We start from the raw sequence: 57,671 nt of genomic DNA, 5'->3' as shown, positions 1-57,671 counted from the left end.
ATATTTTTTTTACATCCCCACACGGTTTTACAGTTGAAAGTGGATTGAATGATTTCAGTGTTCATGAGGCTCAATTGAAAAAATTTATGGCTGAAAGAGCTGAAAAGTGTGTAGCGATTGTAGATCATACAAAAATAAATCGAAAATCAGTAGTTACGTCACTGGAAACAAAAGAAATTGATGTATTAATTACTAGTGAACAAGCACCTCAAGGCTTTTTTGAACAAATAAAAAATGAGTACTCCACCATACAGCTGGTCACAGGAAAACAAAGAAAAACATGACATTTTTTCATTTGGAAATCATAAAATGAAAATAAACGAAACATATTGACAACAAAAAATAATAATGTAAAATAAAACGCAAGAAAGAGAAACAGGTGGAGGTGAAAACAAATAGAGATAAATATAAAACATTCCGCTAAAAAATTTAGGGAGGAAAACGAAGTGAAAAAAATAATATCTGGTTTCATAAGTGTTCTTGCATTCATGTTATTATTTGCGTGTTCAAATGAAAGCGCTACAGAAAATGGTAACGATAACGATGGCTCATCGAATACGATTGATTTAGAACAATTTGACGAATTTGATTGGAAACGCTTTGATGGTGAAGAAATTGAGATTATGCTTAATCAACATCCATATGCGGAAGCAATAATTGAAAGAATTCCGGAATTCGAGGAGAAAACAGGAATTACGGTAAATCACTCTCTAACACCAGAAGAAAACTATTTTGATAAATTAACGACTTCATTAAATGCACAAAATGGTAATCCGGATGTTTTTATGACTGGTGCATATCAAGTTTGGGAATATGCAACTGCTGATTATATGCAGGAATTAGACGTGTTTGTTGAAGATGAGAACAGAACATCTCCAGATTATGATGTAGATGATTTTTATGAAGGTATTTTAGATGCAGGTCGTTGGGATGGTGTTCCTGGACACACGGTAGGCGAAGGAAACTTGTACACAGTACCATTAGCATACGAATTCAACCTATTACATTATAATAAACGCGCACTGGAATCTATTGGTTTAGAAGAGCCACCGGAAACGATGGAAGAATTAATAGAAGTTGGTGCTCAACTGGATGGGTGGAATGGTGAAGGTAGTTACGGTGTAGGTACTCGTGGTACCAGGTCATGGGCAACTATTCACCCAGGATATATGACATCATTTGATAATCATGGAGCTGTAGATTTCACGGTAGAAGATGGATCGCTAGTATCTCATCTTAATAGCACGGAAGCAATTGAAATAACAGAAAAGTTTGCAGAGTTAGTCAATGAAGCAGGTCCTTCAGATTGGTCAAGTTATACGTGGTATCAAGTATCAAACGACTTGGCACAAGGTAAGGCAGCGTTTACTTATGACGCAAGTAACTGGGCAATATTTCATAATGTGCCAGGGGAAGCGCCAGAAGCTGGAAACATAGGAGTTACAACACCTCCTCGAACAAAAGATGACGATCTGGGAACAAACATGTGGGTATGGTCAATCGCTATGAATAAATCATCCGAGAAAAAAGATGCTGCCTGGTTATTTATGCAGTACTTTACTGGTAAAGAACATATGCAATGGGGTGCAATAGAAGCGAATGTAGTAGACCCGGTTAGAGAATCTGTATTTGAAAGTGACGAATATCAAGAAAGAATTGGTGATATTGAAGGTTATGTAGAAACATTTAATGAGTTAATTGATGGATCAACAATTAAGTTTACACCACAACCGGAATTCTTTAATACGACTACTGAATGGGCAGCAGCATTGCAAGATATTGTGAATGGTGCAGATGCAGAGGAACGAATGAACGAATTAAATAAAGATATACAGGAGAGGGTTTCCAGAGTAAGAGCAGAATAAATTCTTAAAATGTTGGGGGTGGAGTTTTCTTCCCCCCTGTTATCCAAGGGGTGATTTAAAGTGGCAACAGAAGCATATGAAAAACTAGAAGAAGAACAATTGACAAATAAAGTGCCATTAAAGATTAAAATGAGGCCTTTTATCATTTTAGGTCCTGCATTTTTACTTACAGTCGGAATCTTAATCCCGTTTGCGATGGCAATTTATTTTTCGGTAACCAATTATTCTTTCAAATATCCGGATTACGTATTTGTTGGATTGGAAAATTGGATATCTATGTTTACCTCTGCAGATTTTTGGCAAAGTGTTGGCGTTACCTTAACATATGCAGGTGTAGCGACATTGATCGAAACATTACTGGGAATAGGGATTGCAATACTGTTAAATCGCGAGAATTTTTTATCAAGATCGCTTCGTATCGTTTTAATTTTCCCACTTGTTATTGCTCCAGTTATCGCAACAATTATATGGCAGTTAATGACAAATAATTCAGTAGGTATATACAGTGACTGGTTAAGACAACTCGGGATTACAAACTTTAACTGGGGGGCGGATCCTTCAACAGCACTATTTACAGTACTAATCATTGATGCTTGGGTTTTTACACCATTTGTAACGATCCTGGTATTAGCCGGGCTACGTTCATTACCCAAAGCACCATTTGAATCGGCTATGATTGACGGTGGTTCAGCTTGGTTTACTTTTAAAAATTTAACCCTGCCAATGATCATGCCTATGTTGATTATTGCGATATTGTTCCGATTGATGTTGTCATTGCAAATGTTCGATATCATCTTTGCTTTAACTCGTGGTGGACCGGGTGACACGTTAATGACATTACCTTTAACAGCTTATACCGAAGCGTTTACGTATAAAGAATTAGGTGTATCATTACCATTTATGCTGATCCTATGGGTATTTGTATACTTCTTAAGTCATTTCATTGTTAAATATTGGACATATACTCAAAATAAAGCTTCAGGAAAGTAGGGAGAATATGAAAAAGAAAATGATAGCGATTCTGCAAAATATAGCACTTCTTTTGTATGCTTTCTATGCGATATTTCCGTTGGTGTGGCTGTTAATACTTTCTTTTAAACATGATAGCGATATGTTTAATACAACATTTATATTCACACCGACATTAGAAAACTATCGAGCTTTATTTTCTGATGGCGAATATATAGGATATTTCTTAGATAATATCATCGTTAGTTTTGGAGCGATCGCTCTATCGATAGTTGTAGGTGTACCGGCTGCTTATGCCCTTGCTCGATTTGATTTTAAAGGGAGAGACGGAATTGCATTTACATTCTTATCTTTCCGTTTTGCTCCAGAGATATTAGTTGTTTTACCTTTATTCTTGCTTTACCAAGAATTAGGACTTTATGACACTTATGTAGGGTTAATCTGGGTGTTCCAAGTGTTGTCGTTGCCTTTATTAATTTGGATTCTAAGAGGTTACTTCGAGGATATTCCAGTAGAAGTAGAAAATGCAGCTAGACTTGATGGTTATTCATGGTGGCAAGTATTTATAAAAATAGTTATGCCATTAATTCGTCCGGGATTAGTTGCCTCAGCATTGTTATCGCTGATATTCGTTTGGAACAATTTTACATTCTCGTTATTATTAGCGGGGCAAGATGTTACAACAACAACAGTAGCCATGTTGCAATATGTAGCATCTGACACTGTGCATTATGGTCAAATGGCAGGTGCGGTATTAATAGCATCATTGCCAATTATTATATTAGCGTTATCTATCCAGAAGCACCTTGTTCGTGGTTTGAGTATGGGATCAGTAAAAGGTTAAATCGAAAGGAGGCAAAATGGTGGCAGATATTACTTTAAAGTCAATATCGAAAAAGTTTAAAAACAATACAGCCCTGGCTAATATAAATTTAACGGTGAGAGATAAAGAGTTTTTTGTTATTTTTGGTCCGGCTGGAGCAGGAAAAACAACATTGCTGAATGTTATAGCAGGATTGTATTTACCGGAATACGGAAATCTCTATTTGAATGGTGTATATTTTAATTACGTTGAACCAGAAGATCGAAACATTGCAATGGTTTTTGAAGACTATGCATTATATCCACACTTTACAGTTTTTGAAAATATAGCATCGCCGCTTAAAAGCCCGAAATACAAAGAATCAAAAGCAGTCATAGAAAAAGAAGTTACAAGGGTTGCTAGAATATTAAAGATTGATCATTTGTTAGAAAGAAATATTTCAGAATTATCTAATGGACAACGGCAACGAGTTGGCTTAGGAAGAGCATTAGTTAGGACGCCCAATGTGTTTCTTATGGATGAACCAATAACCCACCTGGATGCTAAATTGCGACATCAAATGAGAGCAGAACTTAAAGAAATGCAGAAAAACTTAGATACAACAACTATTTATGTAACGCACGATTATTTGGAAGCGTTAAGTTTAGGAGATGAAATAGCGATACTCAATGAAGGGAAAATAGAACAGATTGGAACACCCGATGATATATATTTTTATCCACATAACGAATTTGTTGCAAGTTCCTTTGGGGAACCGGAAATTAATTTTTTCGATGCACTTGTAACAGACGATAAGCAGCTATCCATCTTTGAAGAAGCTAAAATACAAGATATACCAGATATAGTAAAGAATAAATTGGATACAAGTGCAAGATCCATTAGGGTAGGAATAAGACCTAAAGATATTAAATATAGCTTCGTGAAAGAAAATGATTATAGTGTGGAGTGTTCTGTATACAGTTTCGAGCCTTTAGGGGCAAAGGCGGTTTTGACTGTCGAAAAAAATGGTAACCAGATAAGGTTAGTTGTACCATCTATTTTGCAAATGGATATGGATCAGCATGTGTATATCGAATTAGATATCAATAAAGCGATGTTCTTTGGGCCCGAGAAAATAAACCTTTTTTCTAAATTTCTGAAAGATGCTAAGGGAGAGGTAATATGGCAAAGTTAATATTAGATAATTTACACAAAACTTATTACAAAAATAAAGAGCCAATACATGCCGTTAGTGATTTAAATATTGAAACGAATGATGGAGAGTTTGTTGCATTATTAGGGCCGTCCGGTTGTGGTAAATCAACTACTTTAAGAATGATTGCCGGTTTAGAGGGTGTTACCAGTGGAAATATAAGGATTGGCGATCACAAGATAAATGATTTGCACCCAAAGGATCGGAATATCGGGCTGGCATTTGAAAATTATGCCATGTATCCACCTTTATCTGTTTATGAAAATATTAGTTTTAACATGAGAGCTAAAAACGTACCTAGACAAAAAATTAAGAAACAAGTCGAAAAAATATCAGACTTACTAGACATAAAAGATTTGTTGCATATGAATCCAAGTGCTTTATCGGGAGGTCAAAAACAAAGAGTAAATATCGCAAGAGCTTTAATAAGAAGACCAGAAGTACTTTTGCTGGATGAACCACTTTCACACCTCGATGGAAAAGTTCGACACAAAATGAGAACTGAAATTAAGCATCTTCACAATGAAATAAAGTGTACGACCATTATCGTAACACACGATCAATTGGAAGCGATGGCTTTGGCAGATCGGATTGCAATTATTAAAGACGGTGTATTACAACAATTTGGCACACCGCTTGAGGTTTTTAATCATCCCGTGAATGAATTTGTAGCTGGATTTATAGGAGAACCGCCTATGAATATATTTAGTGTTTTCACTAAATTTAAAGATGGGAATATTTATTTCACTTCCAAAAATGAAAAGTTACAATTTAAAGTGCCTGATAAATATGTGGAATTTGTTCAAGAAGGTAAAGAATATCATTTTGGAATTCGACCTACTGATATATCAGTAATAACTGACGATCATCCTGATTCCATCGATACAAATGTGACGGTTTTTGAGAATTTAGGTGAGGAGTCTAGAATTCATATAAAAATAGAAGAAGATAACATTTTAAGTATAGTGTCTGAAGAAATTTATCCTTTCGATACAGGTGATCATATAAAGATAAAATTTGATACGGATCGTATTCATATCTTTGACATTGAAACAGGTGGACGTATTGAGAATACAAAAGTAACGGCAATATTATCTTAAGAGGAGGAAAACGGATATGACAAACAACCAAACAATACCAGATAAAATGAAAGCGATTGTAGCTTATAAACCGGGGGATTACCGCCTGGAAGAAGTAGATACTCCAAAACTAGAAAATGACCAGGAAATTATTATAGAAGTGGAAGCGTGCGGGATTTGTGCTGGTGATGCAAAAGCTCATGCTGGTGCGGTTTCATTTTGGGGGGACGATTTTCAACCAGCTTATATAAAGTCTCCTGTAATACCAGGTCATGAATTCATTGGTCGAATAGTCGCACTTGGAGATGCTGTTAAAGATTTTAAAGTAGGTGATCGAATTATATCCGAGCAGATAGTTCCATGTTGGGACTGTCGCTTTTGTAAGCGTGGTCAATATTGGATGTGTGAAAAACATGACCTGTACGGATTTCAGTATAATGTCCATGGTGGTATGGCAGATTATATGAAATTCACAAAAGAAGCGATAAATTATAAAGTGCCAGAGGATTTACCTATTGAAAAAGCCATATTAATAGAACCATATGCTTGTTCATTACATGCTGTACAAAGAGCGCAGATTCAAATAGGAGATGTGGTAGTAATTGCGGGTGCAGGTACATTAGGTCTTGGTATGGCTGGAGCCGCTAAAAAGGCGGGGGCTGGAAAGTTAGTTGTATTGGATTTAATGGATGATAGGTTGGAACTTGCTAAAAAATTTGGAGCGGATCTAACCATTAACCCTTCCAGAGAAGATGCAGTACAAATTATTAAAGACATGACAGATGGATATGGTTGTGATATTTATATCGAAGCTACAGGACATCCGAAATCGGTTGAACAAGGTTTATCTGCGATTAGAAAGTTAGGTAGATTTGTAGAATTCAGTGTATTTAAGGACCCGGTTACAATAGACTGGAGTATTATTGGAGATCGTAAAGAACTGGATGTATTAGGTTCACATCTCGGACCGTATTGCTATCCTATTGTTATTGAGGGAATTGCAAATGGAGATTTTCCGACAGAAGGTGTCGTCACACATCAATTAAAACTAGAAGATTTTGAACAAGGCTTTGAAATGGTGAAAACCGGTAAAGATTCACTCAAAGTAGTGCTTGTACCTTAAAAATATTTGCAGATTCTACTAAAAGAATCTGCAAATATTTCTGAGTCTATATTTATTAGGAGGGGTGTCAAAATGAAGAAGTTAATAAATATACCAAACGATGTAGTTGATGAAATGATTGATGGTTATGTTAAGGCACATCCAAAACTAGTACGAAAATTAAACGAAAATAAACGTTCGATTGTTATTGCAAGTGAAACACGCGAAAATAAGGTAGGAGTGCTGATAGGAGGAGGTTCAGGGCATGAACCTGCTTTTATGGGTTATGTCGGAAAAGGTATGGCAGATGGTGTAGCTGTGGGAAATATTTTTGCTTCCCCACCCCCAGATCCAATTGTAGCAGCAACCAAAGCAATTGATAAAGGAAATGGTGTCGTATATATCTATGGGAACTATGCTGGTGACCTAATGAACTTTGGAATGGCTGCCGAACTCGCAGAATTAGAAGAGGATATTGATATAGAATTCGTTGTGGTAAATGATGACGTAGCCTCTGCTCCAAATAATGAGAAAGAAAAAAGACGGGGTATCGCAGGGGAGTTCTTTGTTACGAAAGTTGCCGGTGCTGCAGCGGAAAAGGGATACAGCTTAAAGGAGGTAGCAGAAGTAGCAAGACAAACAAACAATGTTACTCGAACAATGGGGGTAGGATTGAGTCCATGTTATTTACCACAAACAAATGAACCTAGTTTTACATTAGAAAATAATGAAATGGAAATTGGTCTGGGTCACCATGGCGAGCCTGGTGTCGAAAAAGGTGAATTACAAGAAGCCGATAGAGTGGCAGACCGGTTAGTTCAAGATATATTAAATGATATTACTATTTCAAAAGGTAATAAAGTTGCTGTCCTTGTAAATGGACTTGGCTCCACTACGAAAATGGAACTTTACATTGTATTTAGGAGAGTTGAACAAATTCTGGCGGAAAAAAGTATTGAAATTTATCGTTCCTATGTTGGAAATTACAGTACGTCATTAGAGATGGGTGGATGTTCTGTTACCCTCACAAAGTTAGATGATGAACTAACAGAACTGATTGATGCAGAAGCGAATTGTCCAATGTATGCACAATTATAAGGGATGGAGGGGAATGATGTGATAGCATACACAACAGATCAGTACAAACAATACTTATATGATGTTATAGAGATGATCGAAAAAGAAAAAGATTACCTGTCTGATTTAGATCGAAAACTGGGTGATGGTGATCATGGTGTTACGATGTCAATTGGTTGGCAAGCTGTAAAGGAAAAGTTAGATAACGAATTAAAAGATGAAATGGATGGAGGAGAAATCAGTAAAGTAGTGGCGAAAACGTTTCTCAATGCTGTTGGATCTTCTGTGGGACCACTTTATGCCACTGGCTTTTTGAGAGGAAGCAAAGTTTTAAAAGGCAAATCAGAACTTGAGGATCAAGACTTATTCGAATTCTGGATTGCTTTTGGTGAAGGAATTAAAGAACGCGGTCAAGCAGAGGTTGGTGATAAGACAATGATTGATACAATTGATCCCTTTGTGCAATCAATAAAGCTTCAAAAAGATAGTCAGTCTTTTTTACACGCAATGGATAACGCGTTAAGGGAAGCTGAAAAGGGAATGCTATCTACGAAAGAAATGATATCCAAAAAAGGTAGATCGAGCAGGTTAGGGAATCGCTCGAAAGGATTTCAGGATCCAGGAGCAACCTCAGTCTATTTAATAATAGAATACTTTCAAAAAAGCCTTTCTAGTGTAAAATAAATAGTCTATAAAATGAAGATAAAAAACAGAAGGGATATATATTTACTCCTTCTGTTTTTTATTACCAAAAATATATACAGTGACGTAATTTTCAGATGCCTTTTTATTCTAATTGGATGCTAGTCCTGTGTATCAAAGCACAGACTAAAAAATAGTTGATACTATCGTATTTTCTACTATGCGATAAATTCGACGCCATTTTTATGGAAAGCTTCCTTAAGTTTGTCATCAATATCTTGGTCAGAAATAAAGACATCGATATCTTGTATACTGGCAAAAGATGCAATGGAGTTATCCTCGATTTTTGAATGGTCTATGATAGCAACAACTTTGTCGACTTTACTAATTAAAGCCTTTTTTAATTCCACTTCGTATACGCTGAAATCTGTTAATCCTTCATCTAAAGTAAATCCTCTAGCCGATGTAAACATAGTATCGACGTGAATCTGGTTTAAGATGCTTGTTCCGAAAGGTCCTTCTAATGCCATGGATCCATTTCTTAGCATACCGCCTAAAAGAATTACTGTGATTGCGGGGTTATCCCGCAGTTCGATAGCAGCAGAAATACCGTTTGTTAGTACCGTCAGCCGAATGTTTTGGTCTTTTAATAAACGAGCAATTTCTAACGCGGTTGTGCTAGCGTCTAGAAGGATGCAGTCCTTATCATTGATGAAAGTCATTGCTTTATTTGCTATGGCAATTTTACTTTCTTTATTTTTCTTTTCTCGAGCAGAAAAGGTATTTTCTGCATTTATAGGAGAATCAAGAACAGCGCCGCCGTGTGTTCTTGTGAGCAAACCTTTATTTTCCATGTTTGACAGGTCGCTTCTTAAAGTTGCTTCTGATACGTTTAACATTTTAGAAAGATCTTTTACAGTGACTCTTTTTTTATCTTGCAAAATCTTTGAAATAGCATTTCTTCGTTCAGTTGCAAACATTTTACCCAATATCATCACCCCTTATATAATACTAAAGTTATGGAGTCTTCCATTATTGTATCACATAATGAAAATAAACGAAATTAATAACAAATTTCGTTTTGTATTCACTTGCAGGAAAATGTTCAATTTTCCCTGAATAAGTATAATAACATCATGTATAAAGAAATATATCGCTAATAAACGAAAATAAATAAAAAATAACATTGAAAAATGGTAAAAAATATAATAAAATAAAAGTATAAATAATCATAAACGAAAGGAGAAACGATAAAATGAAAATAGCGATTGGCAGTGATCATAATGGGTTTGATTTAAAGGAAGAAATAAAAAAGTATCTAGTTAATGAGAAGTTCGAATTCATAGACTATGGATGTTACTCGTGTAACGCGGTTGATTATCCTGATGTAGCTTTTCAAGTTGCTGAGGATATAAATAGAAATAAAGTGGATCGAGGTATTTTGATTTGTGGAACAGGTATTGGTGTGGCTATTGCAGCTTGTAAATACCCTGGTATTCGTGCAGCACTTTGTCATGATACTTATTCTGCTGAAAGAGCTCAGCTAAGTAATAATGCGCAAATTCTGACAATGGGTGCGCAAATCATTGGTCCGGAAGTTGGAAAAAAAGTTGTGGCAGCATATATGAATTCGTTCTGGACTGGAGGATCCGAGAGAAAAGTAAACAAAATCACAGAAAAAGAAAATGAGTTTATTACCAAATCTTCAAGATAAGTTTCAGTAGCTTTTACTGAGAAGGGAGAGTAATACCTTGCAAAATTTAACATTTGATTTTCTTAAGGTGACAGAACAGGCTGCTATAGCTTCTTATCCTTGGGTGGGGAGCGGTGATAAATTAAAAGCTGATGGAGCTGCAACAAATGCAATGCGTAACACACTTAATCAAATTAAATTTAATGGCAGAATTGTTATTGGTGAAGGGGAGTTAGATGATGCTCCTATGTTGTTTATTGGAGAAAAAGTAGGTACTGGTTTAGGAACAAAAGTGGATATCGCTGTTGATCCAATTGAAGGTACGACTTCAACCGTGAATGGTCAGGATAATGCGTTTACTGTAATTGCTGCAGCGCCGAAGGGAACATTATTACATGCACCGGATATGTATATGGAAAAGTTAGTAGTTGGCCCAAAAGCGAAAGGTGAAATAGATATTAACGTCTCATTAACAGAAAATGTTCATAAGGTGGCAAAAGCAAATGGTAAAAATATAAAAGATGTTAAAGTATTAATTCAAAAAAGAGAGCGTCATAACAAAGGGATTGAAGAAATAAGAAATATGGGTGCCAAGGTGCATTTGTTTGATGAAGGTGATATCACGTATGCTATTGCTACTTGTATCGAAGATCAAGAAATAGATTTATTCTATGGGATTGGTGGGGCTCCTGAAGGTGTGGTAGCTGCTGTAGCGGTAAAATGTTTAAATGGCGACATGCAGGCCAGGTTATTACCGCAATCGAGAAAAGAATACGATAGATGTGTTGAGATGGGACTAGACAATCCTGAAATTGCCTTGAGGCATTCCGAATTAATTAAATCAGACAAATGTATATTTACTGCAACAGGTATTACGGAAAATATTTTACTGGATGGTATTAAAACAGATACTGAATCAAACTATACTACGCACTCGTTAATTTTAAATGGTGAAAGTAAACAGTTAAGATATGTGAAATGTAAACATCCCAATCCACACGTAGCTTAACAATCGTTAACTCCGCTAATAATTAAGCACTTTCAAATTATTAGAATTATAGTATTCGAGCAGGAGAACAATGAAGTTTTTTCTGGATACGGCAAATATAGAAGAGATAAAAAGAGTAAATGAGTTGGGGCTTGTAGATGGTATCACTACTAATCCATCTATTATTGCAAAAGAAGGTAGAAACTTTGAAGAGGTAATAAAAGAAATAAGTAGTATGATAGATGGACCAGTCAGTGCCGAAGTTATTGGATTGGAAACGGCAGATATGTTGAAAGAAGCAAGAGAAATTGCTACATGGGCTCCTAATGTAGTTGTTAAAATTCCGATGACTGAAGCAGGCTTGCGTGCGGTGAATAGGTTATCCGATGAAGGAATTAAAACTAATGTTACTTTAATATTTTCTGCAGCTCAAGGTTTAATGGCTGCCAAAGCAGGTGCAACATATATTAGTCCTTTTGTTGGAAGAATTGATGATATTGGCACAGAAGGTATGGATTTAGTAAAAGATTTAAAACGAATTTTAACAGAGTATCAATATGAGACGGAAATCATTACGGCTAGTGTGCGAAACATTATTCACTTACAAGATGCTGCAGTTGCAGGTGCAGATATTGCCACGATCCCAGGATCACAATTCCCTAAATTGTGGAGTCATCCATTAACAGATATAGGTATCAAAAAGTTTTTAGATGACTGGGAAAAAATGCCGAAATAGGAAGGGGTGAAATAAAATGAAAACAATAAATGACTTGGAGCAGTTAACAATTAATACAATAAGAATGCTTTCTATTGATATGATAGAAAGAGCTAATTCTGGTCATCCTGGTTTGCCTATGGGGGCAGCACCAATGGCACATGTGTTGTGGTCTAAACACTTAAATCATAACCCCAAAAATCCAAATTGGTTCAATCGTGATAGGTTTGTCTTGTCAGCAGGACATGGATCTGCTTTGCTTTATAGCTTATTACACCTTTACGGGTACGGGCTTTCTTTGGATGAACTCAAAAATTTCAGGCAGTGGGGAAGTAAAACACCAGGCCATCCAGAATATGGTCATACAATAGGTGTGGAAGCTACAACAGGTCCGTTGGGGCAGGGGATATCTATGGCAACTGGTATGGCAATGGCTGAACGATTCCTTGCTGCGAAATATAACAAACAAAGCTATTCAATAATTGATCATTTTACGTATTGTCTATGTGGTGATGGAGATCTGATGGAAGGAGTTTCACAGGAATCTGGATCTTTAGCAGGACACTTAAAATTAGGAAAGTTAATAGTATTTTATGATTCAAATGATATTTCGTTGGATGGCGATTTAGACCGTTCTTTCTCAGAAGATGTTAGAACCAGGTATAAAGCGTATAATTGGCAAGTACTAAAAGTTGAAGACGGCAATGATTTAGAAGAAATAACGGAAGCAATATTATTAGCCAAACAAAATAGAAGAAAACCAACATTAATCGAAGTCAAAACAACAATAGGTTTTGGTTCACCAAATAAAGGAGGTACTTCACAAGCGCATGGTGCCTCATTAGGAAAAGAAGAAATAGAGTTAGTGAAAGAAAATTACAGATGGCAATACGATGAGTCTTTCACAATACCAAATGAAGTAAAAGAATTTTATCAATTACAGAAAGAAGAAGCACGAAAGAAAGAGGAGAAGTGGGAGCGATTATTGGAAGACTATCAAACGGCTTATCCTGAATTAGCAAATGAACTAAAATTTGCTATAAATGACCAATCGCTAGAAAATTGGAATAAGTCCTTGTCCACGTTCTCCTATTCTGATGTTATTTCGACTAGGGATGCTTCTGGTAAAATATTAAATGAAATTGCTCGGCAAATACCACATTTTATTGGAGGCTCAGCCGATTTATCCGGCTCCAATAAAACAAAAATAAACGATGAACGAGATTTTTCAGCAAATAGTTATGATGGACGTAATATTTGGTTCGGTGTTAGAGAATTTGCAATGGGTGCTGCATTAAATGGGATGGCTTTGCATGGTGGAGTATATGTATTTGGTGGTACATTCTTTGTATTCTCAGACTATTTACGTTCAGCTATAAGAACATCTGCTATAATGAAAGTGCCTGTTACTTATATATTGACTCACGATAGTATTGCGGTGGGGGAAGATGGCCCGACTCATGAGCCTGTAGAACATTTAGCTTCTCTTAGAGCTATGCCAAACCTTTCCGTTATTCGTCCTGCAGATGGAAATGAAGTGAGAGCGGCTTGGCAATTGGCTATAGAGAGTATAGATAGACCACATGCATTAGTATTAACTAGACAACAGCTGCCGACGTCAACGAAATCGTGGGAACAAGCAGAGGAAGGGGTACGTAAAGGTGCTTACACTATTTCTGAAGCTCAGAAATCACCTGATGGGTTATTGCTGGCAACAGGTTCAGAAGTTTCATTAGCAATCATGACACAAAAGGCCCTCGCAGAAGATAATATTTATGTATCCGTCATCAGCATTCCTTCTTGGGATCGATTCGAACAACAACCTGAAGATTATAAGAAAGAAGTTTTGCCTGATCATTTACCAGTACGATTAGCAATTGAAATGGGTTCTTCTTTAGGTTGGCATAAATATGCTGGTGATAAAGGAGATGTAGTAAGTATTGAAGAATTTGGCGCTTCAGGAATAGGTGAAGTAGTAGTAAAAGAGTACGGTTTTACAGTAGAAAATATAATCAATCGATTTAAGGCAATTATGAAATAATAAATATATATTAAAGTATACTTGACTTTCCACAAGCTTCTGAGTAAAATTTTTATTGGGCTCCATAATTTAATGGAAATTACACAGCGTTCCCCTGCTTAAGGGGAGCGCTTTTTATTTTTAAGAAGCAATTAAGATTAATTTTTTTAAATGATATTCTGTTCCAAACCGGGGGAATATGCGTGACTCCTGCGGGAAAGCGAGCTAAGTAAGACCCCATAGCAAGCGACATTTGTGGGAGTAGAAGGCTCAAGGTTCGCCCGTGGAAAGTGTGTATATTTCCCCGACGTCGGTTTATTGGAGTGAACCAAATTTTTCATCAAGCTTAGTATGACTACTACAATAAAATCAGAATACTAAGCAAAAGATAGAATAAATACAAAAGAAAGAGGGATACAGCGTGACAAAATATATCTTTGTAACTGGCGGTGTTGTTTCTTCCATCGGAAAAGGAATCACAGCAGCATCTCTAGGTCGCCTTTTAAAAAACAGAGGCCTAAAAGTAACCATTCAAAAGTTTGACCCTTACATCAATGTCGATCCGGGAACTATGAGTCCTTACCAACACGGTGAAGTGTTCGTAACAGACGATGGTGCTGAAACAGATCTCGATCTAGGTCACTATGAACGATTTATTGACATTAACCTAAATCAGTATAGTAACATCACAACAGGTAAAATCTATTCAACCGTTATCAAAAAAGAGCGCCGTGGTGATTATTTAGGTGGAACGGTCCAAGTTATTCCACATATCACGAACGAAATTAAGGAAAAAGTATTTCAAGCTGGAAAGCAAACAAATGCAGATATCGTTATTACCGAAATTGGTGGCACGGTCGGTGACATTGAATCATTACCGTTTATCGAAGCAATTCGCCAAATTAAAAGTGATATCGGCAAAGAAAATGTTATGTATATTCACTGTACGTTAGTTCCTTATATCAAGGCAGCTGGTGAATTAAAGACGAAGCCAACGCAACACAGTGTGAAAGAATTACGCTCGTTAGGTATCCAGCCTGATGTTATTGTATTACGTACAGAGCATGAGATCAGCCAGGAAATGAAAGAAAAAATCGCACTATTCTGTGATATCAATGAAAAGGCAGTTGTCGAATCAGGTGATGCTGATACCCTTTATCATATCCCGTTAGCAATGCAAGAGCAAAAATTGGATCAACTAACATGTGATCATTTTGGCTTAGATTGCGGACAGGCAGATATGACGGAATGGAATCAATTAGTAGAAAGAGTACAGAATCTTTCGAAAAAAATAACAATTGGACTTGTAGGTAAATACGTGGAATTACCAGATGCATATATTTCCGTTGTAGAAGCATTAAAACATGCAGGATTTGCACATGATGCAGATGTTGACGTGAAATGGATTGATGCAGAAGAAGTTTGTGCTGATAACGTGGCAAGTGAATTAGCAGACGTAGATGGATTACTAGTCCCAGGTGGCTTTGGTGATCGAGGTATTGAAGGTAAAATTGAATCAATCCGTTTTGCGCGTGAAAACCAATTACCTTTCTTAGGTATATGCTTAGGCATGCAGCTTGCAACGGTTGAATTTGCCCGTACTGTATTAGGATTAGAAGGGGCAAATTCAGCAGAAATTGATCCGAATACATCACATCCAATTATCGACCTTTTACCAGAGCAAAAAGATATTTCCGACCTTGGTGGAACGTTACGTTTAGGCTTATATCCATGCCGCTTAAAAGAAGGAACGAAAACAAGAGATGCCTATAATAATGAAGATGTTGTCTATGAACGTCATCGTCACCGTTTTGAATTTAATAATCATTACCGAGACCAAATGGAACAAAACGGATTTGTATTCTCAGGGACAAGCCCAGACGAAAAACTAGTGGAAACAATCGAACTCAGTGACCACCCATGGTTCGTCGCATCCCAATTCCACCCAGAATTCAAATCAAGACCAACACGACCACAACAATTATTCAAAGGCTTCATTAACGCAGCCGTAAACAAATAAAATGTGAGTCAGACAGGGTTACGCCCCATTTCACCAATCGTCATAGTACTTACTATGGCGTTTTCTTTTTACCTAATAAACTGGTTAATTTTGCTGCTTATCAGCCCAAAAAAAATACGAATTTTATAAAATACTACGAATAATGCAGGATTTTCGTTTATCATATCGAACTATAAGGAAAAGGGCTTATTACAAAATAGACGCCAATTCGCAATTTATGACAATAGGAACCATGCAACTATATATATAATTAGAAAAACATAAAGGAGCTGGCAGAGCATGAATAAGACAGTATTAGTAGTTGATGATCAAATTGGTATTCGACTGTTACTAGAGGAAGTGATTCAGCAAGAGGGGTATAATGTAGAGTTGGCTTTGAATGGCAAGGAAGCATTAGACAAAATCATGAATAATAAGCCTGATTTGATCATGTTAGATTATAAGTTACCAATCATCGATGGCCCTACGTTAGTTAAAAATTTGGAAAATGATAATATTGTAATTCCGACTATTATGATGAGTGGTTTGCCAGAAAAAGCAGAAGATGATGTGCAAAATTTTAAATCCATTTCGAAAACAATTGGCAAACCATTTCAATTAAATGACATTAGAGAATTGGTAAAGAATATTTTGGAATAGATGATTATAAAAATTCTTTCACGTTGAAGCAATTTTTGGGAATTTAGTAAGGTAAGCGATTTCAGATAATTGTTTTGTTGCACCTTTTTGTCGGAATTGGTATTCTATTAATGGGTGCAATCTTTCGAAAGAAGATCGATTGTTAAATCAATTGTATATACATACTTTAAAGGAGGAGCAATTATGCCATTAGTTTCAATGAAAGAAATGCTTGAAACAGCTAATAAAAATCGTTACGCTGTAGGTCAATTTAATCTTAATAACCTAGAGTACGTACAAGCTATTCTTCAAGCAGCAGAAGAAGAAAAATCACCAGTAATTCTGGGTGTATCTGAAGGTGCCGGAAAATACATGGGTGGTTTCAATGTAGTAGTAGCAATGGTAGAAGCAACAATGAAAGCACAAGGTACAACAGTACCTGTAGCAATTCACTTAGATCATGGTTCAAGCTTTGAATCTTGTGCAAAAGCAATTCATGCAGGTTTCACTTCTGTTATGATTGACGCATCACATGATCCATTTGAGGAAAACGTAGAAAAAACTTCTAAAGTAGTAGAACTTGCACACTTCCATGGCGTGTCTGTTGAAGCAGAAGTTGGTACCGTTGGTGGTAATGAAGATGGCGTACAAGGTGGTATTATGTACGCAGATACTAATGAATGTAAAGAGCTAGTGGAACGTACTGGAATTGACTGTCTTGCACCTGCTTTAGGTTCTGTACATGGTCCTTATCAAGGGGAACCAAACTTAGGATTTAAAGAAATGGAAGAAATCAATACAGTAGCTGGTATACCATTAGTACTTCACGGTGGAACTGGTATTCCGATTCAAGATATCCAAAAAGCAATTTCTTATGGTACATCTAAAATCAATGTAAATACAGAAAACCAAATCCAACAATCAAAAGTTGTTCGTGAAGTATTAGAAGCGAACCCAGAAATGATCGATCCACGTAAATACTTAGGACCAGGTCGTGACGCGATTAAAGATACAGTAATCGGAAAAATGCGCGAATTCAGTTCTTCAGGTAAAGCATAAATTAATTTATAAGCCATACTCTTAAACAAGAGTGTGGCTTTTTTCTTTATAATTAAAGAAAGTATAAAATCCTTGATATAACAGCGTTTTGTCATATAGAAGCGACATGAATAAAGAGTGTTTTGAAATGTATAGAGTGCTGGGCACAGCTCCGGAAAAATGCTTCGCTTTCCGCGGGCATGGCTTCAGCTCATGCATTCTCGCGCCGCGAGTCTTCGCATTTTTCCTACGCTTTAAGATAGGCTCTACACCTATGGTGACAGCTAATATGTTGGCTCTTTATAGCGATAGAAAATAGGCTTCTACATGATGCAGTAAACGCAAAAATGATTCTATATAATAAGTTGTAGAACATAACAATAGCGCAGGCCGACCGTTTCGACTCCTGGGGAATTAGCGTGATCTGAAGATCCACTTTGAAAAGCGTTTTTCTTTTCAAAGTTAGCTGAAGAGCATGCCCCCGGAAAGCGAAACGGTCAGCCGAAGCGGTTGCCGTAGCAGATAAAAACATTTCATCATTTCTAACTTGGTTAGAGTACATTATCCTGGTTTTTCTTAAAAGGTAAAACCCTCGGAATTCATAGTAAGCTAGCATAGTGAGAAGACTCTTGCTGTTCCTTTAACCCATCTTCTGTTTGAAATCGCTCGGAAATGAGATATAATGGTTTTAAGTTTATTTTTGATTACATAAATTTGGCAAGTTTAGTACAGACTATGGTTAAAATATTGATGTTGCTGTATGCTTACAGGAATCCTTGAAAGTGAGGGAAATATATATGGAAAAGTTGCTTGTAGAGGGCGGTCATTTATTAAATGGAAAAGTTCGTATCAGTGGTGCGAAAAATAGTGCGGTAGCTTTATTACCAGCAGCTATATTGGCAGATACACAAGTAATTATTGAAGGTTTACCAGATATCTCGGATGTAGAAACATTAAGCTGTTTGCTTGAGGAAATTGGTGGAGAGGTAGAACGTGATGGACATACGGTTAAAGTTGATCCGGCAGAAATGACAGCTATGCCGCTACCGAATGGAAGTGTCAAAAAATTAAGAGCTTCTTATTACTTTATGGGTGCCATGCTGGGACGTTTTAAAGAAGCGGTGATCGGTTTACCTGGTGGCTGTTACTTGGGTCCAAGGCCAATTGATCAACATATTAAAGGATTTGAAGCCCTTGGTGCAACCGTTACGAATGAACAAGGGGCGATTTATTTACGAGCAAAAGAACTGAAAGGTGCCCGAATTTACTTGGATGTTGTCAGTGTCGGTGCAACCATCAATATTATGCTTGCGGCTGTGAAGGCAAAAGGACGTACGGTTATTGAAAACGCGGCAAGAGAACCAGAAATTATCGATGTTGCCACCATATTAACCAGTATGGGTGCGAAAATTAAAGGTGCAGGAACGGACGTTATTCGTATTAATGGTGTGGAGCAGTTAAGTGGATGTATGCATACGATTATTCCTGATCGTATTGAAGCAGGTACTTATACAATAATGGCCGCCGCTCAAGGCGAAAAAGTATTAATTGACAACGTTATTCCACAACACCTTGAACCACTCTTAGCTAAATTAAGAGAAATGGGTGTACATATAGAAGAAGGGGAAGAGCAATTGCTCATTCATAGAGGAACAGGACTCAAAAGTGTTGATATCAAAACCCTTGTACATCCTGGTTTTCCGACGGATTTGCAGCAACCTTTTACAGCATTATTGACAAAAGCAGAAGGTACTGGGGTTGTCACAGATACTATATATCAAGCACGGTTTAAACATATTGATGAACTCCGAAGAATGAATGCTCAAATTAAAGTAGAAGGAAGTTCTGGCATTGTTCAAGGCCCTACGTTATTGGAAGGTGCGAAAGTAAAAGCAAGTGATCTACGAGCAGGTGCATCGCTTATCGTTGCCGGATTGATGGCAAAGGGAGTAACAGAAATTACAGGATTAGAGCACATTGATAGAGGTTATGCCAACCTAACAGAGAAATTAGTCGAACTAGGTGCTCGAGTTTGGCGGGAAGAAATGACAGAAAAAGAAATACAACAATTTCAAAATTCCTAAAGAGAGGCCTCGAAGTCTCTCTTTTCTTTTGAAATTCACTGATTGTTCACCTTCAAAAAAATTCACATTTAATTTACAAAAAAATCACTTTTTCATAAAAATTAGTTGAATATATAGTTGTAACCATGTACTATATAGAAAGAATATCATAGACTCATTTATTCCAAGTATTTGAGTTCTTCCAATATCATTCTGCAAGGCTGTGGATGAAGGTGCTTCCATCTCATACTCTTCTTGAGATTTCAAGCGATCTCAGTGCTCCCATTGAGTTTCCATATATTGATTGACCATTGATAGATATTACAAATTATAATAAAAAACGAAAGATCAATTCGTCACATTGATTAGATTCCCCACGTTAAAAAAATCTACAAACAGTTAATCTCGAAAATTAAAGGAAGATGGAATATATAATAAAAAAATAGGTGTGGTGATTTTGTGAGTGAAGTAACAATTACAGAACTAGAACAAATGACATTAAAAGATCTTTATGCTAGAGCTAAAGAATTCAAAGTATCTTATTACGCGAAATTATCAAAAAAAGAACTAATATTTTCCATATTGAAAGCACAAGCAGAAAAAAGCGGTTATTTATTTATGGATGGTGTTTTAGAAATCATCCCGACTGAAGGATTCGGTTTCTTACGTCCGATTAATTATTCGCCAAGTGCAGAGGATATTTATATTTCTGCATCACAAATTCGTCGTTTTGATTTACGTAACGGTGATAAAGTATCTGGTAAAGTACGTCCACCAAAAGAAAACGAGCGTTATTACGGACTATTACATGTTGATGCCGTAAATGGTGAAGATCCGGAAGCAGCTAAAGAACGTGTTCATTTTCCAGGTTTAACACCGTTATATCCAGATCGTCTGATGAATCTAGAAACAGATACAAAGCTAATATCGACAAGAATAATGGACTTAATAACTCCTGTTGGCTATGGTCAGCGTGGCTTAATTGTTGCGCCACCTAAAGCAGGTAAAACAATGCTTCTTAAGCAAATCTCTAATAGTATAACCAAAAATCATCCCAATACTAAATTGATCATTCTCTTAGTGGATGAACGTCCGGAAGAAGTAACTGATATAGAGCGTTCTGTTAATGAAAACGTTGATGTTGTTAGCTCGACGTTTGATGAAGTACCAGAAAACCATATTAAAGTAGCCGAATTAGTGTTGGAACGTGCGATGCGACTTGTCGAACAAAAAAAGGACGTAGTTGTCCTTATGGATAGTATCACAAGACTTGCACGGGCTTATAACCTTGTAATCCCGCCAAGTGGTAGAACATTATCCGGAGGTATCGACCCAGCTGCCTTTCATAGACCAAAACGCTTCTTCGGGGCCGCAAGAAATATTGAAGATGGTGGAAGTTTCACTATTCTTGCCACAGCTTTAGTAGAGACAGGTTCACGTATGGACGATGTTATCTATGAAGAATTTAAAGGTACAGGTAATATGGAATTACATTTGGATCGTAATTTAGCACAACGTCGTATTTTCCCTGCGATTGATGTTTTACGTTCTAGTACAAGAAAAGAAGAATTGCTTGTTTCCAAAAATCATCTGGAGAAAATGTGGGCGATTCGAAAAAGTATGCAAGATTCACCGGATTTCTTAGAGCGTTTCTTACGTAAATTACGTTCAACGAAAAATAATGAGGAATTTTTATCCGTGCTGGAAGCAGAGATGAAGCGTAAAGGTACGAAGAAAACCAGTTAATGATGGAAATTATAAAATTATCTTGCAAACCGTGCGTTAGGTTGTTATAATTCTTTTGTGTGACAAAAGTGCGTGCGGCGCATGAATCTAACTCTGTTTCCTAAGGATTCAGGGCAAAAGGAGTGGACAGACATGAAAAAAGAAATTCATCCAGAATACCAAAAAGTTGTATTTCTTGATACAAGCTCTGACTACAAATTTCTAGGCGGATCTACTACATCATCTGAAGAGACAATTGAATGGGAAGATGGCAATACTTACCCATTAATCCGTGTAGAAATCAGCTCAGCTTCTCACCCGTTCTATACTGGTAAGCAAAAAGCTGACAAAGTCGGCGGTCGTGTTGACCGATTCAAGAAAAAATACAACCTTAGTTAATTGGTATTTTTTCATTGTACGAAGATATAATAGGATACAAATCCTTGAAACAGGCAAATGCACCAAAAATTTGCCTGTTTTTTATTGTCAGCCAAGAAAGAATAAAATGTGCGCGGGTGTCTAGCTCTGAAAGTTCAGAAACCAGACAGGCGCATTAAGTTTTTCTTACATTATAAGAAGTAATAACATTTTATAAACTAAGTTTTTTCTAATATATTTCTAGGGCTGGTGCTATTATGGAAACAGGTTGCTTTCTACTCATCAGCTACAAGATTTACATATTTTCACGAAAAACATGATAAAATGTTTAAATATAGAGAAATAATAACTGCTGGAAGGGGCAACATATCATGCATATTATGAAGCATGCCGGTTGGATTGAACTAATATGCGGAAGCATGTTTTCAGGTAAATCAGAAGAATTGATTCGCAGAGTACGACGCGCAACATACGGCAATCTCTCTGTAGCTGTCTATAAACCACAACTAGATAATCGCTATAAAGATGATTGTGTCGTTTCCCATAACGGGTCAGAATTAGTAGCAAAACCTGTCGATCGAGCAGTCGACATATTAGAAGACATTATTGACGATATTGATCTGATCGGAATAGATGAAGTACAATTTTTTGACGATGATATCATCCACGTCGTTTCAGAACTAGCTGATAGAGGCCATCGTGTTGTCCTCGCAGGCTTAGATACAGATTTTCGCGGGGAACCATTTGGGCCGATGCCGCAGCTTTTGGCGATCAGTGAATTTGTTACAAAATTAAATGCGATATGTCCTGTCTGTGGTTCTCCGGCAAGCAGAACCCAACGATTAATTAATGGTAGTCCTGCTTCCTATGACGATCCCGTTATTTTAGTTGGTGCCAAAGAAGCATATGAACCAAGATGCAGACATCACCACGATGTTCCAAATCATCCGAAAAGTAAATTAAAAGCACATAGTAGATTTTGACGGTCTTCGTTATTTTTAATATACTGTATCATAGTGAACTTTTGCTAATCGGAGAAAGAGGTGAAGAACGTGTTAGATCGCTTAGAATCGTTAGAAGCACGTTATGATAAACTAAATGAATTATTAAGTGACCCGGAAGTTATTAATGATTCGAAAAAATTAAGAGAATTTTCGAAGGAACAATCAGATCTTCAAGATATTATTACAGTCTATCGTGAATTTAAAGACGTCATTACACAATTAGATGACGCCAAAGTAATGCTGGAAGATGATCTTGATGAGGAAATGCGTGAAATGACAAAGATGGAAATCTCAGAGCTTTCCGACCAAAAGGAAGAGCTGGAAGAACGTCTGAAGATTTTATTACTACCGAAAGATCCAAACGATGACAAAAACGTTATCATGGAAGTCCGCGGTGCAGCAGGTGGGGACGAAGCAGCCCTTTTCGCAGGGAGTTTATTCAGAATGTACACCCGTTATGCTGAATCCCAAGGCTGGAAAATTGATGTGATGGACTCTAATACAACTGGTGTCGGTGGCTTTAAAGAAGTAGTTTTCATGATTAATGGGAACGATGCCTATTCCAAATTAAAGTTTGAAAATGGTGCTCACCGTGTACAACGTGTACCGGAAACAGAATCAGGTGGACGTATTCATACTTCGACAGCAACGGTAGTAGTTATGCCGGAAGCAGAGGAAGTTGAAATCGACATTAGTGAAAAAGATATTCGTGTCGATACCTTTGCATCAAGTGGACCTGGTGGACAATCGGTAAATACAACAATGTCTGCTGTTCGTTTAACACATGTGCCAACAGGAACTGTTGTATCGATTCAAGACGAAAAATCACAAATCAAAAACAAAGAAAAAGCGATGAAAGTGTTACGTGCTCGTATTTATGATAAAATCCAACAAGAAGCACAAGCAGAATACGACCAAACACGTAAGTCTGCAGTTGGTTCTGGTGACCGTTCAGAACGTATCAGAACGTATAACTTTCCACAAAACCGTGTTACAGACCACCGTATTGGTCTGACCATTCAAAAGCTCGATCAAATTATGGAAGGTAAACTGGAAGAAGTAATTGAAGCACTTATCATCGAAGAACAAGCGAAGAAAATGGAAGAAATCGGTGAATAACATGCAAACAAATACTGTACATGGGGCCCTGAAATGGGCTTCTTCTTTTTTACAAAAACATAACTGTGAATCGAAAGTGGCAGAAATTCTCCTTTTACACATATTGGATTGGTCAAAAACAGACATGCTCATTTATTTGCAAGAGCCAATTGCTTCAGAGAAGTTGGCGTATTTCCAGCAAAAGATTGAACAGCATGCTGAAACCAAAATCCCTGTTCAGCATTTAACCGGTGTTGAAGACTTTTATGGTCGCACCTTCCATGTTAATCAGCACGTCCTGATTCCAAGACCGGAAACGGAAGAGCTCGTACAATGTGTGACGGAAGCTGTTGATAAATCCGATTTTACTTGTGTGGACATAGGGACAGGTAGTGGGATAATAGCGGTCTGTTTGGCAAAAGAGTGGGAGAGTAGACAGGTTGAAATGCTCGCAACAGACCTTTCCGATGATGCATTAAGAGTCGCCGAGAAAAATGCAGAGAAACATCAAGCGAAGATTAACTTTTATCAGGGCAATTTCTTAGCACCGTTGATCAATGAAGGGAAAAAAGTCGACATAATCGTCTCTAATCCACCGTATATTTCTTACGAGGAAGCGGACAGTCTATCGGAAACGGTTAAACATTATGATCCGGAAATGGCATTGTTTGCAGAGAATAATGGTCTAGCTGCTTATTACGAAATTATCCACCAGGCAGATCAAGTATTAAACAGACACGGCATGCTTTTTTTCGAAATTGGCCATACACAAGCAGAAGCTGTTAGCAAGTTGATCAAGCAGCAATTTCCCGAAAGTAAAGTGACCGCTTTGCAAGATATTAATGGCCAGGACCGGATTGTTCGCGTGATACTATAATCTGTTCATGAGATACTCAATATCTCATGAACAGATACCGTTTTTTATAAGGTAAGAAACGGAGATGTCTAGCTCCAAGCGCCAAAAACTAGGCGACTTCCCGAATCGCCCTTATGCCCTTGGGCGAAAGCCATCATCGGTTCATATTTCTCATGATTCCGTTAGAATAGGCCAGGTAATTTCACGAAAGACCATTTTTTTGATTTAATGGACTTGGCAGAATAGTATTACATTTTATCGATGCTTGAAACAGTATGAGTTCAGGGTTAACGAAAATAAATGTTAAATATATAATAAACCCAGATAACAATAAATCTATTAAGAATGAGTTTTAAAACAGATATAACTGACAAATCTCAAGAGAGAGGTTGGAGATTTGTCACAAAAATCGATATAACTGACAAATCTCAAGAGAGAGGTTGGAGATTTGTCACAAAAATCGATATAACTGACAAATCTCAAGAGAGAGGTTGGAGATTTGTCACAAAAATCGATATAACTGACAAATCTCAAGAGAGAGGTTGGAGATTTGTCGCAAAAACAGATATAACTGACGAATCTAGTGAGCAAGGCTGATGTTCTTGTAGAATTAAATGGCAATGTTTTTGCTGTCTCTGTGATTGCTAGTCCATAAACACCATGGGCATAGGAAACTACAGGCTGAACGAAAAAATCCCAATTTCTTTTAGAGTGAGTAGGAACGGAGATGTCTAGCTCCAAGCGCCAAAAACTAGGCGACTTCCCGAAAGCGCCCTTATGCCCTTGGGCGAAAGTCATCATCGCGTCACTTACTCACCGTGATTCCTTTATCTCCGTTGCTTCGGTCCAGTCTCTCTTGTTTTAAGCGGGCGCTCCTGAGCTTTTCTAAATCCATTTTTTATCTTATAGAAAAAAATAATAGATTAAAAGTTTAAAAGTTTTCGTAGTTGTCCACAATGTGACTAGCAAGCGCTAATTACAGGGGGATTTAAAAATGCGAAAACTTATTTTATTTAGTGTACTTATTTTTTTAATTATTGGTTTTTTCCCACAAAAGGTTACAAGTAATGAACAATCCTATCAAGTCATTCCTGATGAGGCGATCCGCTTAAGGATTTTAGCGAATAGTGATGATGAAAAGGATCAGGAAATGAAACATGCTGTCAGGGATGCGGTGAATGAAGAAGTGACAAAATGGGTGGAGGAAATGGATGATATCGACGAAGCAAGACAACTTATTTCTTCCCGAATCGATGATATCGATCGAATTGTCAAAGATACAGTAGAAGAATCTATCGACTATACGGTAGCATATCGCAAAGATGTAGAATTTCCAACTAAACTTTATGATAACTACCTTTATCCAGCTGGTGAATATGAAGCAATCCTGATTACATTAGGAGAAGCGGAAGGGTCCAATTGGTGGTGTGTTGTTTTTCCACCGTTATGTTTTTTAGATTTTTCATTTGGCACAACAGTAGAAGCGGCTGAAAATGAGGAAGAAGATCAAAATCAAGACCAAGAAACAGCAGATCAAGAGGAAGAAGAACAGGAGGAAGAGGACGTAGAATACACTTTTTTCTTCTTAAAATGGTTTAATTAATCATAAATCTATCATTTTGTCATAGATTAATAGCAAGACGAAATGATAGAGGTGAGAGGATGCAATTAAAACCGACGAAAGAGTTGGAGAAAAAGGAATTTGAAGCTTTTTTCGATGAACAGGTGCCGCAATTCAATGAAATAGAAATGAAGAAATATGGGTATTTCATCTATAAACAAGGAAAACCGACAGCTTTTTTTTCACTTATACCTGTTGATCGTCACACTTATTGGTTACGGAGTTTAATCATGAAAAGAAATGCACCTGTTTTACTGCCAGTCACGATTATTCAAACAGCTGAGAAGTTAACACAAAGCTATGGGGCCACATCACTAATTGTCCACAGTAAAACAGCTGTTCTTGAGCAGTTATTAACACAATTGGGCTATAACCTGACAGAACAGGTTTTAGAAGAATCTTTTCAAGCATCGTGGTGGATAACTAAACTGGAAAATGTGGATAAAACCGACAGTTATACACAAAAATTCACGTGAATGTGCAAAACTTGTGCGTAACTAAATGTGGATCGGCTGACAAATCCTTTTATGTTAATAAGTGTGTGGATAAACAGCTTATTTGTACACATTCATTGTAATTGTTGTGGAAAAGCGTGTGGATAATAAAAGGTGCTTGCACAATTTTCTTGATAACTTCATAATAACCTTAGAATATATCAGATCGAGGGATTAACATGAAAACAGAAAAATTTGATGCAAGCAAAGAGTCATTAATCAAAGCCGCTCAATTACTGAACGATCAAGAAGTAGTGGCTTTTCCCACGGAAACAGTTTACGGATTAGGTGCTAATGCAACGAATGAAGCTGCTGTCTCCAAGATTTTCAAAGCAAAGGGGCGTCCAGCCGATAATCCATTAATTGTCCATGTGCATAATTCAAGTCAAATAAAATATTATGTGACTGAGATATCCACAATGGCCCAAATGTTAATCGATCATTTTATGCCTGGCCCTTTTACGATTATTTTAAAAAGTAACGGGGCCGTGGCAAAAACTGTCACAGCTGGTTTGGATACCGTGGCAATCCGAATTCCTGATCATGAAATCGGTAGGGCGCTTATCGAGCATGCTAACCTGCCACTTGCTGCACCAAGCGCGAACCTTTCGGGGAAACCGAGTCCAACAACGGCCAAACATGTGTATCAAGATTTACATGGCAGAATTGCCGGTATTATTGATGGTGGTGCGACAGGAGTAGGGTTGGAATCAACTGTAGTGGATGCAACTGGTGATATTCCGGTTATTTTAAGGCCTGGTGGTGTGACAAAACAGCAAATAGAGAAAGTTGCTGGCAAAGTCGAACTAACAGGATCACTAAAAGAAAACAAGCCAAAATCACCGGGAATGAAATATAATCATTATGAACCCGATGCTCCACTTGTATTAATAGATGGTGATCAACATTATTTTCAAAAACAAATTACTAGTTATCAACAAGAAGGGAATAAAGTTGGTATCATTGCCAGTAAACCCTTAGTCGATCAGCTCCGATCAGACATCAGCTATAACTGTGGTAGTAATGATGATTTATCTGAGGTAGCCGCCAATTTATATTACGGACTAAGGTATTTCAATGACACCGACGTCGACATCATCCTAGCTGAAACCTATCCGCAAGAAGGAATCGGCGCAGCCATTATGAATCGATTAACCAAAGCCGCCACCCACCATCACAGTCAAAATACAAACATATAACCATATCCCTACGCATAAGAATGGGACAAGGGGACAGGGGACTTGTCCGACCTGTTTTGTTCGAGGGCGAAGGGGGTTTTTTTATGGTGGCATCAATAGGAGAGGTTGTATCCATTATATGTATGGCATTTGCGTTAGGAATGGATGCCTTTTCCGTTGGATTGGGAATTGGTATGCAAGCAATCCGCTTGAAACGAATATGTTTGATCGGACTTGTAGTTGGTATTTTTCACATGATCATGCCTTTCATTGGATTACTGTTAGGCTCCATATTATCCAATAAAATAGAAGGAATTGCTATTCTGGCTGCGGGATTATTATTATGTGCGATAGGTTGTCAAATGATACTTCAAACCTTTTGGCAAAAAGATACACAAATATTAGCACCAGTTGGCTTTGGCTTAATCATGTTTGCTTTTAGTGTAAGTCTGGATAGTTTTTCGATAGGATTATCACTTGGCCTTTCAGGGGTGGCAACAGTATTTGCTATTTTAATGTTTGGTCTTTTTAGTACGGTATTAACATGGCTAGCATTACTAATTGGCCGGAGAACCAATCATTTATTAGGTACGTACAGTGAACTGTTGGGGGGAGTTATTCTCTTTGGTTTTGGTCTGCATGTGCTAATCTGATAATGTGATATAATAAGTAGTAGTATCATAAAAATGGAGGCAAGCACATACATGAATATATTGTTCGTTTGTACAGGTAATACATGTCGCAGTCCAATGGCTCAAGCGATATTTGAACATAGGTCAGATCATCACGCTCAATCTGCCGGGATATTTGCAGGTGTAGGTATGCCAGCTTCAACGGGAACAAGTGAGGTATTGAAGCAGCAAGGGATCTCATGTGAACATAAGTCCCAACCTGTTACAGAAGATTTGATAAAATGGGCAGATCTAGTTCTCACCATGACTCAAAATCATCGAGACCTGTTGAAACAAAGTTATCCAGCAGATACAGGTAAAATCTTAACCCTAAAAGAGTATGCTGATCCCCAGTATGAACATGCCTGGAATAAGCTAAAAGAATCATATGCACGGTTAGAAGAAGAAAAATTAGCAGGTAATAAAATTAGTTCAAAATTAATAGATCAAATTAATCAATTAGAAGAAGTTGTTCAAAACGTTGATATTATCGATCCGTTTGGCGGAAATCACATGACTTATCAAAAAACTTATCAAGAATTAGATAATTATCTTGCACTATCAGTCAAAAAGATAGAGAATAAAGATAAGTAAAAAGTCATGTTTCTTGAGGAGGACGTCAAATGGAAGGAAAAACAAAAAAAGGGGTAAGTCTTAGAGTTAAGCTAGTGGTATTTACTACTTTACTAGCAATTATTACCTATACCACTAGTGGATTTTTTATTTATTTTTTACAAGAATTGATCCGACCATATATTCAAATATCAGAATTATGGTATGTACTCGGTACATTATTATTGGGGATTATTTGGTCAGGTATTTTAGCCTTTGCCGCAGCAGGATTGATTACGAAATCACTTAATCGCTTGAAAAGTATTGCAACAAAAGTGGCAGATGGTGACTTAAATCAGGAAATTGAATCACCAAAAACAACAGAAGACGAAATCGGTGCCTTAACGGTAGCCTTTCAAAAAATGGTTCACCATTTGAAAACAGTTCTAACAGAAATTGATCAGCATGCGACTGAAACGTCTCAATCCGTACATAAAATGAAAGATGCGGCATCTACATCAAAACAACAAACAAATGTCTTAGAAGACACAATAGGTCAAATTTCGACGGGGTCGGCGGAAACGTCAGACGCTATTCAACAAACAGCTGAAGCGGTGGAGAATTCCACGCGTCTTGCCACGCAAGTAGATCAAAAAGCAGAAGATTCACAGACTAAATCAAATGAGATGGTTCAGCAGTTAAATGAATCCAAGGATGTCATCAGTCAATTACTCACAGGCATTACCCAGTTGGCAGATAATCAGGATCACGCGCTTCATGACGTGAATCGATTATCCCAGAAAGCGAAAGAAGTCGAAAATGTTATCTCTCTTGTAGGAAATATCAGTGAACAAACTAACCTTTTAGCGTTGAATGCATCCATTGAGGCATCTCGTGCTGGGGAAGAAGGAAAAGGGTTTGCAGTTGTTGCCGAAGAAGTGAGAAAATTAGCGGATCAAAGTTCCGACGCTGTGCAAACGATCTCTAACTTAATTCAAGATATGCAAAAAGATGTTGAACTGGTAGTGGTTAATATGCGCACGCAAGTTGATGAAACACGAGGAGAAGTAAAAAATGGCGAGCAAACAAACAAAGTTATTGATAACATGTCTAGCTCGGTCCATCAGGTAGCCTCCGCTATCGGAGAAATATCACAACTCGTTGACAATCAATTACAAGAAATTGAAGCAACACAGGCGAAATCACAAAATGTTGCAGCCATTGCGGAAGAAACATCTGCTGGTGCACAAGAAATGCGTGCAACTGTTGAAGAACAGGCAAATTTTGCCGAAAATTTAGAAGAATTGGCGGTTTCGCTGGAACAACAAGCACAAAACTTGAAAATAAAGATCGAGCAATTTAAGCTAAGCTAAACAACACATTACCAAAAAAGGAGCATTTATTGCTATGAAAGTAATTTTAGCATCCGATCATGGCGGAATTCATTTATCTAAGGAAATTATATCTCTATTAGAAGAATTAAACATTGAATTTGAAGATATTGGCTGTAATTGTGCAGATTCTGTTGATTACCCGGATTACGGAATTCCGGCAGCGGAACGGGTAGCAAGTGGAGAATTTGATCGTGGTATTTTGATTTGCGGAACTGGTATTGGCATGTCTATTGCAGCGAATAAAGTAAAAGGGATTCGTGCCGCACTTGTACATGATGTATTTAGTGCAAAAGCAACTCGCGAGCATAATGATTCGAACATGATTACAATGGGGGAACGTGTCATTGGAGCTGGTCTGGCAAGAGAAATCGTTAAAGAATGGTTAGGTACAGACTTCCAGGGCGGTCGTCACGCGAATCGTGTCGGAAAATTAACAGATTACGAGAATAAATAAAAGAGAGAGGGGCAAATCCATGAAATTGGATCAATGGGGATTAGATCTAAAGACAATTGTGGATGAGTGGATTTCATTAGAACTCCTTTCAGAAGGTGACCTCTTTGTTGTCGGTTGTTCGACGAGTGAAGTAGTAGGCGAACGTATCGGTACAGCAGGCAGTGAAGATGTAGCAGCCATGATTTTTCAGGAATTAAGCCGCTTACAAGAAAAAACAGGCGTTCATTTATGCTTTCAATGCTGTGAACACTTAAATAGAGCAATCGTGTTAGAAAAGAAAATAAGGCGTGAACGTAATCTTGACGAAGTATCGGTTAGACCGGTTCGTAAAGCTGGCGGATCCATGGCAGCATACGCCTATGATCATTTAGAGGATGCGGTAGTGGTTGAGTCGATTCAAGCAGACGCCGGCATTGACATTGGTGAAACAATGATTGGTATGCAACTCAAACCTGTAGCAATACCACTTCGAATGGAAAAGCGTTACGTCGGTCGTGCAAGAACAACCAATGCGCGAACAAGACCAAGATTAATTGGTGGTCCAAGAGCAGTATATCCGGAATAACTAATAAGTTAAATATGCACTTTTTTATTTTCACGAATAAAAGGTGCATATTTTCTTGTTTTTATTCGTGAAAAAGTATAGAATTATTTGAAAAATGATGTTATTTTAGAATAAGATCAACTAAATAACGAATAATGTGAAAAAAACTACCAAAAAATATTAGGGGGAGCAAAAATGGATCACGTTAAAGATTTTGATGCAGAAATTTTTCAAGCGATGGAAGATGAAAGAAAGCGCCAAAATGATAAGATAGAGTTGATTGCTTCAGAAAACTTTGTTTCAGAGGCAGTAATGGAAGCACAAGGCTCTGTATTAACCAATAAGTATGCAGAAGGTTACCCAGGTCGCCGCTACTACGGTGGATGTGAGCATGTTGATGTTGCAGAAGATTTAGCGCGCAATCGTGCTAAAGAGCTGTTCGGTGCAGAGCATGTCAATGTTCAGCCACACTCTGGTGCACAGGCAAACATGGCAGTTTATTTTACTATTTTAGAGCCAGGTGACAAGGTACTCGGAATGAACTTAAGTCACGGAGGGCACTTAACACACGGAAGTCCGGTTAACTTTAGTGGTAAACTATTCGATTTTGTTGACTATGGTGTGGATCAGGAATCCGAACAAATCGATTATGAGGATGTATTGGCAAAGGCGAAAGAAGCACAACCTAAATTGATTGTAGCAGGAGCGAGTGCCTATCCACGTCAGATTGATTTTGCGAAATTCCGTGAAATTGCTGATGAAGTGGGCGCATATCTTATGGTAGACATGGCACACATTGCAGGACTTGTGGCAGCAGGTTTACATTCAGATCCAGTACCACATGCACATTTCGTCACAACAACAACGCATAAAACTTTACGTGGTCCACGTGGTGGTATGGTGTTATGTAAAGAAGAATTTGCTAAGAAAATTGATAAAACAGTATTCCCAGGTATGCAAGGTGGTCCGTTAATGCACGTGATCGCAGCAAAAGCAGTATCACTAAAAGAAGCATTACAGCCATCTTTCATAGAGTACGCTCAAAATATTATTAAAAATGCAAAGAAATTCGGGGAAGTTTTAGAATCAGAAGGTGTTCGCACCGTATCTGGTGGCACAGACAACCATTTGGTATTATTAGATGTCCGCGGATTAAACTTAACTGGTAAAGTTGCAGAAGCAGCATTGGACGAAGTAGGTATCACCACAAATAAAAACACGATTCCTTTTGATCCGGAAAGTCCGTTTGTAACTAGCGGTATCCGTATTGGTACGGCAGCAGTAACATCACGTGGCTTTGGTGAAGCAGAAATGGAAGAAGTAGCAAAAATCATTGCTCTAACATTGAAAAACCCGGAAGACGAAGCAACATTAAAAGAAGCTCGCGAACGCGTTGAAGCTTTAACAGCGAAATTCCCATTATATCAATAATACAAAAAGCTAGGCTTAATCTCATTTGGATTGAGTCTGGCTTTTTTCGTCTTATGCGAAAGTGCCCGATAAATGCTAAAAAGCGCCCGATATAACAAGAAAAAGTACTAGCCCTTTTTTCTCTTCCTTATGCTTTTCTCAAATATGCTTGCATGCTTGTTTGTTTTTCTGTACAATTTTAAGGATGAATATTGTGGTTTTTTGGGATAATAATTTGTAAAAAAAGGAGAGTATTCCTCATGAGTAATGTGTTTGTTTTAGATCATCCGTTAATTCAGCACAAATTGACGTACATACGTAATAAAAATACTGGGACGAAGGAATTCCGTGCTTTAGTAGATGAAGTATCGACATTAATGGCTTTTGAAATAACGAGAGATCTTCCACTTGAAGAGAAAACTATTGAAACACCAGTCACAACTGCTACAACGAAAGTATTGAGCGGTAAGAAAATGGGGATTATTCCTATTTTAAGAGCGGGATTAGGTATGGTAGATGGAATGTTATCACTTATTCCTGCTGCTAAAGTTGGACATGTTGGTCTTTATCGTGATCCAGAAACATTAAAGCCTGTCGAATATTATATTAAATTACCTTCTGATATCGAAGAGCGTGAATTAATCGTAGTAGATCCAATGCTGGCAACTGGTGGATCTGCCAACGATGCTATTCATTCCTTAAAAAAACGTGGAGCAACTAACATTAAATTAATGTGCTTGCTCGCAGCACCAGAAGGGGTAGAAGTCATTCAAAAAGATCACCCTGATGTTGATATTTATCTTGGAGCACTAGACGAGAAGTTGAATGAAAAAGGATATATTATCCCAGGTCTCGGAGATGCTGGAGACCGCCTATTCGGAACAAAATAAAATAAATACCATGGAAAAGGAATGCGGTGTGCATTCCTTTTTTGTAAGTTGGATTTCTTAGGAGTTTAAGGAAATAACGAACTAGATGTCCACTTAATAAATGTAACAATACATGTCTAGGTGAGGTGTTAATATGGATGGTAAAAAGCTTGCAGGAGAAAAAGCTGTTGAATCTGTCAAAGATGGAATGATCTTGGGTCTTGGAACTGGTTCAACCGTATATTGGTCAATTTTAAAACTAGGTGAACTGGTAAAAAAAGGGCTTGATATTAAAGGGGTACCTACTTCTAAAAGCACTGAAAAACTTGCAAAAGAATTAGGAATTCCGTTGGTAAGTTTCTCTTCCATCAATCAAATAGATTTAACGATAGATGGCGCTGATGAAGTCAATCCGAATTTTGAACTCATAAAAGGCGGTGGAGGAGCTTTATTGCGTGAAAAAATGGTAGCATCGATTTCGAAAAGTTCCATTATAGTTATTGATGAAACAAAATACGTTCCTAATTTGGGTGAATTTCCATTACCTGTTGAAATTGTACAATTTGGTTGGGAAGTCACAAGTAAACAGATAAGTACATTAGGTTGCAAACCTGAATTGCGTACTAAAAATAATTCTCCTTTTGTCACAGATAATGGAAACTATATATTCGATTGCTATTTTGAAAAGATAGATGATGCTGTCAAATTGAATACTAGATTAAATATGATTCCTGGAGTAGTTGAAAATGGTCTTTTTGTTCATTTGGCTGATACAATCGTGGTAGGAAAAAGAGATAGTAGTGTAGACATCTTGTATAAATAAAATTCGCCATCAGAGAGAAAAATCTAATCCATCTGGTGAAAGATAAGAGACAGCAATTATCTTTCACCTACGCCAGTTAACCACGCAAGCCACATCCAACTTTTTCATACATATCTTCTCTTACAATCGTAAACAATAACTCCTATCAACAAAAAAAGGAGTGCTTCTAGTGTCATTGATCTTATCCCTTTTCTTATTTACTGCAGCAAGTGCAGTTCCAACTGAATACTCCTTTATTATTGAAGTAGAAGATGATCCGCATGAGTTCGCCGAAGAAATAGAAACATACCATCCTAACGTAGAGATCCTTGCTGTTTATGACACGATCTTCAATGGCGTTGCGATCAAAACTGATCAACACAACCTCGAAAAAATCAAAAGACGAACAAACTTTCAACAAACCTATTCCGTTCAAGAATATCAAACACAAATAAAACAGCCAAACATCAATGAAAGCATTCCTTTTTTAATACCAGAGCAGCTACCTTATACAGGAAAAGGTGTCAAAGTGGGAATTGTTGATACAGGAATAGATTATACGCATCCTGATTTGCGAGCAAATTACAAAGGTGGATATGACCTTATAGAATTTGATGATGAACCAATGGAAACTATACCCGAACAAGGCATGCCTACTATGCATGGCTCTCATGTCGCAGGTGTAATAGGTGCGAACGGTCAGATGAAAGGAGTTGCACCAGATGCAGAATTGTATGCTTACCGCGCACTAGGGCCAGGCGGAACCGGGACATCAATACAGGTGATGGCGGCTATCGAAAAGGCAGTAAAAGATGGGATGGATATCATCAATCTTTCATTAGGGAATACGATCAATGGTCCGGATTGGCCGACAAGTGTCGCAGTAAATCGAGCGACAAAGCAAGGGGTCACAGTGGTTATCGCCAATGGTAATACAGGACCTGATTTATGGACGGTCGGTTCCCCTGCAACAGCCAATCAAGTCATTTCAGTCGGAGCATCGACTCCTAAGTTAGAACGGCCTTTTTTGTACGATCGATTTCATGACAAAAAAATGGAGATGACACCGCTACAAGGCTCTCCTAATTGGGATTTCCCTCGTGACCTCGAGGTAACAGAAAATCAGGAAAAAATCACACATGATACGATTTTGATTATGGATCGGGGTGAGATACCTTTTGCACAATTAGCTTTAAAAGCAGAGGAAAAGGGAGCAGCGGCACTATTGATCGCGAACAATGAAGAAGAAGGAGTTTTTCAAGGTGCAGTAGATCCGAATATTTCGATTCCAGTTGCAGCGATTAGCCAAAAGGACGGAGAATGGCTAAAAGATAATCCGGGATATTTATCAATTGATTATGAAGAGATTCAAGATACAGTAACAGAATTCAGTTCACGAGGACCAGTTACCGTTAATTGGGCAATAAAACCGGAAGTGGTTGCGCCAGGTGCCAGTATTCTAAGCACCGTACCAGGTGGATATCAGGCATTAAGCGGAACAAGTATGGCAGCACCACACGTGGCAGGGGTAATGGCGTTGCTAAAAGAAGCCCATCCGGATTGGACGCCAGCTCAATTAAAAGCAGCCATTCTTACAACGGCAGATCCTTTTGAAAGCTTCCTGCCAACAGAACAAGGAGCAGGCAAAATTAACCCGAAAGCAGCTCTAGAAACTGATACATTAATACATCAGTCCCTGTTGGAATTCGGTAAAATAACAGATAACAGTGAGCAAAAAGTAAGTAAGCTTACCGTAGAAAATATCTCTAATCAAACGAAGCAATATGCCTTTGAATTACCAAAACAAGAACAAGAGATTCGTTTTCAACTACCGAAAAGCTTCACCCTACAGCCAGGCGAAAAGAAAGAAATCAAAGTAAAAGCAACAATCAGATCTGCTCAAATGGAAGAGGGGATCAAACAAGGCTATCTATATTTAAATGATACCCCTCTACCATATATGTTTTTAACAGAGGCGCATGATATACCTAAAGCAATGGGCTTAGAATTAACCATCACACCACTTGAGGATAGATATCACTATCAATTATATTTAGTAGAAAAAGCCGAAAAACTAACGATAGACCTGTACGATGCCAAAACATTCGCATTTGTCACTACCTTAGTCGAGCGAAAAGACCTCAAACCTGGAGTTATTGAAGGAGAGATTGAACAGCAAAACCAACTAAACGATCAATATATTGCCAACATAACTATTCAAACCAACGAAAATAAAACCTATCAGTACCAAACAATTTGGGATGGAGGGATAGAGTAATATGTCCTTCAAACCCAGGCAAAATGAGTTGTTTCGAAACTCGAAAGAATATTCACAATATTTTCGAAAAATCACTGATATTACGCGAGGACTAGTGGGAAAAGGGATCTGCCAAAAAGTGTGGAAACTTGTCCGTTTATTTTTGGTTTTTGTCTGTTAAATCGATTGACAATAGATGACCCCTATTGTATGCTAATTTAGTGTGGATGATAAGGGTTACAGGGCTGTGACAAAATCACTGCAGAGGAAAATAACACATGTATATGTGAGGTTTTCTTCCTTCATACATAAGTGACACGTTTTGTATAATAGGAGTGAGTAAATGTCACCACCAAAAAAGAGCCCTTACCGAGGTCTGGCGATTTATAGTGCTATTTTGTCACAAATTGTCGGTGCGCCATTAATTGGCTTGTTAATAGGGAAAGTTATGGACAAATATCTATCCACATCACCACTTTTATTAGTGATCGGACTACTTTTGGGTTTAGGAGCCGGTTTATACGGAACCATTCATTACGTACGAGATTTAACGGGAGACGAGTAACCATGAATCAATACAAAAATATGATGACCCGTCAACGTAGATGGATGTTCTACCTTCTTGCACTTATTGTTCTTGGGTGGGGATTCACACCTTTTTCAAGAATATTCCTCGGACTCCTCATGGGAACAGGACTAAGCTTTTATAATTTATGGGTAATGCAACGTAAGATCGACCGTTTTGGACAAGCACTAACACATGGTGGTCGACCTGGAGGAATTGGTACATTTACCCGTTTAGCCACTGCAGCATTAGCGGTTCTTATCGCAATGCGCTTTGAAGAATATTTCCATTTGATGGCTGTTATTTTGGGATTAATGACAACTTATGTTGTTATTATGATAGATTTTGCACTATTCAGAAAACAAGACGAGCAAAGGGAAGTGAGGTGAAGGAATTGGACCACGAATCACCGCTGTTTCATGATCTGTTTGGCATTCCGTGGCTAGATTTTGACCTTTCCACTACTTTAATGACGTTTATTTCTTCTGTTATCGTATTTATCATTTGTACATTGGCAGCAAGAAACTTAAAGATGAAGCCAACCGGTTTCCAAAACTTTATGGAGTGGATTGTCGATTTTGTTAAAGGCATTATTGGGGATACGATGGATTGGAAAACAGGGAAAGTATTCTTACCACTAGGTTTAACTTTACTAGTGTACATTTTTATTAGTAACATTCTTGGGGTTATTACCATGGGTGTATGGGGGCATGAACTATGGTGGAAATCACCTACTTCTGATGCAACGCTCACATTAACATTATCAGCGTTGGTCATTGTATTAACGCATTACTATGGTGTGAAAGTAAAAGGCTTCAAGGAGTATGCCAAAGATTATGTGCGACCTGTACCATTTTTACTACCATTTAAAATTATTGAAGAATTTACAAACACCTTAACATTAGGTTTACGTCTCTTCGGTAATATCTTTGCAGGTGAAATTTTACTATCACTTATTACGAAAATGGCCTTCGCGGCTGCACCATTCACATTTATAGCTATCATTCCAATGATGGCATGGCAAGGATTCAGTTTATTTATCGGTGCTATTCAAGCATTTATTTTCACAATGTTAACAATGGTTTACATGTCTCATAAAGTGAGTTCAGACCATTAAAATAAAAAAATAATTATTTATACATTATAAAAGGAGGAAACAAACAATGGAAGCTATAGCAGCTGCAATTGCAATTGGTTTAGCGGCACTAGGTGCTGGTTTAGGTAACGGTATGATCGTAAGTCGAACAGTAGAGGGGATTGCACGTCAACCAGAACTAAGAGGTGCACTTCAAACAACAATGTTTATCGGGGTAGCGTTAGTAGAGGCGATTCCAATTTTCGCCGTAGTTATTGCCTTTATGGTAATGTAATCATACTTAATCTGATAGAATGGCGAAGTTCGTCTAAGACAACCTTCGCCATTCCTTTGTAAAAAGAAAAGCAAAGAGCGCCGGGTAGAAAAACTCGGAGCGAAAAAGCAACACAAAAAAGAATGTAATGTTAGAGCGAAATAGATGATTAATCGTGGGAAGGAGTGAACACTGTGCAACTTTTAACAGATGGACTCATCATTCAAGCTTCAATCGGCGGTTTACAGGGCGGAAATATGTTGTTTGCCATTGTCAGTTTTTTAGCTTTACTATGGCTATTGAGAAAGTACGCGTGGGGTCCATTATTGAACAAAATGGAAGAACGTGAAAACCATATTGCAAATGAAATTGATACAGCTGAAAAGAACCGTACGGATGCAGAAAAAGCATCACATGAAGCAAACGAACAATTAAAAGCAACACGTCAGGAAGCACAACAAATTATTGAAGATGCGAAAAAGGCTGGTCAACAACAGGAAAAGGCGATTATCGAAGCAGCAAACGAAGCATCAGTTCGTATTAAGAAGTCTGCAGAAGAAGATATCGCACGCGAGAAAGAAAAAGCAGTTGAAGCACTTCAAGCACAAGTGGCATCATTGTCTGTTCAAATTGCTACTAAGGTGATTGAAAAAGAAATTAGTGTAGAGGATCAAGAACAGTTGATCAGTGAGTACATGAAAGAGGTAGGAGAAGAGCAATGAGTAAAACGAATGTAGCAAAGCGTTATGCAGAAGCTCTTTTTCAAATCGGTGCAGAAAAGGAAACAATTGATTTCCTGGAAACAGAATTGACAACAGTCAAAGAAGTTTTCCAAACGAATGAAGCATTTCTTCAATTCCTACAACATCCAAAAGTAGAAGCAGAAAAGAAAAAGCAGCTACTTAATGAAGCGTTCACGGGCTTTTCGAAGGATGTATTACATACACTTTCGTTACTTGTAGATCGCCACAATGAATCGATTGTTCCAGATGTTGTCGATCACTTTATCACTTTTGCTAACAAAGCAAAAGGTGTGAAGGAAGCAACTGTCTATTCGGTTCGTGCATTATTAGATGCGGAAAAAGAGGAAATCGAAAATGTGTTCATCAAGAAATTGAATGTAAAAACGTTGAAGATAAATAACAAGATCGATCCATCCGTTATCGGTGGTGTCAGGGTCAAAGTTGGCAACACGGTATATGACGGTTCTGTCAAAGGCAAATTGGATCGTCTCGAACGACAAATCGCGAGAGCAAATTAAGGACGATAGGGGTGAAATGGCATGAGCATTAAAGCTGAAGAAATCAGTGCGCTGATTAAACAGCAAATCGAAAGCTATGACTCAGATATCGAAGTGAGCGATGTTGGTACGGTTATCGAAATTGGTGATGGTATCGCACGAGCACACGGTCTTGATGACGTAATGTCTGGTGAGCTAGTCGAATTTTCAAATGGTGTCATGGGTATGGCACAAAACTTAGAAGAATCAAATGTCGGGATTGTAATCCTTGGACCTTATACAGAAATTCGTGAAGGTGACGAAGTTCGTCGTACAGGTCGTATTATGGAAGTGCCAGTAGGGGAGGAACTTATTGGTCGTGTTGTAAATCCACTAGGACAACCAGTTGATGGGAAAGGTCCAGTGGAAACATCTAAATCACGCCCAATTGAATCTCCAGCACCTGGTGTAATGGATCGTAAATCAGTTGATGAGCCATTACAAACTGGTATCAAAGCGATTGATGCATTAGTACCAATTGGTCGTGGTCAACGTGAGCTAATCATCGGGGACCGCCAAACAGGTAAAACAACGGTAGCAATTGATACAATCTTGAATCAAAAAACGGAAGATATGATCTGTATCTATGTAGCAATCGGTCAAAAAGACTCTACCGTACGTGGAACAGTAGAAGTACTACGTAAGTATGGAGCTCTTGACTACACTATCGTAGTATCCGCAGGCGCAAGTGAGCCTGCACCGCTTCAATACCTTGCACCATATGCAGGGGTATCTATGGGTGAAGATTTCATGTACGACGGCAAGCACGTATTAGTGGTATATGATGACTTAACAAAACAAGCGAACGCATATCGTGAGCTTTCGCTATTATTACGTCGCCCGCCAGGTCGTGAAGCATTCCCTGGGGATGTATTCTACTTACACTCTCGCCTATTAGAGCGTGCAGCAAAATTAAGTGATGACAAAGGTGGAGGTTCTTTAACAGCACTTCCATTCGTTGAGACACAAGCAGGGGATATCTCAGCTTATATTCCAACAAACGTAATTTCGATTACAGATGGTCAAATTTTCTTGCAGTCTGATTTATTCTTCTCAGGTGTACGTCCAGCGATCAACCCAGGTCTATCAGTATCACGTGTAGGTGGTTCTGCACAGATCAAAGCGATGAAGAAGGTTGCTGGTACATTGCGTCTGGACTTAGCATCATTCCGTGAATTGGAATCATTTGCGCAGTTTGGTTCTGACTTAGATAAAGCGACACAAGCAAAACTAAACCGTGGTTCTCGTACAGTAGAAGTACTAAAACAAGGTCTTCACAAGCCATTAGTGGTAGAAAAACAAGTTATGATCATCTATGCGTTAACGAAAGGTTTCCTAGATGACATTCCTGTTGAAGATATCACACGCTTTGAAGCAGAATTCATGGCATGGTTAGACAACAACCAAGCAGAGTTGCTTTCCACGATCAAAGAAACAGGAGTTCTAGCAGATGCCGGCGATATGAGCGGCGCAGTAGAAGAATTCAAGAAAACATTTGTCGTATCTGAATAATGATAGAAAAAGCGAAAGTGTCGGGTTAGCGACATTTTGTTAGTAATAGCGTTCAACCTTTTAGGAAAGGGCGGTGAAACAACGTGGCATCTCTTAGAGATATCAAAACGCGAATTAATTCCACGCAAAAGACGAAACAGATCACAAAGGCAATGCATATGGTATCTGCGTCAAAGTTAAATAAAGCAGAGGAATTTACCAAAGCCTATGATCCATACAGTGCAAAGATCAGAGAAGTGGTCAATAGTATCGCTAATAGTGGTCTAGATGCAGAGCACCCAATGTTAGAAACACGTGAAGTAAAAAAGACAGCTTATTTTGTCATCACTGCTGATCGAGGTCTTGCGGGAGCTTTTAACAGTGGAGTCCTTCGCGAAGTATATCGCACCATTCAAGAGAAGCATCAGTCAAAAGATGAATATGCCGTTATCACAGTAGGCCGAATGGGTCGTGATTTTTTCAGAAAACGTGATATTCCCATTCTTAAGGAGATCACAGGACTTTCCGATCAACCTAGCTTTGCTGATATCAAAGACTTAACGTCTGAAACGGTACAACTTTTTATTGATGAAGAAATTGATGAATTAGTGATTTTCCATAATCACTTCATTAGTGCGATTTCACAAAAAGTAACATCAAAAAAACTCTTACCATTAACAGATCTAAAAGAAGCATCTGGTGGTGCAAAGAGCACATATGAATACGAGCCAAATCAACAGGAGATATTAGATGTATTATTGCCACAATATGCGGAAAGCTTGATTTTTGGCGCACTATTAGACAGTAAAGCGAGTGAGCATGCTTCTCGTATGACTGCCATGAAAAGTGCGACAGATAACGCGGATGAACTTATTGATGACTTATCATTACAGTACAACCGTGCAAGACAAGCTGCGATCACGCAAGAAATCACCGAAATTGTTGGTGGGGTAGCCGCATTAGAATAATACAATCGTACGGTAGTAAATCTTTAGTTAGGAGGGAAAATCGATGGCAAAAGGACACGTTATTCAGATTATGGGACCGGTTGTCGACGTTAAATTCGAAGATGGCCATCTCCCTGAAATTTACAACGCATTAAAAATACAGTATGAAATAAACGGTGAAGCACAAGAGCTAACTGTAGAAGTTGCCCTTCACTTAGGCGATGACGCTGTACGTACCATTGCGATGTCATCTACAGAAGGTCTTAAGCGTGGTGCAGAAGTAACAGACTTAAATGCACCTATCTCAGTACCAGTAGGTGATCTCACACTTGGTCGTGTCTTCAACGTTTTGGGTGAGAAAATTGACCTTGACGAAGAAATCGGTGCAGATGTACGCCGTGATCCCATTCACCGTCAATCACCACAATTTGAAGACTTAGCAACAGAAACAGAAATTCTAGAAACAGGTATCAAAGTTGTCGATTTATTAGCACCTTATATCAAAGGTGGTAAGATCGGTTTGTTTGGTGGTGCGGGTGTAGGTAAAACTGTACTTATTCAAGAGCTGATCAACAATATCGCACAAGAGCATGGTGGTATCTCCGTATTCGCAGGTGTAGGGGAACGTACACGTGAAGGGAACGACCTTTACTATGAAATGAAAGATTCTGGCGTAATTACTAAAACTGCGATGGTATTCGGTCAAATGAATGAGCCACCAGGAGCACGTATGCGTGTAGCACTAACAGGTCTTACCATGGCGGAATATTTCCGTGATGAGAAAGGCGCTGATGTGCTATTGTTCATTGATAACATTTTCCGTTTTACACAAGCAGGTTCAGAGGTATCGGCACTTCTTGGTCGTATGCCATCTGCGGTTGGTTATCAGCCAACACTAGCTACGGAAATGGGTCAATTACAAGAGCGTATCACATCAACTAACAAAGGTTCTGTTACATCAATCCAAGCGATCTACGTACCAGCCGATGACTATACTGACCCGGCACCGGCAACAACTTTCGCTCACTTAGATGCAACAACAAACCTTGATCGTAAATTATCAGAGCAAGGTATTTACCCAGCGGTGGATCCACTTGCCTCTACATCTCGTGCCCTTGACCCTGAAGTAGTAGGAGAAGAGCACTACAACATTGCGCGTGAAGTACAACAAACATTACAAAAATATAAAGAACTTCAAGATATTATTGCAATCTTAGGTATGGATGAGCTATCTGATGAAGATAAACTTACCGTATCTCGTGCGCGTCGTATCCAGTTCTTCTTATCACAAAACTTCCACGTAGCAGAGCAATTTACAGATCAACCAGGTTCATATGTACCAGTTCAGGAAACAGTCCAAGGATTCCGCGAAATCTTAGACGGTAAATATGATGACCTTCCAGAAGATGCATTCCGTCTAACCGGTCGCATCGAAGAAGTAGTAGAAAAAGCAAAACAAATGGCATAATGGGTCAGGGGACAGACGAACTGTCCCACTTACCCACTTCATTTCAGCCTAAGGAGGGGTTCTGTTGAATACACTAACAGTAAGTGTTGTTACTCCGGATGGCCCTGTTCTGGAAGATTCATTTGAAATGGTTAGCTGTAAAGCTGAGAGTGGAGAGCTTGGGGTCTTACCAGGTCACATTCCGCTCGTTGCACCACTGTCCATTAGTGCGGTACGCTTAAAAGGAGAAAATCCACAACGAATCGCTTTAAGTGGAGGATTCCTTGAGGTTCGTCCTGATAAAGTGACAATTCTTGCACAATCAGCAGAGCGACCTGACGATATTGATATCGAGCGTGCTCGTGCGGCGAAAGAACGTGCTGAACGTCGTTTACAAGCTAAGCAAGATGAAATAGATTTCAGAAGGGCCGAATTAGCACTTAAACGTGCGCTAAACCGAATTGACGTCATAGAAAATAAATAGCTATGAAAAGGGGCTGCCTCAATCATTTAGGTTGAGTGCAGCCCTTTTTTAAGTTGATAGTAAATCTATTTTGATCAATACTCACTCATCTCCACCATATTAACTATTCTATGTTCTTTTCTCATACCTCAGACTAGCCTCTAATTCTAATATGGAATAAAATGGGGGGCTATTACAGCGGTAGACCTAATAATAAAAAATTTTAGCTAAATTTCCCGGGAAATATCGAAGTATATCTGATAAAGGCGAATCTCCAATAGATATGTTAAAATAGAAAAAAACAAGTAAACGAGGGATATAATATGATGCAAACTTTAGGGCAAGAGGGCTTGATCGGGATGTTGTCCCATCTCATTTTTATTGTTATTACGTGGCAAGTCCTTCAAGCACTTAATTTCGATGAATTATTTAGAAAGAATAAAGTGTATGAAGCACGAATATTAGTTATCTTCATCACTATAGCCATTGGTTCAACCGTGAGTAATTTTTTCTTAGACTTCTTAAAGTGGTCACAACAAATAATTTACCTTTTTTAGTACGCCGGTCATTTCCATAACAAAATAATAAAAAAGAGTATGAATACTTTATTTCCTGCCAATACTTCTAATAAAAAAGGAGTGCGGGGAAATGAAGTATTTATTTATATTGCTTGCGACAGTAGGAATGATGTTTTTTGTAGACCAATTATTTATTGAGACAAAAACAAATATAGCCAATCAAAAGGAAATAGACGATATGATAGAACTAGTGGAAGAGCAGAATCTAAAACTATCAAACTTGCAAACTACTATTAGAGAATCAATGGAAATTTCAGATATAGATAGTTTTATTTCGAAAATCAACGGGTATCAACTTACTATACAAAAAAATGATGAAGAACATAATCGTCTAAAATTCGATTCAGACCGACAAGAAAACAGTGACATTACCGAAACTCTCTTATTAGTACGCACAAACGAACAAGAAAATCAGTACCAAGTTATTTATACTATTTCCATGACAGAAACAGCACCAGCAGTGCTAAAAGTGTACAAAGAAAAAATTAATTCAATGACTAATGAATTATTTACAGAGAATGCGCAATATTTTTCTTGTGTTGATGCATGGAAAGATGGTATTATAGATATTGTTTGTTTTATAGATTTTGTAAAATCGACACTGAATATGACAATAATCGACGAAACGAAAGAGCCGCATTTTAATACATGGACTGGCTTTACACCAAAATGGGAAAATAAATTGAAGCAAAATGATGAAGAAATTAATTTGCAAATCGCTGTAAGAGAGCGGATAGGGGATCGGACAACAGTCACTATAGGAACACCTATCCTAATACATGAATACTAATAATAATGAATATGGTCTACAGAGGAGAATGAGCCTTGGAAAATATCATCGTACGTGGTGGTAGGCAGTTAAATGGTACCGTAAGAATTGAGGGAGCGAAAAATGCCGTACTGCCTGTCATTGCCGCAAGTATAATCGCAAGTGAAGGGAAAAGCATTATACACGAAGTACCTGCTTTGGCAGATGTACACACAATAAATCAAGTAATAACGCATATGAATGCAGAAGTTAACTATCAAAAAAATACTGTAACAGTTGATGCTACAAAACCATTATTAACGGAAGCGCCTTTTGAATATGTAAGAAAAATGCGAGCATCTGTCCTGGTTTTAGGGCCTCTTTTAGCACGTTATGGTCATGCGAAAGTAGCATTACCTGGTGGATGTGCAATTGGATCACGACCAATAGACCTGCATTTAAAAGGATTTGAAGCTATGGGGGCTGAAGTCCATGTTGGTAATGGCTTTGTCGAGGTCTCTACTAGAGATAGATTAAAAGGGGCAAAGATTTATTTAGATATGCCTAGTGTTGGTGCAACGGAGAACATTATGATGGCAGCCGCACTTGCAAAAGGAAAAACTGTTATCGAAAATACGGCAAAAGAGCCGGAAATAGTTGATTTGGCGAATTATTTAAACAAAATGGGTGCTAAAATTGTAGGTGCAGGCACAGAGACAATTAAGATCGAAGGTGTCGACCAGCTTCGCGGAGTAGAGCATACGATTATTCCAGACCGTATCGAAGCAGGAACATTTATGGTAGCAGCAGCTATTACAGGTGGTAATGTTTTAATAGACAACGCTGAGATTGAGCATGTTCGTGCCCTTGTTTCCAAAATGGAAGAAATGGGCGTTAAAATTAATGAAGAGAAAAATGGCATCCGAGTGATCGGTCCCAAAAAATTAAAATCTACTGATATCAAAACATTACCACACCCAGGATTTCCGACAGATATGCAATCACAAATGATGGCATTGATGTTACAGGCATCAGGTACGGGTGTGATTACTGAAACCGTTTTTGAAAATCGCTTTATGCATGTCGAGGAATTCCGCAGAATGAACGCTAAATTAAAGATAGAAGGGCGTAGTGTCATCGTAGAAGGCCCTGTTAGCCTTCAGGGGGCAGAAGTAGCCGCGACTGATTTACGTGCCGGAGCAGCCTTGATTTTAGCTGGATTGGTAGCAGAAGGATATACTCGTGTAACTTCTCTCTATCATATCGACAGAGGATATGTGGATATTACAAAGAAGTTTGCTAGTTTAGGAGCAGATATTGAAAGGGTAAACCAAGGAGAAACCACTATTATAACCGGAGTACAACAACAAGTAGAAGTACAATAATAAAAAGAGGACAGCTTTAATAAAAGCTAGTCCTCTTTTTTCATTGTACGATAAAATGAAGATAACAAAATCATTTCTCTACCGTACTATGGATTTGTCCCCTATCATTTGGATGGTTGTTAATTGCTAGGAGACGTTACAAAAGAATACATGCGCTTGCCAAAACTATTTAAGCGATTCAGCATCAAAAAAAGAGCATGAATCCCGATTATATACTTTTATAAGAGATTCACGCATCAAAAAGAGCATGACTCCTGATTATACGCATTTATAAGCGATTCACACATCAAAAAAAGAGCACGACGCCTGATTATATGAAAAGTCCAAGCCCACTCTCTAATCGACGTTTTGAGCTTTTATTTGTTCTAATCTCCTATTCTCATGAATAAGATAGAGTAGAATCATAAGAAACACAGAGGAGGTTATCCATGGCCAGATGGCAGAATAAACAATCACTAACCAACTGGAAATTACCAACTATCATCGTCATCTCCACATTACTTACATTAATGTTTATCATCCCAACCCTTATTGTTATACCTTTTACAGGGGATGATTCATCTCAAGCATCTGTAGAAACGGAAACAGCTAGCAAAACAACAACCGAAACACCCATTTCATTAGAATCTCCATTTGATGTCCATGTATTACGATCGGAAACAAGTGAAGTGGAACAAATCCCATTAGAGGAGTATGTAACTCATGTGGTTGCCTCCGAAATGCCTGCAGACTTTGAGATCGAAGCATTAAAAGCTCAGGCAATGGCAGCAAGAACCTTTATCGTACGATTTCTGATGCAAGAAAATAAAAAGGAATTGACTGGTGGAGCTGATGTGAAAGACACCATCGAACATCAAGTATATAAAAATGGAGACGAACTAAGACAAATTTGGGGTAGTGATTACCATTGGAAAATCGATAAAATAACGGAAGCAGTTGCAGCGACCCAAGGAGAGATTATTACGTACAGTAATGAACCAATCACTGCATCCTTTTTTTCAACAAGTAATGGCTATACGGAAAACTCCGAAGATTATTGGGAAGGTGAATTGCCTTATTTACGATCTGTCGAAAGTCCATGGGATGAAGAAATATCTCCTAAATTTATCGATCAAAAAATATTCACTATAGCAGATTTGGAAGAAAAATTAGATATCAATCTCTCAGAATCAGTAAAAGATTTTCAACTGACAAGAACAGAAAGCAAACGGGTAGAGACGGCAGCAATTGGCGGAACCACCTTCTCAGGACGCGATATTCGGGATCTTCTTCAACTACCATCAAGTGATTTCACGATTACCAAAAAGGATGATCATTATGTGTTTACAACAAAGGGAAATGGTCATGGTGTAGGAATGAGTCAATACGGGGCAAACGGGATGGCGCAAGAAGGCAAAACATATAAAGAGATCATAGAATATTACTACAAGGGTGTACAAGTGAGTACGCTAGAAAAGGCAACGCCGACGCTTTTAGCAAAAAAATAAAAAAACATGTATAAAATTTCCTCTTTATGATCACAATGGTTGCTGAGGTGATGCATAATGGAGGAAAACAAGAACGTTTCAAAAAATAGTTGGAAACGTATCTTCAAGAAAAGATGGTTTTTTCCTGCTGTATATTTAGCGGTAGCTGCTCTACTTTTAACAGGAGTTCTATGGTACCAAAATGCTATCAATCAAGCACCAGACTTAGCTGAGGACATGGAAAATCAACTAGATGATTTAGCAACAGATCAAGAAGCAGAAGATGAAGAAGACGCAACTACTGTCATGCAACAACAGGAAGTATTAGAGATGCCAGTTTCAGAAGACATGCAAGTGGAAATCGTGACCAAATTTTATGATTATGGTGCAGGTGCAGAAGAACAAGAACAGGCGCTCATTTCACATCAAAACAAATACTACCAAAGTGATGGAATTGCCCTCTCAACTTCTGACGATGAGGCATTTGATGTAACAGCATCTTTGTCTGGAACAGTTACAGAAGTAAAGCAAGATCCATTACTAGGTAAAGTAGTAAAGATGGAGCATGAGCATGGCGTTTCCACGTACTACGCTAGTTTAGACGAAGTATTTGCAGAAAAGGGCAATGAGCTAAAGCAAGGTCAAACCATCGGAACAGCTGGGCAGAATACACTAGGTCAAGATAATGGTGTTCACACACATTTTGAAGTAAGAAAAGACGGAACACCGGTCAACCCAGAGGATTTTATTAATCAACCAATTAATAAGATTGTAGCACCTGATAAGGGTGAGGAAGAAGACAAGGAACCAGCTACAGAAGATGAAGAGAAGGAAGACGAAGGTTCAGAGGAAAATGACAATGCAACGGAAGAAGATAGCTCAACAGAAAATGAGAGTTCAACAGAAGAAGACAGTTCAGTAGAAGAAGACAGTTCAGTAGAAGATGAGAGTTCAACAGAAGACAGCTCATCAGAATCAGAAGACAATGCAAACTCTGAAAATGAAACAGAATCTTCAAGTGCAATGGAAAATGCGTAAACAAAATCTCCTTACCTGTGAAAAAGGTAGGGAGATTTTTCATTTTTCAACGCTATTCTTATATATTCTACTTGATAGCTATGAAAATCACTCAAATACTGTCGATATCAATAACTATTTGACGAACGATTCTATCAAAAAACCTATTGCATAATTTCTCGAATATGAAATAATAAATAACTGTGAAAGGAGATAAATTATGGTACAAACAAAAAAAAGAATAGGGACAATGCGCGACTATTTTGAATCAGAAAAGCAATTGCAACTACCTCAATTTTTAACAATGATCAGCTTAGATAGCGACGAAGCGGCACAGCTGGAACTGACAAAAGATTTCCTGCTTCAAAGCAAATCAGACTTAGATAAGCGATTGGCTCTAGAATATTTTTATATTAACCAATGCTATCAGGAATTACAATATTTTATAGGAGTAAATAAAGAAAGTATGAATGAATCAAATCGAGTATTAGCGATACTATATCAATTCATGCTAGATTTGAAAAATGGAAAACCTGTTCATCAAATAAGGACACAGACGAAATCGGTTTCCGTTCATCATCCTGAATTAAGGTGTTTAAAATACTTTTTATATATTGAAGCAGATATTAAAGTATACAACTATGAACGAATAGGTTACTATTTAAACAAGATACAAAAGCATCTACGTCATCTAGACAACCCACTATTTATTACCTTCTTCCAGATTAGAATACAGATCTTATTATTTCAATACTACTGGAAGAGGAATGAGTTAATTTTAGCTAGAAAGCACGCCTATGAAGCGTTGCAAATACCACATCATGTAAAACAAAAAGCACAACTCCACCTAGACTTAGCCCTCAGTTATATATACGAAGATTTTGAATCTAGTGTCTATCATATCGAAGAAGCAAAATACATAGCTAATTGCTTAGGCGATCAAGAAATATTAGATTATATTGAAAATTATACGTATCCATTTATTTGTGCCCATTTTGGGAAAGTGAATGGGGTTTTCACCAAGGATCCCGTAGAACGAGCCCACCTAGAAATTGCTAAAGGGAACTTCCAACAAGCAAAAACCATATTAGAACATCTAGACATTAAAACTCCATTTACACATTATTACTTGGGATTGGCAACAAGAAAGCAACATTTTTTTATATATTCTTATCAATACTTTATGGAGAAAAGGAGTGATCACTTTTTCGCAAGATTGCCACTTAAGGCTTCAGAAGGTTTAGGAATATAAAGAAAATATGGGAGTGGGAGAAAAGTCTATGAAGTTGGTAAAAAAGTTTGATCCTGATTACGGTGATATTGGCTAGGGTTAAAAAAGTGATGACACTCGTCATCACTTTTTTATGCTGTTCGGGAAAATAACTGGTTATATCTCATGAACAGAAAGTCATAACTCGTCAAGAAAAATAATCCATTATTTGAATAAGGCCTTATCCCGCGCGGACAAAACCCCTCTTACTTGCATGCCAACCCGAAAATTACTGTCATATTGGGATGTGCTGTTTAATAAGATGGTACAAATTATGTTTTATTTGTCTAAGGTGAGGATGCTAGTTGTTAGGTATTATGGATAATTTTATATGGTAGTACTTGTCTCTGTTCACACCTTAGACTGACAACTTTTGGGAGGCGAGTGATGTGCATGACTACATCAAAGAGAGAACATTAAGGATTGGAAGGTACATTGTCGAAACGAAGAAAACGGTTCGAATTATCGCCAAGGAATTTGGAGTTTCAAAAAGTACAGTACACAAAGATCTCACAGAGCGCTTACCAGACATACATCCCGAACTAGCAAACGAAGTCAAAACCATTTTAAGTCACCATAAAGCAATTCGGCACTTACGTGGTGGAGAAGCAACCAAAGTGAAATATCAACTTGATGGTAAAAAAATACCACCGGAAACAGAAGAACTATTAACAAAGTAACCCAATGATATCCTCTCTAATTCATACATATACCTCCAGATGGACACCATTCTAATAACAGATGCACCTTTCTATCATATATATTCCAAAAAAAACCACATTTTTTTATAGAAAGCTATAACGATCTTCATCATTTTATGATATTATATATAATTAGAGGTATTATGTACCATAATAGAAAAGACATTAACTAGCAGATGACAAAAACATCATTAATTAACCGACATAAATCTCAAGCAAGGTAATGAAATAGGGAGGATAAACGTTCATGTTTTCAAGAGATATTGGAATAGATTTAGGTACTGCGAATGTACTTATTCATGTGAAAGGCAAAGGCATTGTACTGGATGAACCGTCCGTTGTTGCGATGGACCGCAATACAGGAAAAGTATTAGAAGTTGGTGAAGAAGCACGACGTATGGTTGGGCGTACACCAGGTAATATCGAAGCGATTCGTCCACTAAAGGATGGAGTTATCGCAGATTTTGATGTCACAGAATCGATGCTTAGATATTTTATTAATAAAATTAATGTCAAAGGATTTTTATCGAAACCGAGAATGCTAATTTGCTGCCCAACTAACATTACGAAAGTAGAACAAAAGGCGATCAAAGAAGCGGCGGAAAAATCCGGCGGTAAAAAAGTCTATTTAGAAGAAGAACCAAAAGTAGCAGCAATCGGTGCAGGAATGGATATTTTTCAACCGAGTGGAAACATGGTCGTTGATATCGGTGGTGGAACAACAGATATCGCTGTACTTTCCATGGGAGATATCGTAACGGCACAATCGATCAAAATGGCCGGTGACAAATTCGATGGTGAAATTCTTCAACATGTAAAACGTAAATATAAATTATTAATCGGTGAAAGAACTGCAGAAGATATTAAAGTTAACGTAGCTACCGTTTTTCAAGGTGCTCGTAACGAAGAAATCGATATCCGTGGACGTGATATGGTAACTGGTTTACCGAGAACAATTACGATCCGTTCCGAAGAAGTGGAAGAAGCTCTAAGAGAATCAATTTCATTAATTGTACAATCAGCGAAGACCGTTTTAGAAAAAACTCCACCAGAGCTATCAGCAGATATTATCGACAGAGGTGTTATTCTAACTGGTGGTGGTGCACTGTTGAATGGTCTAGATCAGTTGTTGGCAGAAGAACTGAAAGTACCTGTACTTTTAGCGGAAGAACCAATGAACTGCGTGGCAAAAGGGACAGGTATTATGCTAGATAACATCGATAAATTAGAACGTTCGATTGTGTAATACATAAAAAGCTTATGGCGACCAATTAGCGACGTAATAGAGCTAGATATATAAAAGCTTTGCGTCACTTGGAGAGGAGTTCGACTCATGCTTAGAGGTTTTTACACTGCTACAAATGGAATGATGGCACAGCAACGCAGACAAGAAGTGTTGTCCAATAATATAACGAATGCACAAACACCTGGATACAAGCAAGATCAAACAACCCTAAAAGCATTTCCAGAGTTATTAATTCAACGTATGGAAAACCGTGATATTCCCAATTCTCAAGGTAGCACTGTTCCAACAATGTCTGAAATTGGTGCCATTAACACAGGGGTATATGTTCAAGAAACGATACCTGATTTCGTACAAGGAAGTCTTCAGGAAACAGGGATTTCAACAGATATGGCATTAGTACAAGGTGAAACCCCGGATGAAGAAGGATTAACTTTATTTACTGTACAAAATGGTGAAGGGGAAAACTGTTATACGAGAAACGGTAATTTCACTGTGGATGGTGAAGGGAATTTAACAACTAATAATGGCTATTATGTCTTAGATGATGCGGGGAATCCGGTCAATACTGACAATTTAGCATTTACGGTGACACCAGAAGGTATGGTACAACTAGACGGCGGTGAAGTTCCGCTTGGGATCGCTTATAGTGCTAATCCTAACAATTTAGTTAAAAACGGACAAGATTTATTTGAACTTGCAGCAGATGGTGAGGCATTGGTGGATGCCAGAGGTGTAGACGGCTTGCAATTCAATGTTCAGCAAAACCATCTAGAAAACTCTAATGTGGACGCATCAAAAGCGATGACAGATATGATGCAGGCATACCGCAGTTTTGAAGCTAACCAAAAAGTAGTCCAACAATACGATCGCAGTTTAGACAAAGCAGTCAATGAAATTGCACGACTTGGATGATAAAGGGGTAGAATTAAATGACAAGAATGACCTTCCAAGCTGCCGTAACGATGGGGCAATTACAAAAACGATTAGATAATATCGGTAATAATATTGCGAATGTTAATACAACTGGCTATAAAAACCGTGATGCCAACTTTTCTTCCTTGCTGTCACAGCAAATCAACACCGAGCCGGATCCGACAAATCCAGAAGGACGCTTAACACCAGATGGATTACGAGTTGGGAATGGTGCTAAGCTTGGTCATACCAATTTTAATTTTGAACAAGGATCATCAAAGGTAACGGATCGTAACCTTGATGTTGCATTATTGGAAGACAACCATCTTTTTCAGGTAGCAGTTAATGAAAATGGTGAAGAAGAAGTCCGTTATACAAGAGCAGGGAATTTTTATTTGACACCAGTGGAAGATGATCAGGTAATGCTTGCTACTTCTGATGGAAATCCAGTGCTTGGAGCTGGTGGAGAACCGGTTGTATTAGATGATAATATGGACGATCTGAAAATAGAGGAAAATGGTACGATCAATGTAACGCGTAATGGTGTGCAAGCTGTTGAAGGACAACTAGAAATTGTTGAAGCAGTACGCCCGCGATTGTTAGAAGCTGCTGGAAATAGTTTGTTCCGTTTATCCGAACAATCTCTAGAAAATTATCCATTTGACGAGGTCATCAATGGGGTTGGATTGGCGGACGTCAACATGAAAAGTGGTGCGTTGGAGGCTTCCAATGTAAACTTGGCAAAACAAACTACAGATATGATTGAAACGCAACGAGCATATCAATTTAATGCACGAACAATCTCAATGCATGACCAAATGAGTGGTCTAATTAATCAGTTGAGATAGTGTAGTTATTAATAAGGAGTCATCCCGTATGTCAGAGGACACAAAATCAACAAATAAGAATACCAAAAAAGTAAATGAACAAAAAAATGCTGAGACAAAGACCAAAAAGGCAAAAAGAGCAAATGAAAAACAGAAAGAGAAAAAATACGTACGTCGCCTCATTCCAATTTGGGCGAAGGTTTTGATTATTGTTTTGTTAAGTTTATTTGCTTTAATGGTTGGTCTCATTATAGGCTTTAGCATACTTGGAGATGGTAGCCCATTAGACGTCTTGAAATGGGGGACCTGGCAACATATCATCGATTTCGTTAAAGAAGAATAACCACAGATTTTTCCTTAACGGGCCCGTTTTGAGGTATACAAGTTATTTCACACGTGAATTCAATATCGAATTTACGTGTTTTTTATGAAAGTGTGTAGGTGGATGCTTCATTTAATGGTTGTGTTTTTGTGGGAAGCATTTTCTATCCTCTGTATGCAAACTGGTGATTTAGCAAAGAAAAAGCTGCATTATCAAAGAATTGTGGTAGCACCGCTCCTATTTAGATACCACTAAAGATAGGCTATCTTTTTTAGCTATGATTTTTTTCCTGCTTTTTGATATACTTTAGTGGAGTGAGGAAAGGAGTCATACATATGGATATTGAACAAATTAAAGAAACGATCCCACACCGTTATCCATTTCTGTTAGTGGATGCGATCACAGAACAAGATGACAAACGAATTGTCGGAAAAAAGAATGTAACGATTAATGAACCATTTTTTCAAGGGCATTTCCCAGATTATCCGGTCATGCCTGGTGTGTTAATTGTTGAAGCATTAGCACAGGTCGGAGCCGTTGCGATTTTGAGTAAAGAGGAAAATAAAGGTAAAATCGGTTTTCTAGCTGGCATTGACAAATGTCGTTTTAAGCGTCAGGTAAAACCGGGAGATCAACTTCAGCTTGAAGTCGAAATTATCCGTATTAAAGGACCGATTGGTAAAGGAAAAGCCGTCGCAACAGTAGACGGAGAATTAGCTTGTGAAGCGGAAATCACATTTGCGGTGAAATAAGGGAGAGAGAAGCTTTGCTGAGCTTCTCTTTTTTGTCATATCAGAAAGTATAAAAATTGCGCGGGTGTCTAGCTCCGAACGCCCAGAAAATAGGCGACTTCACGAATCGCCCTTATGCTCTTGGCAGAAAGTCAGCATCTCGTCACTCGCTCACCGTGATTCCTTTATCTCAGTTGATTCTGAAGTCGCTACATTTCTAATGGGCGCACTAAGCTTTTCTTAGAGGTTGATGAGGTGCAAAGATTTGTCACAAAAACTGAGATAACTGACAAATCTCATAAGAAAGGATAAGGATTTAGTCAAGTCCTTAATTTTGTGTAAAAGTAAAAATACAATGTTTCCACCACATATGACGGTTATTTATTTTTTCACTGGGGGAAGGGGATCCCCTTCCCCCAGTGGAAAATGGGCATGCTATCAAAGTGCTTTTTAATTTTTCAAAAGTGCTCTTTGTTGTTGCTTTGTTTCTGCATATTCCATTAAGTAAGCAGCTAAGAGACGAAAAGCGGATTGAGTGTTTGGAAAGATCCGGATGACACTCTCACGTCTTCGAACTTCCTCATTTAATCGTTCTAAATGATTGGTACTATGAATAAAAGGATGGTATTTATCCGGTTCATTCATATATTGAATGGCATCATCAAATCCTTCATCCAACACCTTCCTGGCTTTTTCAAGTTTTGTGTTATCCTCGTACTTTTTTAAGAATTCTTCTTTAAATCGGCGTGCATCTTCCGGCTTCACTGCCTGAAAGATACGTTTTAAATCTAGGATAACCTCTTTCCTTCCTTTTTTCGGTAGATGGTGAATAATATTGCGTTTAAAGTGTACGGTACAACGTTGCCATGTTGTACCTACGAAAGTTTGGGCAATAGCTTTTTTAAGACCAGGATGCGCATCAGATATAATCATTTTTGGCGAAGATAAACCACGCGCTACGAAGGATTGAAGGAAACTTTGCCAAGCTTCAAAACTTTCTTGGTGATCCACTTTTAACCCTAATACTTCACGTTTGTTTTGTTCATTAATCGCTGTGGCGATATAAACCGCCTTGGATACTACTTTGTGGTGCTCACGTACTTTAATATACATCGCATCCACAAATACATATGGACAATAGACCATCGTGTTTAGCGGTCGTTCTGCCCACTGTTTCACGATCGGATCTAACTTCGCTGTTAACGAAGAAACAAACGACTTGGAAATTTCTTCTCCACATAATTCTTTTACAATGTTCGTTACTTTGCGAGTAGATACACCATTCACGACCATTTCTAGCATGGCTAATGTAAAGGCTTGGTCCACGCGTTTATATTTCTCGAAAATACTAGGAGAAAACTCTCCACTTCTTGTACGGGGAACACGCAGTTTTACTTTTCCTACACTCATCATATAATGTCGGTCATAGTAGCCATTTCGTTGATCTTGACGTTCTTCTGATCGTTCATAATGATCTACTTTTAAATAGGCATCCCGTTCTTTTTTCATATACTCATTCAAAATCAGAACCATGGAGGACTTCACCACTGCCTCCATATTAGAGTTCATCACGGAATCTTTTAATTCCTCCATGTTTAGGTTAAAATGTAATTGGGTCATTATTAATTCCTCCTCTTTGTTTATCGTGGTTGAAAACATTGTATCATGAGGAATTAATAATGACTTTTCTTTTTACACAATTATATGGACTTAATC

The 57,671-nt window shown here is 38.0% G+C and carries 58 protein-coding genes (1 of these 58 running past the window's edge); 56 read left to right on the top strand and 2 right to left on the bottom strand.

Annotated elements, in window-relative coordinates; all coding sequences use genetic code 11:
• From BM121_RS15645 to dhaL, 9 genes are all read left to right on the top strand, one after another.
• A protein-coding gene (locus BM121_RS15645) for a DeoR/GlpR family DNA-binding transcription regulator (protein ID WP_091484592.1) crosses the window boundary here: on the top strand, nucleotides 1-284 show its 3' end. Its footprint begins 502 nt before the window's first position; the window shows 284 of its 786 coding nt (coding positions 503-786); the start codon falls outside the window, past its left edge; it ends in the stop codon at nucleotides 282-284.
• A 162-nt stretch (nucleotides 285-446) separates the two neighbouring features.
• Nucleotides 447-1,865 carry an ABC transporter substrate-binding protein gene (locus BM121_RS15640; protein ID WP_245780822.1) on the top strand — a complete coding sequence of 473 codons (1,419 nt, stop codon included), beginning with the start codon at nucleotides 447-449 and terminating at the stop codon, nucleotides 1,863-1,865.
• A 60-nt stretch (nucleotides 1,866-1,925) separates the two neighbouring features.
• Complete coding sequence (locus BM121_RS15635; RefSeq protein WP_245780821.1) at nucleotides 1,926-2,855, top strand: carbohydrate ABC transporter permease; 930 nt, start codon at nucleotides 1,926-1,928, stop codon at nucleotides 2,853-2,855.
• A 7-nt stretch (nucleotides 2,856-2,862) separates the two neighbouring features.
• Nucleotides 2,863-3,678 carry a carbohydrate ABC transporter permease gene (locus BM121_RS15630; protein ID WP_091484591.1) on the top strand — a complete coding sequence of 272 codons (816 nt, stop codon included), beginning with the start codon at nucleotides 2,863-2,865 and terminating at the stop codon, nucleotides 3,676-3,678.
• Between the two features lie 19 nt (nucleotides 3,679-3,697).
• Nucleotides 3,698-4,831, top strand: coding sequence for an ABC transporter ATP-binding protein (locus tag BM121_RS15625; protein WP_091484590.1), 1,134 nt, complete (start codon nucleotides 3,698-3,700; stop codon nucleotides 4,829-4,831).
• Nucleotides 4,819-5,949, top strand: coding sequence for an ABC transporter ATP-binding protein (locus tag BM121_RS15620; RefSeq protein WP_091484589.1), 1,131 nt, complete (start codon nucleotides 4,819-4,821; stop codon nucleotides 5,947-5,949). Before BM121_RS15625 ends, BM121_RS15620 begins: the two co-directional genes overlap by 13 nt.
• Nucleotides 5,950-5,965: 16 nt before the next feature.
• Nucleotides 5,966-7,051: a zinc-binding dehydrogenase gene (locus BM121_RS15615; RefSeq protein ID WP_091484588.1), complete on the top strand. Its 1,086-nt coding sequence runs from the start codon at nucleotides 5,966-5,968 to the stop codon at nucleotides 7,049-7,051.
• Nucleotides 7,052-7,123: 72 nt separating this feature from the next.
• On the top strand, nucleotides 7,124-8,128 hold the full coding sequence (locus tag BM121_RS15610; RefSeq protein WP_091484587.1) for a dihydroxyacetone kinase subunit DhaK: 1,005 nt from the start codon (nucleotides 7,124-7,126) through the stop codon (nucleotides 8,126-8,128).
• Nucleotides 8,129-8,146: 18 nt separating this feature from the next.
• Nucleotides 8,147-8,791, top strand: coding sequence for a dihydroxyacetone kinase subunit DhaL (gene dhaL, locus BM121_RS15605; RefSeq protein ID WP_425432245.1), 645 nt, complete (start codon nucleotides 8,147-8,149; stop codon nucleotides 8,789-8,791).
• A 176-nt stretch (nucleotides 8,792-8,967) separates the two neighbouring features.
• Here the strand turns inward: dhaL and BM121_RS15600 are convergent, their stop codons facing one another.
• The gene (locus tag BM121_RS15600) at nucleotides 8,968-9,729 is read right to left on the bottom strand and encodes a DeoR/GlpR family DNA-binding transcription regulator (RefSeq protein WP_091484719.1); all 762 of its coding nucleotides are present in this window, start codon (nucleotides 9,727-9,729) and stop codon (nucleotides 8,968-8,970) included.
• A 275-nt stretch (nucleotides 9,730-10,004) separates the two neighbouring features.
• Here BM121_RS15600 and rpiB (BM121_RS15595) point away from each other — a divergent pair, with 275 nt between their 5' ends.
• From rpiB (BM121_RS15595) to fabZ, 47 genes are all read left to right on the top strand, one after another.
• The gene (gene rpiB, locus BM121_RS15595) at nucleotides 10,005-10,463 is read left to right on the top strand and encodes a ribose 5-phosphate isomerase B (RefSeq protein ID WP_091484585.1); all 459 of its coding nucleotides are present in this window, start codon (nucleotides 10,005-10,007) and stop codon (nucleotides 10,461-10,463) included.
• Between the two features lie 37 nt (nucleotides 10,464-10,500).
• The gene (gene glpX, locus BM121_RS15590) at nucleotides 10,501-11,451 is read left to right on the top strand and encodes a class II fructose-bisphosphatase (protein ID WP_091484584.1); all 951 of its coding nucleotides are present in this window, start codon (nucleotides 10,501-10,503) and stop codon (nucleotides 11,449-11,451) included.
• Nucleotides 11,452-11,521: 70 nt separating this feature from the next.
• Nucleotides 11,522-12,166: a fructose-6-phosphate aldolase gene (gene fsa / locus BM121_RS15585; protein ID WP_091484583.1), complete on the top strand. Its 645-nt coding sequence runs from the start codon at nucleotides 11,522-11,524 to the stop codon at nucleotides 12,164-12,166.
• A gap of 16 nt (nucleotides 12,167-12,182) precedes the next feature.
• On the top strand, nucleotides 12,183-14,186 hold the full coding sequence (gene tkt / locus BM121_RS15580) for a transketolase (RefSeq protein WP_091484582.1): 2,004 nt from the start codon (nucleotides 12,183-12,185) through the stop codon (nucleotides 14,184-14,186).
• Nucleotides 14,187-14,586: 400 nt separating this feature from the next.
• The gene (locus BM121_RS15575; protein WP_091484581.1) at nucleotides 14,587-16,185 is read left to right on the top strand and encodes a CTP synthase; all 1,599 of its coding nucleotides are present in this window, start codon (nucleotides 14,587-14,589) and stop codon (nucleotides 16,183-16,185) included.
• Between the two features lie 279 nt (nucleotides 16,186-16,464).
• Nucleotides 16,465-16,824: a response regulator gene (locus BM121_RS15570; protein ID WP_091484580.1), complete on the top strand. Its 360-nt coding sequence runs from the start codon at nucleotides 16,465-16,467 to the stop codon at nucleotides 16,822-16,824.
• A 183-nt stretch (nucleotides 16,825-17,007) separates the two neighbouring features.
• A complete protein-coding gene (fba, locus tag BM121_RS15565; protein ID WP_091484579.1) occupies nucleotides 17,008-17,862 on the top strand; it encodes a class II fructose-1,6-bisphosphate aldolase in 855 nt (284 codons plus the stop codon).
• A gap of 776 nt (nucleotides 17,863-18,638) precedes the next feature.
• Nucleotides 18,639-19,925: a UDP-N-acetylglucosamine 1-carboxyvinyltransferase gene (locus BM121_RS15560; protein WP_091484578.1), complete on the top strand. Its 1,287-nt coding sequence runs from the start codon at nucleotides 18,639-18,641 to the stop codon at nucleotides 19,923-19,925.
• 438 nt (nucleotides 19,926-20,363) lie between these two features.
• On the top strand, nucleotides 20,364-21,650 hold the full coding sequence (gene rho, locus BM121_RS15555; RefSeq protein ID WP_091484577.1) for a transcription termination factor Rho: 1,287 nt from the start codon (nucleotides 20,364-20,366) through the stop codon (nucleotides 21,648-21,650).
• Between the two features lie 132 nt (nucleotides 21,651-21,782).
• Nucleotides 21,783-22,028: a type B 50S ribosomal protein L31 gene (locus BM121_RS15550; protein ID WP_091484576.1), complete on the top strand. Its 246-nt coding sequence runs from the start codon at nucleotides 21,783-21,785 to the stop codon at nucleotides 22,026-22,028.
• A gap of 350 nt (nucleotides 22,029-22,378) precedes the next feature.
• On the top strand, nucleotides 22,379-22,990 hold the full coding sequence (locus BM121_RS15545) for a thymidine kinase (protein WP_091484575.1): 612 nt from the start codon (nucleotides 22,379-22,381) through the stop codon (nucleotides 22,988-22,990).
• 69 nt (nucleotides 22,991-23,059) lie between these two features.
• A complete protein-coding gene (prfA, locus tag BM121_RS15540) occupies nucleotides 23,060-24,130 on the top strand; it encodes a peptide chain release factor 1 (protein WP_091484574.1) in 1,071 nt (356 codons plus the stop codon).
• A 1-nt stretch (nucleotide 24,131) separates the two neighbouring features.
• Entirely contained in the window at nucleotides 24,132-24,986 is an 855-nt protein-coding gene (gene prmC, locus BM121_RS15535) for a peptide chain release factor N(5)-glutamine methyltransferase (RefSeq protein WP_175495467.1), read from the top strand.
• 973 nt (nucleotides 24,987-25,959) lie between these two features.
• A complete protein-coding gene (spoIIR, locus tag BM121_RS15525; RefSeq protein ID WP_091484571.1) occupies nucleotides 25,960-26,568 on the top strand; it encodes a stage II sporulation protein R in 609 nt (202 codons plus the stop codon).
• Nucleotides 26,569-26,627: 59 nt separating this feature from the next.
• Nucleotides 26,628-27,062 (top strand): hypothetical protein, encoded by a 435-nt coding sequence (locus BM121_RS15520; RefSeq protein WP_091484570.1) that lies wholly within the window; start codon nucleotides 26,628-26,630, stop codon nucleotides 27,060-27,062.
• A 197-nt stretch (nucleotides 27,063-27,259) separates the two neighbouring features.
• A complete protein-coding gene (locus BM121_RS15515) occupies nucleotides 27,260-28,279 on the top strand; it encodes an L-threonylcarbamoyladenylate synthase (RefSeq protein ID WP_091484569.1) in 1,020 nt (339 codons plus the stop codon).
• Between the two features lie 83 nt (nucleotides 28,280-28,362).
• Nucleotides 28,363-28,911, top strand: coding sequence for a manganese efflux pump MntP (locus tag BM121_RS15510; RefSeq protein WP_091484568.1), 549 nt, complete (start codon nucleotides 28,363-28,365; stop codon nucleotides 28,909-28,911).
• A gap of 51 nt (nucleotides 28,912-28,962) precedes the next feature.
• A complete protein-coding gene (locus tag BM121_RS15505; RefSeq protein WP_091484567.1) occupies nucleotides 28,963-29,523 on the top strand; it encodes a low molecular weight protein arginine phosphatase in 561 nt (186 codons plus the stop codon).
• 29 nt (nucleotides 29,524-29,552) lie between these two features.
• Complete coding sequence (locus BM121_RS15500) at nucleotides 29,553-30,854, top strand: methyl-accepting chemotaxis protein (protein ID WP_091484566.1); 1,302 nt, start codon at nucleotides 29,553-29,555, stop codon at nucleotides 30,852-30,854.
• 34 nt (nucleotides 30,855-30,888) lie between these two features.
• Nucleotides 30,889-31,329, top strand: a complete 441-nt coding sequence (rpiB, locus tag BM121_RS15495; RefSeq protein WP_091484565.1) for a ribose 5-phosphate isomerase B — start codon at nucleotides 30,889-30,891, stop codon at nucleotides 31,327-31,329.
• A 19-nt stretch (nucleotides 31,330-31,348) separates the two neighbouring features.
• Nucleotides 31,349-31,894, top strand: coding sequence for a TIGR01440 family protein (locus BM121_RS15490; RefSeq protein WP_091484564.1), 546 nt, complete (start codon nucleotides 31,349-31,351; stop codon nucleotides 31,892-31,894).
• 174 nt (nucleotides 31,895-32,068) lie between these two features.
• On the top strand, nucleotides 32,069-33,304 hold the full coding sequence (locus BM121_RS15485; RefSeq protein WP_091484563.1) for a serine hydroxymethyltransferase: 1,236 nt from the start codon (nucleotides 32,069-32,071) through the stop codon (nucleotides 33,302-33,304).
• A gap of 239 nt (nucleotides 33,305-33,543) precedes the next feature.
• On the top strand, nucleotides 33,544-34,173 hold the full coding sequence (gene upp / locus BM121_RS15480; RefSeq protein WP_091484562.1) for a uracil phosphoribosyltransferase: 630 nt from the start codon (nucleotides 33,544-33,546) through the stop codon (nucleotides 34,171-34,173).
• Between the two features lie 133 nt (nucleotides 34,174-34,306).
• On the top strand, nucleotides 34,307-34,975 hold the full coding sequence (gene rpiA, locus BM121_RS15475) for a ribose-5-phosphate isomerase RpiA (RefSeq protein WP_091484561.1): 669 nt from the start codon (nucleotides 34,307-34,309) through the stop codon (nucleotides 34,973-34,975).
• A gap of 169 nt (nucleotides 34,976-35,144) precedes the next feature.
• Nucleotides 35,145-37,232: a S8 family serine peptidase gene (locus BM121_RS15470; RefSeq protein ID WP_175495460.1), complete on the top strand. Its 2,088-nt coding sequence runs from the start codon at nucleotides 35,145-35,147 to the stop codon at nucleotides 37,230-37,232.
• A 322-nt stretch (nucleotides 37,233-37,554) separates the two neighbouring features.
• Nucleotides 37,555-37,776: an AtpZ/AtpI family protein gene (locus BM121_RS15465; RefSeq protein ID WP_091484559.1), complete on the top strand. Its 222-nt coding sequence runs from the start codon at nucleotides 37,555-37,557 to the stop codon at nucleotides 37,774-37,776.
• A gap of 2 nt (nucleotides 37,777-37,778) precedes the next feature.
• Complete coding sequence (locus BM121_RS15460) at nucleotides 37,779-38,165, top strand: ATP synthase subunit I (RefSeq protein ID WP_091484558.1); 387 nt, start codon at nucleotides 37,779-37,781, stop codon at nucleotides 38,163-38,165.
• 5 nt (nucleotides 38,166-38,170) lie between these two features.
• On the top strand, nucleotides 38,171-38,893 hold the full coding sequence (atpB, locus tag BM121_RS15455; protein ID WP_091484718.1) for a F0F1 ATP synthase subunit A: 723 nt from the start codon (nucleotides 38,171-38,173) through the stop codon (nucleotides 38,891-38,893).
• 46 nt (nucleotides 38,894-38,939) lie between these two features.
• Nucleotides 38,940-39,146, top strand: a complete 207-nt coding sequence (gene atpE, locus BM121_RS15450) for a F0F1 ATP synthase subunit C (RefSeq protein ID WP_091484557.1) — start codon at nucleotides 38,940-38,942, stop codon at nucleotides 39,144-39,146.
• Nucleotides 39,147-39,319: 173 nt separating this feature from the next.
• Nucleotides 39,320-39,847, top strand: a complete 528-nt coding sequence (gene atpF, locus BM121_RS15445; protein WP_091484556.1) for a F0F1 ATP synthase subunit B — start codon at nucleotides 39,320-39,322, stop codon at nucleotides 39,845-39,847.
• Nucleotides 39,844-40,386, top strand: coding sequence for a F0F1 ATP synthase subunit delta (locus tag BM121_RS15440; protein ID WP_091484555.1), 543 nt, complete (start codon nucleotides 39,844-39,846; stop codon nucleotides 40,384-40,386). Before atpF ends, BM121_RS15440 begins: the two co-directional genes overlap by 4 nt.
• Before the next feature lie 21 nt (nucleotides 40,387-40,407).
• Nucleotides 40,408-41,916: a F0F1 ATP synthase subunit alpha gene (gene atpA / locus BM121_RS15435; protein ID WP_091484554.1), complete on the top strand. Its 1,509-nt coding sequence runs from the start codon at nucleotides 40,408-40,410 to the stop codon at nucleotides 41,914-41,916.
• A gap of 83 nt (nucleotides 41,917-41,999) precedes the next feature.
• Complete coding sequence (atpG, locus tag BM121_RS15430; protein ID WP_091484553.1) at nucleotides 42,000-42,863, top strand: ATP synthase F1 subunit gamma; 864 nt, start codon at nucleotides 42,000-42,002, stop codon at nucleotides 42,861-42,863.
• Nucleotides 42,864-42,906: 43 nt separating this feature from the next.
• The gene (gene atpD, locus BM121_RS15425; RefSeq protein ID WP_091484552.1) at nucleotides 42,907-44,310 is read left to right on the top strand and encodes a F0F1 ATP synthase subunit beta; all 1,404 of its coding nucleotides are present in this window, start codon (nucleotides 42,907-42,909) and stop codon (nucleotides 44,308-44,310) included.
• A 64-nt stretch (nucleotides 44,311-44,374) separates the two neighbouring features.
• Nucleotides 44,375-44,773 carry a F0F1 ATP synthase subunit epsilon gene (locus BM121_RS15420; protein WP_091484551.1) on the top strand — a complete coding sequence of 133 codons (399 nt, stop codon included), beginning with the start codon at nucleotides 44,375-44,377 and terminating at the stop codon, nucleotides 44,771-44,773.
• Between the two features lie 302 nt (nucleotides 44,774-45,075).
• Entirely contained in the window at nucleotides 45,076-45,309 is a 234-nt protein-coding gene (locus tag BM121_RS15415; RefSeq protein WP_091484550.1) for a DUF1146 family protein, read from the top strand.
• Nucleotides 45,310-45,400: 91 nt separating this feature from the next.
• Entirely contained in the window at nucleotides 45,401-46,120 is a 720-nt protein-coding gene (locus BM121_RS15410) for a YwmB family TATA-box binding protein (protein WP_091484549.1), read from the top strand.
• A gap of 35 nt (nucleotides 46,121-46,155) precedes the next feature.
• Nucleotides 46,156-47,463, top strand: coding sequence for a UDP-N-acetylglucosamine 1-carboxyvinyltransferase (gene murA / locus BM121_RS15405; RefSeq protein WP_091484548.1), 1,308 nt, complete (start codon nucleotides 46,156-46,158; stop codon nucleotides 47,461-47,463).
• A gap of 428 nt (nucleotides 47,464-47,891) precedes the next feature.
• The gene (gene spoIID / locus BM121_RS15400; protein WP_091484547.1) at nucleotides 47,892-48,950 is read left to right on the top strand and encodes a stage II sporulation protein D; all 1,059 of its coding nucleotides are present in this window, start codon (nucleotides 47,892-47,894) and stop codon (nucleotides 48,948-48,950) included.
• A gap of 57 nt (nucleotides 48,951-49,007) precedes the next feature.
• A complete protein-coding gene (spoIIQ, locus tag BM121_RS15395) occupies nucleotides 49,008-49,967 on the top strand; it encodes a stage II sporulation protein SpoIIQ (protein ID WP_091484546.1) in 960 nt (319 codons plus the stop codon).
• Nucleotides 49,968-50,166: 199 nt separating this feature from the next.
• Complete coding sequence (locus tag BM121_RS15390; RefSeq protein ID WP_091484545.1) at nucleotides 50,167-51,198, top strand: AimR family lysis-lysogeny pheromone receptor; 1,032 nt, start codon at nucleotides 50,167-50,169, stop codon at nucleotides 51,196-51,198.
• 407 nt (nucleotides 51,199-51,605) lie between these two features.
• On the top strand, nucleotides 51,606-51,896 hold the full coding sequence (spoIIID, locus tag BM121_RS15385) for a sporulation transcriptional regulator SpoIIID (RefSeq protein ID WP_091484544.1): 291 nt from the start codon (nucleotides 51,606-51,608) through the stop codon (nucleotides 51,894-51,896).
• 268 nt (nucleotides 51,897-52,164) lie between these two features.
• Nucleotides 52,165-53,163 (top strand): rod shape-determining protein, encoded by a 999-nt coding sequence (gene mreB / locus BM121_RS15380; RefSeq protein ID WP_091484543.1) that lies wholly within the window; start codon nucleotides 52,165-52,167, stop codon nucleotides 53,161-53,163.
• A gap of 87 nt (nucleotides 53,164-53,250) precedes the next feature.
• Nucleotides 53,251-54,075 (top strand): flagellar hook-basal body protein, encoded by an 825-nt coding sequence (locus tag BM121_RS15375; protein WP_091484542.1) that lies wholly within the window; start codon nucleotides 53,251-53,253, stop codon nucleotides 54,073-54,075.
• 17 nt (nucleotides 54,076-54,092) lie between these two features.
• On the top strand, nucleotides 54,093-54,923 hold the full coding sequence (locus tag BM121_RS15370; RefSeq protein WP_091484541.1) for a flagellar hook-basal body protein: 831 nt from the start codon (nucleotides 54,093-54,095) through the stop codon (nucleotides 54,921-54,923).
• A 28-nt stretch (nucleotides 54,924-54,951) separates the two neighbouring features.
• The gene (locus BM121_RS15365; protein WP_091484540.1) at nucleotides 54,952-55,245 is read left to right on the top strand and encodes a DNA-directed RNA polymerase subunit beta; all 294 of its coding nucleotides are present in this window, start codon (nucleotides 54,952-54,954) and stop codon (nucleotides 55,243-55,245) included.
• Nucleotides 55,246-55,559: 314 nt separating this feature from the next.
• Nucleotides 55,560-55,976 (top strand): 3-hydroxyacyl-ACP dehydratase FabZ, encoded by a 417-nt coding sequence (gene fabZ / locus BM121_RS15360; protein WP_091484539.1) that lies wholly within the window; start codon nucleotides 55,560-55,562, stop codon nucleotides 55,974-55,976.
• A 429-nt stretch (nucleotides 55,977-56,405) separates the two neighbouring features.
• Here the strand turns inward: fabZ and BM121_RS15355 are convergent, their stop codons facing one another.
• Nucleotides 56,406-57,575, bottom strand: a complete 1,170-nt coding sequence (locus BM121_RS15355) for an IS256 family transposase (RefSeq protein ID WP_091484538.1) — start codon at nucleotides 57,573-57,575, stop codon at nucleotides 56,406-56,408.
• Nucleotides 57,576-57,671: the final 96 nt, after the last annotated feature.

Source organism: Gracilibacillus orientalis (genome assembly GCF_900114645.1).
Lineage (GTDB): Bacteria > Bacillota > Bacilli > Bacillales > Amphibacillaceae > Gracilibacillus > Gracilibacillus orientalis.
The sequence above is the reverse complement of the archived record's forward strand: the minus strand, read 5'-3'. Positions and strand labels throughout refer to the sequence as shown.

Coding starts and splice junctions, on each gene's coding strand:
- prmC (WP_175495467.1), top strand. CDS start 24,132: ATGCAAACAAATACTGTACATGGGGCCCTGAAATGGGCTTCTTCTTTT.
- BM121_RS15490 (WP_091484564.1), top strand. CDS start 31,349: ATGAAATTGGATCAATGGGGATTAGATCTAAAGACAATTGTGGATGAG.
- atpE (WP_091484557.1), top strand. CDS start 38,940: ATGGAAGCTATAGCAGCTGCAATTGCAATTGGTTTAGCGGCACTAGGT.
- BM121_RS15500 (WP_091484566.1), top strand. CDS start 29,553: ATGGAAGGAAAAACAAAAAAAGGGGTAAGTCTTAGAGTTAAGCTAGTG.
- atpA (WP_091484554.1), top strand. CDS start 40,408: ATGAGCATTAAAGCTGAAGAAATCAGTGCGCTGATTAAACAGCAAATC.
- BM121_RS15485 (WP_091484563.1), top strand. CDS start 32,069: ATGGATCACGTTAAAGATTTTGATGCAGAAATTTTTCAAGCGATGGAA.
- BM121_RS15375 (WP_091484542.1), top strand. CDS start 53,251: ATGCTTAGAGGTTTTTACACTGCTACAAATGGAATGATGGCACAGCAA.
- BM121_RS15545 (WP_091484575.1), top strand. CDS start 22,379: ATGCATATTATGAAGCATGCCGGTTGGATTGAACTAATATGCGGAAGC.
- BM121_RS15465 (WP_091484559.1), top strand. CDS start 37,555: ATGTCACCACCAAAAAAGAGCCCTTACCGAGGTCTGGCGATTTATAGT.
- BM121_RS15370 (WP_091484541.1), top strand. CDS start 54,093: ATGACAAGAATGACCTTCCAAGCTGCCGTAACGATGGGGCAATTACAA.
- rpiB (WP_091484565.1), top strand. CDS start 30,889: ATGAAAGTAATTTTAGCATCCGATCATGGCGGAATTCATTTATCTAAG.
- mreB (WP_091484543.1), top strand. CDS start 52,165: ATGTTTTCAAGAGATATTGGAATAGATTTAGGTACTGCGAATGTACTT.
- atpD (WP_091484552.1), top strand. CDS start 42,907: ATGGCAAAAGGACACGTTATTCAGATTATGGGACCGGTTGTCGACGTT.
- BM121_RS15390 (WP_091484545.1), top strand. CDS start 50,167: ATGGTACAAACAAAAAAAAGAATAGGGACAATGCGCGACTATTTTGAA.
- BM121_RS15355 (WP_091484538.1), bottom strand. CDS start 57,575: ATGACCCAATTACATTTTAACCTAAACATGGAGGAATTAAAAGATTCC.
- fabZ (WP_091484539.1), top strand. CDS start 55,560: ATGGATATTGAACAAATTAAAGAAACGATCCCACACCGTTATCCATTT.
- spoIIR (WP_091484571.1), top strand. CDS start 25,960: ATGCGAAAACTTATTTTATTTAGTGTACTTATTTTTTTAATTATTGGT.
- spoIID (WP_091484547.1), top strand. CDS start 47,892: ATGGCCAGATGGCAGAATAAACAATCACTAACCAACTGGAAATTACCA.
- rpiB (WP_091484585.1), top strand. CDS start 10,005: ATGAAAATAGCGATTGGCAGTGATCATAATGGGTTTGATTTAAAGGAA.
- BM121_RS15615 (WP_091484588.1), top strand. CDS start 5,966: ATGACAAACAACCAAACAATACCAGATAAAATGAAAGCGATTGTAGCT.
- rpiA (WP_091484561.1), top strand. CDS start 34,307: ATGGATGGTAAAAAGCTTGCAGGAGAAAAAGCTGTTGAATCTGTCAAA.
- BM121_RS15505 (WP_091484567.1), top strand. CDS start 28,963: ATGAATATATTGTTCGTTTGTACAGGTAATACATGTCGCAGTCCAATG.
- spoIIQ (WP_091484546.1), top strand. CDS start 49,008: ATGGAGGAAAACAAGAACGTTTCAAAAAATAGTTGGAAACGTATCTTC.
- BM121_RS15510 (WP_091484568.1), top strand. CDS start 28,363: ATGGTGGCATCAATAGGAGAGGTTGTATCCATTATATGTATGGCATTT.
- tkt (WP_091484582.1), top strand. CDS start 12,183: ATGAAAACAATAAATGACTTGGAGCAGTTAACAATTAATACAATAAGA.
- upp (WP_091484562.1), top strand. CDS start 33,544: ATGAGTAATGTGTTTGTTTTAGATCATCCGTTAATTCAGCACAAATTG.
- BM121_RS15415 (WP_091484550.1), top strand. CDS start 45,076: ATGATGCAAACTTTAGGGCAAGAGGGCTTGATCGGGATGTTGTCCCAT.
- BM121_RS15410 (WP_091484549.1), top strand. CDS start 45,401: ATGAAGTATTTATTTATATTGCTTGCGACAGTAGGAATGATGTTTTTT.
- BM121_RS15440 (WP_091484555.1), top strand. CDS start 39,844: ATGAGTAAAACGAATGTAGCAAAGCGTTATGCAGAAGCTCTTTTTCAA.
- BM121_RS15460 (WP_091484558.1), top strand. CDS start 37,779: ATGAATCAATACAAAAATATGATGACCCGTCAACGTAGATGGATGTTC.
- BM121_RS15630 (WP_091484591.1), top strand. CDS start 2,863: ATGAAAAAGAAAATGATAGCGATTCTGCAAAATATAGCACTTCTTTTG.
- BM121_RS15365 (WP_091484540.1), top strand. CDS start 54,952: ATGTCAGAGGACACAAAATCAACAAATAAGAATACCAAAAAAGTAAAT.
- BM121_RS15600 (WP_091484719.1), bottom strand. CDS start 9,729: ATGTTTGCAACTGAACGAAGAAATGCTATTTCAAAGATTTTGCAAGAT.
- fba (WP_091484579.1), top strand. CDS start 17,008: ATGCCATTAGTTTCAATGAAAGAAATGCTTGAAACAGCTAATAAAAAT.
- BM121_RS15620 (WP_091484589.1), top strand. CDS start 4,819: ATGGCAAAGTTAATATTAGATAATTTACACAAAACTTATTACAAAAAT.
- BM121_RS15560 (WP_091484578.1), top strand. CDS start 18,639: ATGGAAAAGTTGCTTGTAGAGGGCGGTCATTTATTAAATGGAAAAGTT.
- BM121_RS15520 (WP_091484570.1), top strand. CDS start 26,628: ATGCAATTAAAACCGACGAAAGAGTTGGAGAAAAAGGAATTTGAAGCT.
- fsa (WP_091484583.1), top strand. CDS start 11,522: ATGAAGTTTTTTCTGGATACGGCAAATATAGAAGAGATAAAAAGAGTA.
- BM121_RS15570 (WP_091484580.1), top strand. CDS start 16,465: ATGAATAAGACAGTATTAGTAGTTGATGATCAAATTGGTATTCGACTG.
- BM121_RS15610 (WP_091484587.1), top strand. CDS start 7,124: ATGAAGAAGTTAATAAATATACCAAACGATGTAGTTGATGAAATGATT.
- BM121_RS15515 (WP_091484569.1), top strand. CDS start 27,260: ATGAAAACAGAAAAATTTGATGCAAGCAAAGAGTCATTAATCAAAGCC.
- BM121_RS15550 (WP_091484576.1), top strand. CDS start 21,783: ATGAAAAAAGAAATTCATCCAGAATACCAAAAAGTTGTATTTCTTGAT.